Origin of the sequence: Aeromonas sp. R1-2 (genome assembly GCF_040908505.1) — a bacterium.
GTDB classification, from domain to species: Bacteria; Pseudomonadota; Gammaproteobacteria; order Enterobacterales; family Aeromonadaceae; genus Aeromonas; species Aeromonas veronii.
The window spans coordinates 1-57,671 of sequence record NZ_JBFODU010000010.1; the positions used below are offsets into that span (position 1 = coordinate 1).

Genomic DNA, 57,671 nt, shown 5'->3' on the forward strand with positions numbered 1-57,671 from the left:
TGGCGTTTGTCTGCTTTCGACTGTTTACACAATCGCAAGCTGACGAAAGAGTTGGTTGCGGGGGCCGGATTTGAACCGACGACCTTCGGGTTATGAGCCCGACGAGCTACCGAGCTGCTCCACCCCGCGTCCGAATTTTTCTCGAAGTGGCCGAGCAGTAGCCAGTTCGATTTCTCCTTTTCCACCAACCGGTTACACCGGCTTGACTGGTCAGGATCTCAGATGGTTGCGGGGGCCAGATTTGAACTGACGACCTTCGGGTTATGAGCCCGACGAGCTACCGGGCTGCTCCACCCCGCGTCTGAGGTCGCCAATAATAGGCGCCAGCGCACAGATTGCAAGTAAATATCTCAAAAAAAGTTTATTCGTAGATTAATCGGACAAATAGTGCGGTCATTAGCAGCATCATGCTGTTTTTTCAGGCAATCGAGTCCTTGCCAGGCATCCGGCACTACACTCAATAAGGTGAACACTCCTCATTTTGGGTAGGTAGAATATGCGCATCTCCGCCGGTCACTGCCGTCAGTTGGGGGCCACACCCGACACTCACGGCGTCAACTTCGCGATCTGGGCACGCCTCGCCAGCCGGGTCGAACTGCTGCTCTTCGCAAGCGCAGACGATGCGACCCCCGAGGTGATCCCCCTCTCCCCGCGCCTAAACCGCACCGCCTACTACTGGCATATCCATGTGGAGGGGATCTCGGTCGGGCAACGTTACGCCTATCGCATTCAGGGCCCGTGGCGCCCATATGGCGGCACCCGCTTCGATGCCGAGAAGGTGTTGCTCGACCCTTACGGCCGCAGCATTGAGCTTGGCGCCCATTACGATCGATGGGCGGCGGCCCGTCCAGGCAGCAATCTGGCTTGTTGCGCCAAGAACAAGGTGGTCGATACTCGCTACTACGACTGGGAAGGAGACAAACTGCCCGCTCACTCCCTCTCCCGCTCGGTGATCTACGAACTGCATCTGGGGGGCTTTACCAAGTCCCCGAGCTCCGGGGTCGATCCGGCGCTGCGTGGCACCTATCTCGGGCTGATTGAGAAGATCCCCTATCTGCAATCTCTCGGTGTCACCGCCGTCGAGCTGCTGCCGGTGTTCCAGTTCGATCCTCAGGATGCGCCCAAAGGACTCTCCAACTACTGGGGTTACAGCCCCATGTCCTTTTTCGCCCCCCATGCCCAATACGCCTGCGGCGATGATCCGCTGACCGAATTTCGCGACATGGTCAAGGCGCTGCACAAGGCCAATATCGAGGTGATCCTGGACGTGGTTTACAACCACACCGCCGAAGGGGGTGATGATGGCCCCACCTTCTCGTTTCGCGGCATCGACAACGAGGCCTACTACATCCTCGACAACAACCAGAAGGACACCAACTATTCGGGATGCGGCAACACCTTCAACGGCGCTCATCCGGTGGTGCTGCGGATGATCATGGACAGCCTCCACTTCTGGCGTCAGGAGATGCACGTCGATGGCTTTCGGTTTGATCTGGCGGCCATTCTGTCGCGGGATGAATCGGGTCAGCCGCAGGCCAATGCGCCTACCCTGCGCACCATAGATACCGACCCCAACATCGCCGACATCAAGCTGATTGCCGAAGCCTGGGATGCGGGGGGACTCTATCAGGTGGGGTCACTGGCCGGCGCCCGCTGGCGTGAGTGGAACGGCCAGTTCCGGGATGATGTGCGCCGCTTTCTGCGCGGGGATGACAACAGCGTCACCGCCTTTGTCGAGCGGCTGTGCGGCAGTCCCGACATCTACCACTATCACCACGCCGATCCCGAGAAGAGCATCAACTTCGTTACCTGCCACGACGGTTTTACCCTGTGGGACTGGGCCAGTTACAACAGCAAACACAACGAGGCCAACGGGGAGGAGAACCGTGACGGCTGCGATCATAACTTCAGCTGGAACCACGGCCATGAAGGGGTAACGGAAGATCCCCAGATCAACGCCCTGCGGATGCGCCAGGCCAAAAACATGATGGTAGCGACCCTGCTCTCGGTGGGATCCCCCATGCTGCTGATGGGAGACGAGCTGCTGCGCACCCAGCGGGGCAACAACAACGGCTACTGTCAGGACAATGCCACCTGCTGGATGAACTGGCTGCCCAATGCCCGCAGTCAGGAGATGTTCCGCTTTATGAAGGAGCTGATCCAATACCGCAAACACCTGTTCCAGCGCCCGGAGCAGGAGAGCATGCCGCTGTCACTCACCGAGATCCTGCGCCACAGCGAGATCTGCTGGCACGGGGTCAACGCCGGGCAACCGGATTTCAGCCCCCACTCCCACGCCATCGCCATGTCGGCGCTGTCGAGCGAAACCAAGCTGGCGCTCTATGTGCTGTTCAACGCCTACTGGGAGCCCCTCACCTTCAACCTGCCGAGCCCCCCCAAGGGGGTCGGCGGCTACTGGCGGCGGATCCTCGATACCGCCCTCCCCTCGCCGCAGGATATCTGCACCTTCGGCATGCCGCTGGAGGGATTGACCCGGGAGTATCTCGCCCAGCCGCGCAGCAGTTGCCTCTTTATCTGCGGGGCCGACGATTTCTATTGATCGATTGCTGTGAATTGATAGCAGCGATACCTGCAAGCCAGATATGGAAAAGCCCCGAGTGTTGGCTCGGGGCTTTCTCTTTTCAGCGCCAGTGTCAGATCAGCTGGTGCAACACGCTGGTAGCGGCAATCTGGGCGATCAGCAGGCCACACAGGGAGGTGGAGACCACCACAGGCGCGGTATCACGCTGCAAGTAGAGCGGGCTGAACCAGAGCAGCAGAGAGGCCACCAGCAACGCTGCCTGGGTCACCACCGCCGGGATCAGGGCATCGAGATTGGCCTCACTCCCTTGCCAGCCCACCAGTACCGCCAGCCAGACAAGGCTGGCCATCGCCCCCACCAGACCGGCCAGCGGCAACAGGGTGTTGAATGCCTTGAGACGATGACGGGCCCGCAGCAACATCAGGTGGGCAAAGGCCGCCCCCAGCATCGCCATCTGCAGCAGGCCGCTCACCCAGCCCTGCAGTTGCAGCAGCCCGAAGCCATAGAGAGCGAGCGGCAACGCCGGTAGCCAGAGCAGTGTCGAGGGGACTGAACGCTTGCCCTCCAGTCGTGACTGGGCCAGCGACAAGCCAACCCCGAGCACCAGTGCGGCCCCACCACTCCAGATGAGCCAACTGGCCGCCTTGGCCTCGACCGCCAGCATCAGGGAGAGCGCGGTAATAACCCAGATGGAGAAGAGCTGCTGACTGATGCGCGAGCGCTGGCCAGGGCAGATATCACCGCGCCACAGCACGATACCGAGGGCGATCAGGGCGCCAAGCGCCATCAATCCGGTGAGGGGAAAGAGCCAAAAAGGGAGTTGGACGAACACGACGCCTCCAGCAGTAAAGATTCGAGGTGCGCCACCGGGGCGCCAGAGAGGGGCGAGTATACCCAAACCGGCAGCTATCCCCAATCGCGACAAACAATCGTGGGCAAACAATCCGGGGCAATTTCCGCCAGCACGGCCCACCTTGAAGGGCGCCCTGCTGGCAGCCATGTCCATAGGGACGGGATACGGCGCTGGCGTTAGCTCTGACCACGGGCCAGCGCCACCACCCGGGCAAACATCTGGCGGATCACCGGCGGAATATGCTCGGCGCCGAGCCGCTCCGCCTCTTCCACCACCGCCAGCGCCATTCCCGGCTTGCTGCGGTGATGAATAGCCTTGTTGATGATGTGACTGGCGCTCCACATGGCGCGCCCGCCCACCCCGGCCTCGCGGCGAAACACAGCCTCAAAACCGTTGTGATAGAGGTAGTGCTCGATGTCGGCGGCAGGGAGCTGGGTCAGTCGGTCACGCTCCCGCTCTCCCTTGAGCTGGCCCCGGGCCGAGGTGGCATACTTGAGCCCCGCCTCGTCGCCATCGGTCAGCAGGTGCCACTCGATGCCAAAGTCCCGCGCTACCTTTATGAGCGGCGACTGGCCGCACTGGGCAAACTCGATGATCCGCACCCCCTCGGCCCGCAGACTGTAACCGCAGATCTGCGCCAACTCGGAGAGCAGCCAGATCTCGGTCTCCCCCTCCACCAGCAGCCAGCAACGGGCAAACAGCGACATGGGGCGGTTGATCCGCACGTGGAAGGCGATCTTGCGCAGATCGTCGCTGCTGTAGCGCTCCCCCCCCAGCTGGTGACAGAGGATATCCTGCTGACGGCGCACCAGCCGCCGCACCTGATTGAGCGGCAGGGAAGAGAGCAAGTCCCCCGAGTTGGTGGTGAGCAGCTTCTGGCCCGGCAGTTGTTCCAGCAGCCCCCACGCCAGCGCCAGCATGGTCGGGTGCAGCCGGCTCTCCGGGTCCTCCAGGATCATGATGGGACGGGCCCCCTCCTCCAGCTCGCGGTTGCCCCGCGCCTGCAGCAGGGTAGCCGCCATCCCCGCCATCGCCAGCTGCAGCGCGCGGTTATCGGCGCGGCGCAGCAGGGTATGCAGGTTGCCAGGATTGCGCAATGTCATGGGGCGATTGATGATGTCGCGCTGACTGCGCGGTTTGTTCTTGATGGGGGCCAGGGCGTTGAAGTAGTGATCCATCAGCTGGCGCACCGCCTGCAACGCCTCTTTGAGCTCCGGCTCGCCGATCCGCTGGGGTTCGTCGATCAGCTTGTCCGCCAGCTCGCTCAAGCGATGCTCGGAGAGATCTCCCCACTGCAATGTCTCCACCCCGTTGCGAGCGGTACGGGCGTCCCGCAGCCGGAACACAGGGTTCATGGTGATGAGCATGCAGACAAGCTCGTGGGTATTGGCGATGGGCAAGCTCTTGCCTACCCCGTCGAGAAAGTCGTGAATGGTGAGCACAGAGCCATCCGCCTGCAGCTCGGCGCTGGCGCGATAGTGAATGCGGTGGAATTTGTCCTTGTGCAGCACCCAGGAGGGGCAAAGACGGGCCAGCCGACGGGAGTGCTGACACATCTGGGGTCTGTGCTCACTGAAGGTGAGCACCAGTTGCAAATGACGCGCCGGGGCCAGTTCGGGATCTTCCGGTTGGTGAAAATCCTCGGCGGTGAACTGATAGGGCTCGGCATCCTGCCCCAGCAGACACCAGAGGGCGCGCAGCAGGCTCGATTTACCCCAGGTATTCTCGCCGATCAACACAGTGGTCTGATCCAGCCCGAGCGACAGGCGATTTATACCGCGAAAACCTTTTACTTCAATACGTTCCAGAAACATCCAGCCATGTCCACATCATTGTGATGGGGCAATAGTGGCAAAGTTACCGGAAAAATCCTATCGCAGGCGGGGCTTTTTCAACGTGAACTGTGAGGCACTGCAGGTTCGGGAGGGGTAACAACAGCGGTGCGATCTTGCGGGGCATTCCAGTGGCTGAACCAGAGATGACGGGTACGGATTTGACGTTTGCGATAATTCAATGGGCATTCCTTTCAATGGATAAGTGGTAGAGAGTACACCTCTTTTGCCCAAAGTCTCAGGGTTATCTGTGACGGGAAGATGACAATTGCGCCCGCCACTGCCCCGGCGTCAAACCAAACGCCTCGCGAAAACGATTACCGAAATGGGCCTGGGAAGAGAAGCCACACTGACTGGCGATACTGGCCAGCGGCTCGGGGCCAGCCAACAGCTGCTTGGCCCGTTTGAGCCGCAGCCCAAGCAGATAACGATGGGGCGGGCAGCCGAGACTCTGGCCGAACATGCGGGCAAAGTGATACTCGCTCAGCCCCGCCTGCTGCGCCAGCTCTGCCAGCGTGACCGAATCGGCCAGATGGGCCTGCAGATACTCCTGCACCCGTTTGATCACCACGGGCGCCAGCCCGCCGCGTAGAGGCGGCAAACCGGGAGCCTCCTCGGTGTGGTGGCGGTAGGCGTGGAGGATCAACATCCAGGCGCCGTGGGAAAGCGCCAACCGATCGACCCCGTGCTGCCACTGCAGTTGCATCAGTTGGCGCTGCACCAGTCCGGCCGCCTGCGGATCGTCGATAAAGGTCTTGTCCACCAGTTGCAGGTGGCGCCCCTCCTTGTCACACGCCTCCTCGGCGATACGGGTGAGGTGAGCCGGGGTGAAGTAGAGATGAAAGAAGTGAAACTCTTCGCGCACCAACCACTCGGATCTGTGGTGATCCGGCATAATGCACACCTTGCCGGTGCCGCCGTGGCCACCCGGCCCATCGAGTCGCTCGGTCTGCTCGCCTCCTTGCAGATAGACGCTCAGGGTGTGGTGGCCCGGCTTGTGATAGCGGGTCTGGTCATAGCAGTTGCGCCAACTGGCGACGCCAAGCCCGGGTTCGAGCCAGCAGGCGTCCTCCAGCCGGGCGCCGGTGCTGACCAGTGCATCAAATACCCCTGCTGTTTTCATTCGCCCCTGCCGCCTGTTCCGGTTATGTGTACGGGTTATCCCGCTGCCATCCATCTTACCGACCGCGCCCGCAGATGACAGCGCGTGACGATGAAAAACCGCAAGATGGTGCAATCCAGCCATCAGGGCTCGCCCCATAGTGGGTCATCTCTCCCTGACTCACCGGAACTGTGATGAACCTGATGCTCTATCTTGCCACCGTGCTTATCTGGGGCAGCACCTGGATTGCCATCGCCTGGCAACTTGGCCCCATCCCCATCGAGGTGTCGGTGCTCTATCGCTTCCTGCTGGCAGCGGTGGCACTGTTTGCACTGCTCACCGCCAGCGGCCGCTTTCCGCGCCTGCCGTGGCATGGCCAGCGCTATGCGGCGCTGCTCGGTGCCCTGCTCTTTTCCACCAACTTTCTCTGCTTCTACCACGCCACACGCTATATCCCGAGCGGCATGTCGGCGGTGATCTTCGCCAGTGCCAGCATCTTCAACGGCCTCAACCTCTGGCTGTTCGAGAACAAGCGCCCCACCCTGCGCTGGTTGCAAGGCTCCTTGCTGGGGCTCTTTGGCACCCTGTTACTGTTCTGGCCGGTGCTGGCAGATGCGCAACTGGGTGCAAACGGCTGGAAGGGGCTGCTGCTCGCCTGCGGCGGCACCCTCTGCTTTTCGCTGGGCAATCTGGTCTCGGCACGAGGCCAACGCCACGGCTACCACGTACTGCAACTGGTGCCCTGGGGCATGGTTTACGGCGTGGTGCTGTTGCTGGGCTGGGTCATATTGCTCGGGCAGCAACTGGTGGTGCCGACCGATGGCCACTATCTGGCGGCCATGGTCTACCTCGCCCTGTTTGGCTCGGTGATCGCCTTTACCGCCTACCTGACTCTGGTGGGGCGCATCGGTGCCAGCAAGGCCTCCTACGCCACCGTGCTCTTTCCGTTGGTGGCGCTTACCCTCTCCACCTTTTACGAAGGTTTTGTCTGGCAGCCGGTCTCGGTGGCAGGAGTGGTGATCAGCCTGATCGGCAATCTGGTGATCTTCGCACCGCCCTTGAGCGAATGGCGGATTCGACCGGCCAAGGCAGCAAACGCCCCTTGCTCCTGAGCCAGTCAGCCCCTAAGGTAGCGCTGATCAATCTGTGACGATCCTGATGGCGATAAACAAGGGGGCGAGATGTTACTGGAAGGGCTGGAGACGCTGAGCCTGCTGGCGAGCGAAGGGACCATGGCCAAGGTGGCCAGTCGCCTCTATATCAGCCAGTCGGCGGTGAGCAAGCGAATTGCCCAGCTGGAGCAGCGCCTTGGCAAGAAGCTGATTGAGCCGGAGGGGCGCCAGATCCGTCTAACCCCGCAGGCAAAGGAGCTGCTTGAGCGAGTGGCCCCGAGTCTGGCAGAGATGAAAGGAGTGCTGGCCGATAGCCAGGATCTGGCGGATCAGAGCCCCCTCCCCATCGCCTGCTCCGAAACCCTGCTGGCCGGTTATCTCGCCCACTTTATGCGCGACTATCTGGAGCGCGATCCCCACCTTGCCCTCTCCACCCACCACACGCCGGTCATTCTGGCACGGGTGCGCAGCGGCGATGCCCTGCTCGGCATCTGCGCCGGTCGGCTCCCTCCCGGCCATGGCCTCGGCGCCGATCTGCTGCTTGAGGAGCCCTTCTATCTGGTGGGCGAGGCGCAGCCGAGCCTGCCACCAGCCAACACAGAAAGCAGGCGCAAGATCCTCACCATGGATCTGGAGAACCCCTCCAATCGCTACCTGCGCGAACCGCTGGCTGATTTGGGGCTGGAGCCCGCCATGGAGCTCGACTCCTATCTGGCGCTCATCGAACTCGCCAAGGCAGGTATTGGCCCTGTGCTGCTCCCCGCTGGCCTGCTGGGGCTGGTGGGAGAACAGGGGGAGATGGCCCGCCCACTGCCCGGGCTGGGCCGCCCCCTGCATCTGGTCTACCGGCCAAACAGCCTAAAGCGCGAGCGCATTGCCAGGCTGGTGAGCGCCCTGCACCAACACTTTCGCCACCGCAGCGACACGCCGCGCTAGCCGTGTAAAACACCTGATATGGCAACGGGGCCCAAGGGCCCCGTTAACAATTGCGATGCGGCAAGCAAGGCGCACATCAGATCCAGGCAAACAGCTCCGGATACTGGCTCCAGACCAGCTTGGCAGACATCAGCAAGGAGACGGTCACCAGCAGCGGCTTGATCAGCTTCACCCCTTTTTTCAACACCATCTTGGAGCCGAAGCGGGCGCCGATAAACTGCCCCAGCGCCATGCAAAAACCGACACTCCACACCACCTTGCCACCGAGCGCAAAGAACAGCAGGGAGGCGATATTCGAGGTGAAGTTGAGCAGCTTGGTATGGGCGGTGGCGCGCGCCATGCCAAAACCCGCCAGCGCCACGAAACCGATGGCAAAAAACGAACCTGTGCCCGGCCCGAAGAAGCCGTCATAAAAGCCGACACCGCCTCCCACCAGCAGCGCAAACAGCATGGGAGTCAGACGGCGGGAGCTCTCGGCATCGCTTACCCGCGGCGAGAAGTAGAAGTAGCAGGCAAAGGCCATCAGCAGGAAAGGGAGCAGGCGCTCGAGAATGGCGGCGTCTATGGTCTGCACCGCCAGCGTGCCGATAGCCGCACCGATAAAGGTGCAGATCACCGCAGGCCAAATCATGGCCCACTCCAGCAGCCCCTTGCGGGCATAGAACCAGGTGGCGGAGAAGGAGCCAAAACTGCTCTGCAGCTTGTTGGTGCCGAGCACCAGCGCGGGGGGCATGCCGGTGGCCAGCAGGGCAGGTACCGTCAGCAGGCCGCCGCCACCGGCGATGGCATCGATAAAGCCGGCGACAAGCGCCACACCAAACAGGGCAAACAGGGTAACCAGTTCCAATTCCATCCATAGACCTCACGAGAGTGGGTTGCCCGAAGGGGCCGGGCAACCGGAGCTAAACCAAAACGACGTTGTGCGGGGGGCACAGGCTGTCCGCTATCCTAACGGGCCACTGACCATGAATCTAACGAAACAGTGGCAGCCAATTGATTCCTGATTTTCATTGATTTGAGCTGTCAGGCCCCTGCCCCCCCCTCAGAAGGCCAGTTAGCAAGCCGTTGAAGCGACGTTCGCTTCCTTGATGGCCGCCAGTGCCTCACAGAGATGCTCCTCATCGGCACCGGGGAAACGGCTGACCCGCCCGGCCATATAGCGGCTGCTGAACAGATTGAACCAGTGCTGCAGTGCCTGCCCCGCCTTGAGCTCTCCCGCCACTTCCAGCACGCAGGCCGCCACTTCGGCGGTGCAGAGGTGCTCGTCGCAGTTGGCCACCCGCATACCGTAGGTGGAGAGCGTATCGGGTTTGATGGCGAGCACCGGAAAACCGTCCAGATAGGGGCTCTTGTTAAACATCTTGCGCGCCTCCGGCCAGGTGCCATCGAGCAGGATAAAGAGCGGTTTTTTCCCCGGTGCCAGCGTCACCTCGCCGGTCAGGCGGGCAGGCTCCTTCTCGCAAGCGGGAAAGACCACATAGGGCTGCCAGGCGGGATCGGCCAGCAGGGCCAGCAGCTCGGGATGGGGCTGGGTGCGTGACCAGAGAAACGCCCAGGTGGTATCCGGCAACACATCGGCGATCAGGCGACCGGTGTTGGAGGGCTTCATCGGCTCGCTGTCATACATCAGGAGGCAGAAACCGGCCTCCGCTTTGAGCTCGGGGCGCCACTCGCAGGCACACCAATCCTCGCGCAGCTGACAGGCCGGACAGCGGGCCAGGGTGCCGCCACGGGCAAGAAACGGTCGGGTAGAGATACTCTTGCGCCAGGCCCGCAGGCGGTTGACGGCGTGATCAGGAACAGGCTTCATCTAGGTTCACAACTGGAGTCAAAACAGGAACGGCAGCGGTGCCAACATGTCACGGCGCCATAGGCGCGATAACAGGGGGCTGCCGGAAAAGCGCAAGATTGTACCGAGTTACGCGCTGGCGGAACAGCAATCCCTGCCCCTTTCGCCAGATGCAGAGCCAACTCCTCTTGCCTTACGACTCCTGACAGCTGCGCAGCAGCTCCAGCAACAGGCTGCCATCGCGCAGTGCCTTGTGCACCTGCACCGAAGTGGGCTTGGTGGGATCTTCGTAGAAGTGGGTGGATTCAATCTGCAGCCGCACCAGATATTCGGCTGGCAACTGGCTGGCCAGCGACTGGTGCAGCATGGGGAACAGCAGCCGATCGGCACGGGTGATTTCCCCCCCCAGCAGCAGCTTGCCCGGGTTGAGCAGGCAGATGAGATTGGAGAGCACCTTGGAGAGGCGACCCGCCGCCTGATGGAGAATATCCTGACAGAGGCTGTTGCCTGCCAGCGCCAGCTCGCACAGCTCGCGTATGGTGACGCTCTCGGGCAAGTCGTGCTCCTGCATCCGCTCGCGCAGATCCCGGTATTGCGCCTCCAGCGCCTGATTGGTCACCAGGGTGCAGGCGCAGCCAAAACCGCCGCAGTAGCAGCGCTGGCCATAGGGCTCGAGCTGCAAATGGCTGAGATCTCCGAGCAGCGCATTCTCGCTCTCGATAAGCTGACCATTGACCACCATGCCGACCCCGATGTCGTTGTGGACAAACACCAGCACTGCATCGGCGCAATTTTTGGCGGCCCCCCACTCCCGCTCGGCCTGGATCCAGGTGCGCACGTCACCGCTCACGAGCACAGGTACCGAGAACGCCTGTTGCAGTGTCGGGCCAAGGGGCCAGTTGCGCAGATCGTAGAAGGGGAAGTGCTTGACCATGCCGGAGTGGCGCTCTACCTGACCCGGCAGGCAGAGGGCGATGCAGGCCAGACTGAGGGACTTTCTCGGCAAAAACACCTTGATGGCATGCACCAGACTGCCCAGCAGATCGGCGCGCTCCTCCTCGGTAAAGAGGTGGCGCTGGCGGGCCAGCGAGCGACCGGAGAAGTCAAACAGCGCCATATCCACGTAGCCACGGCCAAGACGCATGGAGAGAAACTGGAAGCGGCGCTCGTTAATGCGCAGCAAGGTCTGACGACGGCCGCGCCCCACCGAACTTTCACCACAGGTGACCACCAGACCCCCATCGAGCAGTTCCCGGGTGATCTTGGTGATACTGGCAGGCGAGAGGCCGGTCAGGCGGGAGAGATCGGTGCGCGACAGCTCCTTGTGCTCTTCCAGGCTGGCATAGACCAGGCCGTAGTTGAGCTGCCGGATCAAATCGATACTACCTTTCACGATCTCATTCATAGGGTATGGGGCAAAGGCTGAAAAAAAAGAGGCTGGCAATTTTCACACATTATTGGTCAATCCCCAAATAAAGTGCGGCCTGAACCGGAGGTCAGGCCGCATCTTGTGGTTGCCGTCACGGACCATTACAAGGTCAATAACGGAATTGCGATACCAGTTTGCGCAATTTGTCGCCGGTACTGGCCAGATCGCGGGTGGTGCTGTTGGATTCCACCGCCGCGCTGGTCAGCTCGCTGACAATCTGCTGAATGGCCACCAGGTTCTTGTTGATCTCCTCCGACACCGCATGCTGCTCCTCGGCGGCGGTGGCGATCTGGATGTTCATGTCGTTGATGGTACTGACCGCCATCACCATGCTATCGAGGGAGCTGGCGATATGGCTCGCCTCCTGCACCGTCTCCTGACTGCGATCCTCGCTCGCCTGCATCACCTCCACCGCCTGCTTCACCCCACCCTGCAGACGTTGCAGCATCTCGTTGATCTCCTTGGTGCTTTGTTGGGTACGACCGGCCAGCGAACGCACTTCGTCCGCCACCACCGCAAAGCCCCGCCCCTGCTCACCGGCGCGGGCCGCCTCGATGGCAGCGTTCAGCGCCAGCAGATTGGTCTGCTCGGCAATGCCGCGAATGACCTCCACCACAGAACCGATCTTGGCGGTCTCTTGCGCCAGCTGTTCGATAACGCCGGAGGCGGTATGCACCTCCCCCACCAGCCGGTTGATACTGTTGATGGCCCCGCTCACCACCCCCCGGGCGGCGTCCGATTCACGGGCCGCATCGCTGGTTGCCGTCGCGGCATTGGAGGCACTGGCCGCCACCTCCTGCGCGGTGGAGCTCATTTCTGTCACCGCGGTGACCACCTGATCGGTCTCGCGACTGTGACCCTGCATCTGATGGTCATAGTGCTCGCTCAGATGGTGCAACTTGTCGACCGCGCTGAAGAGGTGGTTGCTGGTCTCGCCCACCTGACTCACCACCGACTGGATCCGCTCGACAAAGCGGTTGAAAGCGCTGGCCAGCTGGCCAATCTCGTCCTGACTCTGCACCTTGAGCCGCTGGGTCAGATCCCCGTCACCGTTGGCAATATCGTTCAATGCCAGCACCGCATCCGCCAACGGCTTGGTAACCCGGTTGCCCACAATGACGGTCGCCGCCAGGGTGATACCGAGGATCAGCAGGATCACCAGCACACTGCTCTGCAACGAGGCATGCATATTGCTCTCGCGCTCTGCCCGCAAGGCCGCCAGCTCGTTGTCGATATCATCGATATAAAAACCGGTGCCAATGGCCCACTGGTATTTGTCCAGCACCAGAGTAAAGGCAAGTTTGGGGGCATCGCGACCGATGGAGGGCTTGGCCGTCCAGTATTCGGTAAAACCATCCCCCTGACGGGCCGATTTAAGGATCTCCTGGATCAGCAATTTGCCCTTGGCATCCTTGTCGTTCCAGCGGTTTTTCCCCTCCAGCTCGGTACGCACCGGCAGCAGTATGGTGTTGCCCTCAAAGTCATAGACAAAAAAATAGCCGTCACTGCTGTAACGCAGCGGCCTGAGCAACTCTTTAACCTTTTGACGATTTTCCGGAGAATCCGGCAGCGCATAAACGGCATCGACGGCGGTTTTGGCCATCATGATGTAACTGCTGAGCAGCGCTTTACGCTCCTTGATGGCATTTTCCCTCGCCACCACCAGATCAGACTCCAGATCGCGCTTGGAGACCATGTAGTTACTGAGATTGACCACCAGGGCCATCAACAGTACGGGGACTGCACCCAGTAACAGGATTTTCTGCTTTAGCGTCATCTTTCACATCCTTGCAGCTGTTTTTATTGGAATTCCTTGCTTACTCATCAGTATAGGTGCTGGCAGGGCGAGCCCAGCTTTCGTTACAATTCCCTTAAACAAATCGGCCAGAACGTGAAAATCATGAATCTTTGTCCTTGCGGCTCAACCCTTTCTCTCGAATTGTGCTGTGGCTCACGTCACAGTGGCGCTGTGGCTGACACCCCGGAACAGCTGATGCGCTCTCGCTACAGCGCTTTTGTGCTTGGTCTGGGGGAGTATCTGGTCCATAGCTGGCACCCGGACCACCTTGGCGGTCTCACCGCCGAAGAGCTTTCACGCATCGACACCCGCTGGGATGGTCTCGAGATCATCGCCAGCCAGGGTGGCCCGGAGGATGAAACCGGGATGGTGGAGTTCAAAGCCTGGTTTCTGGAAGGGGATGAGCGCCACTGCCTCCATGAGCGTTCCCGCTTCGTGCGTTATCAGGGCCGCTGGGTCTACACCGAGGGAGAGCAGGATCCGGCCCCACTCAAGGCGGGACGCAACGATCCCTGCCCCTGTGGCAGCGGCAAAAAGCACAAGAAGTGCTGCGGCTGACGCATCACACACCCACCAGACTCGTCAAACAGTGACAAGGGGCATCCGATGCCCCTTTTTTGTGCCTGTTATTCGCCACCAGCCCATTAACCGCTGCGATAACAAGCGTGACAAATGTCACATAATGCTCATTAACGCGCGAGCAAATGAGCGTTTGCGAGCGCAAATTTGGCCCATATCAAACATTTCCACTCAGAAGTAGGCCACACTGGCCTCATCTGGAAGAGATGAGACGGGCAACAATGAAAAGAATAACTACACAAGTCGTCATCATAGGCGGCGGTGCCACAGGGGCCGGCATCATGCGCGATTGCGCACTGCGCGGCATCGACAGCATCCTGCTCGAGCGCGATGATATCGCCGCCGGCACCACCGGCCGCAACCACGGCCTGCTCCACTCCGGTGCCCGCTACGCGGTGACGGATCAGGAGTCCGCCCGCGAATGCATCCAGGAAAACCGCATCCTCAAGCGGATTGCCAGCCACTGTGTCGAAGACACGGGCGGCCTCTTCCTCACCCTGCCGGAAGATGACATCAATTTCCAAACCACCTTTATGGATGCCTGCGCCCTGGCCGGTATCGAAACCCGCCAGCTCGATCCCGGTGAAGCCCTGCGCATGGAGCCCAACGCCAACCCGGCGATGATCGGTGCGATCCATGTGCCGGATGGCACGGTCGATCCGTTCCGCCTCGCCGCCGCCAACGTGCTGGACGCGAAAGAACATGGCGCGCGCATCTTTACCCACAGCAAGGTGCTGGGACTGCTGCGAACTCAGGATCGGGTGCACGGGGTCAAGGCGATCAATACCCGCACCGGCGAAGCGTTCGAGGTGGAGTGTCAGGAGGTGATCAACGCCGCCGGCATCTGGGGCCAGCAAATTTGCGAATACGCCGATCTCGGCATCCGCATGTTCCCGGCCAAAGGCTCCCTGCTCATCATGGATTACCGCATCAACCAGCTGGTGCTCAACCGCGCCCGCAAACCGGCGGATGCGGACATTCTGGTGCCGGGCGATACCATCTCCCTCATCGGTACCACCTCCAGTCGCATCGATTACAACAAGATTGACCAGCTCACCGTCGAACCCGAAGAGGTCGAAGTGTTGCTGCGCGAAGGTATCAAGCTCGCCCCCATCATGGCCCGCACCCGTCTGCTGCGCGCCTACGCCGGGGTACGCCCGCTGGTGGCGGTGGACGGTGACGACACCGGCCGCAACATCAGTCGCGGCATCGTGCTGCTGGATCACGCCGAGCGCGATGGCCTCAAGGGCTTCAACACCATCACCGGCGGCAAGCTGATGACCTACCGCCTGATGGCGGAGTGGGCCACCGATCTGCTGGCCAAGAAGCTCGGCAACAGCAAGCCCTGCCAGACCGCCGAACTGAGCCTGCCCGGCTCACGGGATCCGGAAAAGGTCTCCGCCCCCGGTCTCTCGGTGCCTGCCGAAGGCTCAGCCCAATACCGCCACGGCGAGCGGGTCATCGCCTTCTTCCGTGACAATCCCAAGGCCAACGCCCTGATCTGCGAGTGCGAAATGGTCACCGCGGGTGAAATCGAATACGCCCTGCGCGAGCTGGATGTGGACAACCTCATCGATCTGCGCCGCCGCACCCGTCTGGGGATGGGGCCCTGTCAGGGGGAGCTGTGCGCCTACCGCGCCGCCGGCCTGATGCAGGAGTATGGCAAGGCTGACGGTCGTCAGGCCTGCGTCATGTTGCGCCAGTTCCTCGAGGAGCGTTACAAGGGGACCCGCCCCGTCCTGTGGGGTGATGCCCTGCGCGAGGCCGAGTTCACCTACTGGATCTACGAAGGGCTGTTTGGCCTGGGGGAATGGACGGCGCCACAGCTGGTTGCCGATACCCCACGCGGCTCAACCAGCGAGACCACTCACAAGGAGAGCCGTCATGAAGTTTGACAATATCGTTATCGGCGGTGGCATGGCGGGACTCTCGGCTGCCCTGCGGCTGGTGGAGGCAGGCCAGAAGACCCTGCTGATGGCCTCCGGCCAGAGTGCCCTGCACTTCTCCTCCGGCTCGGTCGATCTGCTCGAAAGCGAGGGAGATCCCCGCACTGCCCTGCCCGCCTTTATGGCAGCCCATCCGGATCACCCCTACAGCAAAGTCGGAATGCAGAATATCGAAGCGAGTCTGGCCGATCTGCAGCGCCACTGCGCCGAGCAGGGGTTGCCGCTGGTTCGCCACGACACCAATCACCAGCGCCTGACCCCCATCGGTACCCTCAAGCGCACCTGGCTCTCCCCCGATACCTGCGCCTGTGTCACCGATGCGCCGATCCCGGACGTGCTGTTGCTGGCCACCCTTGAGGGCTTTCGCGACTTTCATCCGGCACTGGCGGCCGCCAATCTGGCGACCCATCCGCGCTTTGCCCACTGCCGCATTCTGACCGGCGAAATCCGCCTGCCCCAGCTGGCGGAATTCAGCCGCAATCCCCACGAGTTTCGCTCAGCCGACATCGCGCGCCTGTGTGACAAACACCATCTGGTAGCGGACTTGGCCCGCGAGATCAGCCGCATGGTGCAGGAGAGCGGCGTACCCGGCTGCCGCCATATCGTGCTGCCCGCCTGCCTGTCTCTGGGGCTGGTTGGCCCGCGTCTGGCGGAGCTGGAGCAGCGCACCGGCTGCACCATCAAGGAGGTGGCCACCATGCCGCCGTCTCTGATCGGAATGAGAATGCAGGAGGCGCTCAAGCGCCGCTTTATGGCCCTTGGTGGCACCTTCCTCACCAGCGAGCGGGTGCTGGGCGCCCGTTACGAAGGTGACCGGGTGGTCGGCGTACATACCCAGAATGGCGATGATCAGCTGTTTGAAGCGGACAACTTTGTGCTCGCCTCCGGCAGCTTCTTCAGCCGTGGGCTGGAGTCCCGTCTGCGCGGCATTCGCGAGCCCATCTTCGATGCCGATGTGCTGAGTCTGGAGGAGCGTGACGCCTGGGCCGGTCGCCGCCTGTTCGACCACCACCCCTTCATGGGCTTCGGGGTCAAGACTGACGACAAGCTGCGGGTGCTGCGCGGCGGCAAGCCGCTCACCAACCTCTATGGTGCGGGCAGTGTCTTGGCCCATTACGACCCAATTCGTGAAGGTTCCGGCTCCGGCGTTGCCGTTGCCACCGGCTGGCAGGCTGCCGGCCATATTCTGGGCGCGGCCCAATGATTACTACGTCCCATATCCCGTGTCTTCATCATCGCCGGGAGGAGAACTGACATGCTACTGGATCACGCCAACCAAACTTTCGATCAGTGCATCAAATGCACCGTCTGTACCGCCTACTGCCCGGTGGCCAAGGCCAACCCCGCCTATCCCGGCCCGAAACAGGCGGGCCCGGATGGCGAGCGGCTGCGCATCAAGAGCCCCGAGCTCTTTGACAGCGCCCTCAAGCACTGTACCAACTGCAAACGCTGCGAAGTAGCCTGCCCGAGCGGGGTGCGCATCGGTGACATCATCGCCAAGGCCAAACACCAGTACAGCGGCTTCAAACCGGGGATCCGCGAGTTCGTCCTCTCCCACACCGATCTGATGGGCAGCATGTCTACCCTGATGGCCCCGGTGGTCAACTTCACCACCGGCCTCAAGCCGATGAAGCTGGTGCTGGACAAGGCGCTGGGGGTCTCCTCCCACCGCGACCTGCCCAAATACTCCCAGGGCACTTTCCGCGGCTGGTACAAAAAGCAGAAGGCGACCCAGGCCAGTTATAAGCGCCAGATCGCCTACTTCCACGGCTGCTATGTCAACTACAACCACCCGCAGCTTGGCAAGGAGCTGGTGCAGGTGCTCAACGCCATGAACATCGGTGTGCAGTTGCTTGAGCGGGAGAAATGCTGCGGCGTACCGCTGATTGCCAACGGCTTCATGGACAAGGCCAAGCAACAGGCGGCCTTCAATATCAAGCAGATGGAGAACTCCCTGCTGGGCAACGAGATGCCACTGCTGGCCACCTCCTCCACCTGTGGCTTCACCCTGCGGGACGAATATCCCCACCTGCTGGAGCAGGACAACCACAAGGTGCGGGATCGCATCTCGCTGGTGACCCGCTTCCTGTGGAACGAGTTCTACAAGGGCAACAAACCGGCGATGAAGCCGCTCAATCTGCACATCGCCTACCACACCCCCTGCCACATGGAAAAAATGGGGGGCGTCATCTACACCCTCGAATTGCTGCGCGCCATTCCCGGGGTCAAGGTGACGGTGCTGGAGTCCCAGTGTTGTGGTATCGCCGGCACCTACGGCTTCAAGTCGGAGAACTACCAGACCAGCCAGACCATCGGCGAGGGGCTGTTTGATCAAATCAACCGCCTCTCACCCGATCTGGTGATCACCGACTGCGAGACCTGCAAATGGCAGATCGAGATGAGCACCAGCTTCCGCTGTGAACATCCGATCCACCTGCTGGCCCAGGCGCTGGCCTGAATCCCCTCGGCCCTTGCGGCCGCATAAAAACAATCCACGCAGAGATAAACAAAGAGCCGGCAATTGCCGGCTCTTCTTTTTACGCTTCACGCTCGCTATCAGGGGTGCTGGATGATCAGGCTATGTTGATCTTCCAGCATGCTCTGCAGGATATCGTGGGACGAGGTGCTGGTGAGATTCCAGCTGGTCAGGTCCACATCCTTCAGGGTGATCTGTTGGGTTATCTGGCCATCACCCTCGGGGGAAACCGAGAGATTTACATCGCTCAGGCCATTGCTCCCCGTGGTCACCGAGGCTGAGAGATGCTTGAGCAGATCATCGATACCATTGCCTGTGACCCCTTGCAGCATGTCAGCCAGATCGATTTTGTCCCCCTGTTCCGGATGGAAGTCGGTGATGGTATCGATGGCGGGCTGTCCCTGACTCCCCTCGTCCCCGTGCTGCCAAACGAAGAGATCGCTGCCAGCCCCGCCGGTGAGGATGTCGTTGCCATGCCCCCCCAGCAGACGGTCATCGCCGGAGGAACCAAACAGCCAATCCCCCTGATCGGAACCGACCAGCTCATGACCACTCTGGCCGTGCACCGTGATGGTCTCAAGGGGCGTGCTGACGGTTGAGCCGCCGACACTCGACTCGGCACTGATCCCCAGCACATGGTCACCGTCGCCAAAACCGCTGAAGTAGAGCGGAACCGAGTGATCGGCCGGGATCAGCCAGTCGCCATTGCCATCGGCATGACCGACACTCTGACCATGCTCATCCTGCACCTGCGCCCCATTCAGGCCGCTGATGCGGATGGAGAGTTCACCGGTGGCCGGATTGACCACGCTGGCATTGATGCCAAGGGGGATAACGGCCCCTTGCAAGGCATGGAACGCATGCTGATCCACCGTCAGACCCGGCATATCCGGCTCGGAAGTGACATTGATGGTCACCTGATCGGTGTCGCTCAGCGGGCCACCCACACCAGTGTTGCCCTGATCGGAGGTAGTGACGGTAAGGGTATCCTCTCCCCAGAAATCTTTGGCCGGTTCATAGTGCAGGTTGCTTGCCAGCAACTGGTTGAGATCAGCCAGCGACCCCACCAGGGTGATCTCGCTGGTACCCGCCCCCTGCACCATCACGGCACCGGTTGCACCCAGCAAGGTCAGCACACCATGCTCGACCCGCAGCACCATGGAGACAGGCGCACTGCCTGCATCCACATCCTTCACGCTGACACCGGAGAGCGACAGGGAGCCATCCTCCTTCACCGTCATGCTGCCAGGCAGCTGATTGACCGGGGCATCGTTGACCGGCTGCACCTCGATAGGCAGCACATCGGTATCGCTGAGTGCCCCGCCACTACCCGTGTTCCCCTGATCGTTGGTAACCATAGTCAGGGCGTCATTGCCGTAGAAATCACTGTTGCCCTGATAGGTGACCCCACCAGAGAGCAAGGCATTGAGATCGGCCAGCGTGCCGGTCAGCACCAGCGAACCCGTGCCGTTGCCGACTACCGTCACGCCGCTGCCAGCAGGCAGCGTCAGGGTGCCATGTTCCACCGACAGGGTGATCTTGATGGGGCTGTTGCCCGCATCCACATCTTTCACCTGCAAACCGTGGATGACGAAGGGCTGATCTTCCTGCGCGACCTGAGGGGTCGTTGGCAATACGTTGATTGGCGCATCGTTGACCGGGCTTACATCCACATGGATGGTGCCATTGACCTCGGGGCCAAGGGCGCCGTTGTCGAGGCTCTGGACGGTGATCTTGAGATCCAGTGCACCGTTGACATCATTGGTCACCAGCTCGACAACACCCAGCTTGCCGCCCTCGGTAGTGACCTGCCAGCGACCGCCACCCAGATCAACAACCGTCCCAGCCACGCCGTTTGGCAAGCGGATCTCGGCACCATCAGGTACCCCTTCGATGGTGACCCGCACCTGCTCGGGCTTGTTCTCATGCACATTACCCGCACTGCCGCCGGTTGGCTGGGTATCCCGGGTCTCCAGCCCCAGATCCAGCGTGATCACATCCCCTTCGGTACCGCTCGCCTGACCCTGAATGTCGGCGATAAGGGCATCCCCCACCGGATTGACGGTGACGGTAAAGCTGCCACTGGTTTCGAGCGGGATGGTGAGCCCCTTGTCCAAGGTAAAGGCGCTCAGCGACAGATCCACGGTGCCGCTGAAATCAGCTGGCGGGATCAGGGTCAGCTTGGAGAAATCGGTCCCCACCGGGATCTGCCAGACGCCGCCACCATTGTTGACCGCCGGAGCCGACAGGGTGAAGCCATCCGGTACCCCCTTGATCTGCAGCGCGACGATCTGCTCCGAGCCATCGTTATCGATTAGGGTTGCGCCAAATCCGGCAAGGTTGACCGTGCCATCCTCGCTCCCCGTAACGCTGTGCACCGAGAGCTGGGCCCGATCGTTGACCGGTCTCACCTCAAAGCCGACCTGCCCGCTCCAGCTGCCGCTGTCGGTCACCTGTTGGCCACCGACCAGCGCGGTATCGACAATATCGACCTTGATGTCGAGCGGCACCTGACCGCTGAAGTGCTCTTTGGGCACAAACACCAGATCTTTAAGCGCTGCCACATCGTTGACCACCAATGTGGTCAGTGGCTGGTCGCCGACTAGGAAATAGCCAAACTTGGGATCGACTCTAATGGTCACCGCCTTCACCGTCTCGACACCTCCGTCAGCCTCGCTCGGGCTGATATCAGCCAGTTTCACCGAGAGATCGAGGTGGATCTTGCTATCTTCCAGATTGTCCGGCTGTCCATCCTGGTTGGTGTCCTGCACGGTCAGTGTCAGTTCCGGATGCTCGCCACGACCACCATTCACATCGACCACGGGGGCCACATCGACCCTAACCGTGCTGCTGTCGACCTTGATATCGCCACTGGCGGTATCGGTATTCACTACCTTCACCTCGATATTGAGCGAACCGGCAAAGTCCTGTGGCAAGCCGAGGGTCAACCCCTCCAGTCCCGCCAGTGACGGCGGCACCTTGATGACGTACTCACCGGTCGAGATGTTGTACTCGGCCCCGCTGATGGTGACGCCCGCCGGCAATCCCTTGAGGACAATGGTCACCTCGTCGCTGGCCTGGTCGGCGGCGCCGATATGGATCACGCCTTTGAGCTGCTGACCAAAATCAACCCGGATATCCTCCTTGCCCACCAGCACGGCGTTGTCGTCGATATCGACAGTCGCCGCCGGTGTCTTGGGCGTCACTGGCTGGTTCTCAAATTCGGCACTGGTTTCCAGGCTCACTTTGACATGGGCACTGGCATCGCCATCATCGCCCCGGTCGATCACCATGGCATCGATGCGGATCGGTTCGACCTTGCCGACAAACCCGTCCGGCGCATGCAGCTTGAAGCTACCGAGATTGCCCGCCGGCACGATCCAGCTGCCGTTACCGTTGTTGATACCGCCAACCACCACGAACTGATCGCCTGCACCACCGTTCAACACCGGCAGGTTGATCACCAGATAGTCGATCTCCTCCACGCTCGAGGGATCGAGGTCGGTAAAGACGAAGCGTCCAGTCAGGTCTATATCAGCACCGCTCTGCCCCACGAGAGCTCCACCGCTCTGGGTAAGCACGCCATCAGGCTCCACCACGGCCTGGATATCGACATGCAGATTGCCATCGATCACCTTCTCGGCCACCGCGCCCGAATCAACATCATGCTGGGTCACGGTGACATGGCTCTGGATATTGGTATCCCGATCGCTATCCTCCGGCGCCTTCACCAGCAGTTGTCCCCCGTTGAGCAGGCTGTCGAGCTGGGCGGCAGTCAGGGTGACCTTGCCACTGACCACGGTCAGCTGGCTCTCGACACTGCCGACTCGCAGCCAGATCTGGTAGCCATCCTCCACCCCGGAGAGACTCAGCGCCGTGACTTTCTCGGCGCCGTCAGTAAGGGTCGGATGCCAGTCCAGCACGGTAAACTGATCTTCCAGGCCATGACTGGTCTTGCTGTAGTCGGTGGCGTCAATCTCCGGTTCCACCTTGATATGCAGCGGCACATCGAAGCTCTTGTGGTCGCCATCGTTCTCGGTCACCACCACCTTGGCGATCAGGTTCAAATCCGCCGTGCTGTTATGGGGCGGCTGAATAAGCAGGTTGCCAAAATCGGAGACATCGACTTGATAGGTCGGCTTGCCATGGGCGTCGAGTCCGGCAAAGGTGAGGGTCAGCTCCTTGCCATTGGCATCAAAGACCCGGGCACCTTCCGGCAGCCCTTGCAGCACCACGTTGAGGCTCTCGGAGGTGTCGTGCGGGGTATCGACCCACTCGCCCGAGGTGAGGGTAAAGTTAAGCGGCGCCCGCCCATCCTCGCCCACTGTGGTGGCATAGCCTGTCCCTTCGGCCTCCCAGCCGGTATTGCCAAGCTCGAAATGGGGCTGATCCACCACCCCCACCAGATCCACATGAAGGGTCTGGGAGCCGGTCTCCTTCTCGTTCACCACGGTATGGGGCTGGCCGTTGGCATCGGTCAAGGTCGCCGTGTCTTTCACCACCCCCTTGATGGTCAGGTCGAAATCGACGTTGCTGTTTTTCGGCGGTTGCAGCTTGAGTTCGCCAATCCGATCAAAAGGAACCTCATAGTAACCGGCTATGTTCTGTGCAACGGCGGAACCACCCAGCAACAAGGTTGCACCGTCAGGCAGGCCACTGATGCGGACAAACATCTGCTCGGAGCCATCGAGTTTGTCACCCAGATGAGCGAGGGCAATCTTGCTGCCCAGATCGAGCAGGGTGTCTTCCTTGCCCTGAATGTCCCGCACGGTGAGCTTGGCGTCATCTGCCACCGGATTGACGTTGATCACCAGATCAATTTTGTCTCCCTGAGCCGTACCCTGACCCTGAGCGATCGGGTTCTTCTCGGTGCTGATCGGCGTCACCGACAGCTTGATGTCACCACTGAAATCCTTGCCCGGAACAACAGTCACCTTGTTGATGTTGCCGGCCGAAACGGTGTAGATGCCATTGCTATGTGGCTTGAGCTCGACTCCGTTGAGCATCAAGGTTCCCTTGCCCGCTTCCAGCTTGATCTGATAGGTCAACGTCTCGGAGCTGTCGGTATCAGTCAGGCTCGCCTTGACGTCCAGCTTGATACCCGTGCTGTCTTCATTGGTGTCATAGTGGCGAGTGGTGTTGGCTGTGTCCCACATCGGCTTGTCGGCAACACCGCGTACCGTCACAGCCAGATCCCCCGTTACAGCCGCAGGTGCCGCCCCTTCGGCGACACCGACCTGCAGTTGCACTTGGAAGTGCAGCGGCTGACCACCATTGCTCCAGCTCGACCAGTTGCTTGAAGGCACAAAGGTCACCCCCTGAGTGGTGTAGTGAACATTATCACTGGTCACCATGGCCGCTGGCGGCACGATAAACCACTTGCCATCAGCCGTAGTGGTAAGCGCTACGCCGTTGTAATAGAAGGTGCCATGGGCGGCACTAGCAGGCGTCTGGATAAGCAACTGATCCACATGCTCACCGCGATCGAAATCGCCAATATCGAGCTGCATGTTGATAGGGATACCCAGCCTCGGGTCTTGCGCCCCCTGATCTTCGTTACCAATGGCTGCGCTAACGGTAAAGCGCACCGCTTCATCCTGCAGATTGAGGGTCAGTGTGCTGTTTGCACGATCGCCATCGCCATCGACCAGATGGGCTGTCACCACCTGACTGAGCTGACTTGCGTCGTGATTGAAACCGGCCGCAGGCTTGAAGGAGTAGGAGCCGTCGGCAGAGATGGTCAGGGTTCCCATCACCTGCTTGCCATCGGGGCTCATCACATCTTGTATCAAAGAGCCATTGATGGCATACGTCTGGCCATTGATGCTGATCGACTCGACGCGGGCACCATCCGCACCTTCATTGGCGGTAGGCAGCAGATCGCCGGTCACGGTACTGCTCCCCTCGCTCAGGGTATGTGCCAGCACAGTGCCGATAGGCATGTCATCTTGTACCGTCACGGTCACACTGACGTTCGGACTGCGATCGCCATCATGATCGGTGACAAACAGCGGCACTTCGATGGTCAACTCATCCTTGCCTTGTGCACCGTGATCAAGCTGGCCTACCAGATGGACGCTGTAACTGCCGTTAACATCGAGGTGGACCCAGAAAACGGGCTTGCCCCCCTCGGCCGTAGCCAGATACCAGCCGGTGCTGTGTGGAGCCAGCGTAACCACTTTGCCACCCGATGTGAGGTGATTGGCCTGATTGAATGCAGCCACATCCAGCTCAAGGGAGGCAACCCGATCCGAACCGGCTGTGATGGTCACCTTGCCACTATCGGTTTCTCCACTCCCTGCAGGTGTGGTCCCCGGATGCTGACCGTTCACTGCATCGAGATCCGACTCCTCGACCCGAACCGGTTCAATGGCGGATATGATCGGGTTGATGCCATCAGTCACCGTGACAGTGGCGGTTCCCTGATTTTTGCTGCCGTCGCTGTCGGTGACTTCTACCGGCAAGGTCAGGTTGAGTTTGTTATCCGCCCCGTGATCCAGGTTGGTATGCACCGTTACCTGATAACCGATCTCTGCGCTGGTGTGAGCAGCGATGGTGGCAGGGACAGTGGGGATGGAGACCGTCATCACTACCAGACCTCCACTGGTCACCGCCTGGAAGGTGTGACCATCGGTGCCAACCGCTTTCCAGGTCAGGGTTTCGCCGTTATGGGTGATGGGCTTGCCGCTGGCATCCATGACCTGACCGGAGAAGGTCAGTCGCACATCAGTCACCGGATCCGAGTCGGCCTTGATGGTGATCTTGCCGCTCGCCTGCTGGTCATCCACGGCCGAGTTGGTGCCATCGAAGCGCCCTTCGCTTAAGGTGACGCCAGTCAGGGTTAGGGTTGGTTTCTCCCCTTCCCCAATCTGGATATTGAGGGTGCCGCTGGTACTGTCGTTGTTACCACCCGCCTTGTCGTAATCGTTGACGATCACCTTGATGGGGAGCTCGGTCACGGCGTTGCCGCCCTGATGAAGCCCCTGATAGAGGGTGACCTGATAGTCAAACCCGTTCTTGCCAGCCTGATCGAGGCTGCCAACCAGCTTGACCTCGAACACCTCGACCCGCTGGCCATCCACCATCACATAGCCCTTGATCAGCTGGCTACCCGGGATGGCGGGGTCCCCATCAACCAGCTCGTATTTGACGGGCTGGCCAAGTGCAGTGAGCGCCGGTTGCTGGCTGCCATCGGCAAAGGCCACCTCGACCACCCGATCCGACCCGGCTTGCACATCGAAGTGACCGGTTTGGCTCAGGCTGTTGCTGCCGGTGAGGTTCCCCTCATCCAGGGTTACACCAGTGCCCGGAATAAAGCTCGGTGCCTTACCATCCACGATGGTGAGCGGCAACGTGGTACCGATGCGATCGCCATCCTTGTCAGCCAGGGTGACGGCCAGCGGCAGGTTGAGGGATTCACTCCCCTTGTGATCCAGCTCGCCGCTCAGGGTGACCTTGGCGGTGACGCTCCAGTTACCGTTGTTATCGACCAGGCTCAGCTCGGCGCGCAGCACCACCTGGCCACCGGCGGTTCCGACCAGCTGGCCGGTTGCGGGATCGACGGTGAAAGTGACCGGGTTGCCGTGGCTTGTGAGTCCGGTCAGGGTGCTCTGGATAGCGGCGATATCAAAACCAAGAGAGTTGGGGTCAAGGGCATCGCTGCCGTGCGCGACCGAGAAACTCATGGTGCTGACGGCAGCCGTCTCCCCTTGCGCCATCTCGGTGATGGTGGTGCCGGTCACGGCGGAGATAGTCGGATTGGCACCATCCCCCACCGCCACGGTAATAGTGGAGGAGACCTTGTCACCATCGCTGTCGAGCAGGGTAAAGCCCGCCTTGAGCAGGTTGTCGGCACTGCCCTGATCCAGCGGTTGATGGAGGGTAAAGCTGTATTTGCCATCGTTACCGAGGGTCAGCTCAAACACCAGCTTGCCATCTGGGGTACGCCCCTCGATACGATGATCGGCCACCGTGATGGTCACGGCCTGCTTGCCCGAAGTGAATCCTTGCAGCCCCGGTTGGTTGGCATCGAAGGTGATGCTGGCCAGCGGATCGCTGCCTGCGGTGATGGTCAGATCACCGTCAAGAGTCTGGCCCTGCTGCCAGTTGCTATCTTCGGTGAGAGTGAGGGAGACAGGATCGACCTGCGGCAAGGCACCATCGGTAATGGTGATATTGAGGGTGCCGAGGTTGCTCTTGTCGTCGTCAAAATCGGTGCCCTGTACTTTCAGGCCTAGATTGAGGCTGTTGGTCGCTTCCGGTTCGTCAAACACACCGTTCAGCGAGACGTTGTATTTGCCATCCAGCCCGATGGTCACGGTGAGGATCGTCTTGCCCAGCCAATCCTTGACGATCAGCTGGTTGTCTTGAACCTCGTAACTCGTCGCCTTGCCCTGGCTGGTGAGCCCCGCCAACGCAGGTTGGCTGGCCTCAAAGTGGAGGGAGACCAGACGATCGCTGCCCACCGTCACCGGCAGCTGACCATCGATGCTCTGGTTGCCCCCCTCTTGCAGGGCGACCCCCTTGTCGACGCCCAATACGGGATCACTGCCATCATTGACGCTCAGGGTCAGGTTGGCGCTGGTGCTGTCGCCATCGATCTCGTTGGCGCTCACCTGCAAGCCGAGGGAGAGGCTGTCACTGCCCTTGTGATCCAGCGGGCCGGTGAGGGTGACCTCCACCCGACCAACCAGATCGCTGCCCTGCTGCTGCGCATTCAATTCGGCACGCAGCACCTCCACCCGTTGGCCACTGCCATCCAGGTAGTAACCCACCAAGGTGCGATCATCGGCAAATTCAAAGGTCAGCGGATAACCATCGCTGGCAAGACCCGATCCGTTGAGGGTAGTCAGGGTGTTGCTCTGATTGCTGAACACCAACGAATCCACCAGCAGAGGATCGGCGGTGTGTTTGACCACAAAGCTGCTCTCGCCCACCACGGCGGCGCCGTTGGTAAAGGCATCTTCGGTCAGGGGAATGGCCGGGATCTCGAAACTGGGCGGATTGCTGTCCACCAGATTGATCACCAGCGGCGCCTTCACCAGATCGCCGTCGCTGTCTCGATATTCGAGGTTGAATGGCAGGCGCAACGCGTCCTGACCGTGATCCAGGCTTTGACTCCAGACGATGCGGTAACTGCCGTCATTGTTGAGGGTCAGGGTGAAGACAGTCGCCCCACCAGCACTGGCGGTCAGGGTCTGACCGTTGATGGTGTAGCCAAGAGGCGCACCATGGCTGACGAGCCCCAGCCCTTCCAAGGCACTCTGATCAGCGGCAAACTGGACTTGCAGATTGCCATCTTGGCCGGCACCGGTATTTAGACTACCGGTCGCGGTGATCGGGCCATCGGCCAATCCGGCTTCGGAGAGCGTCGGGGTTTCGCTCTGACCGATCAGCGGCGCCCCATCGCTGGCGCTGTTGCCCGCCAGATCGGTGACACTGGCACGCACTTCAAAGGATTGATTGATACCGGAGAGATCAAGACCTGATACCTGCCAGCGACCATCGGCCCCCACCTGTGCCGAGGTGGTCAACAGCGGCTGGCCATTGCTGTCGACCAGAGTGATGGTGACACTCTGACCCGCCTCCACATTGCTGGTGGAGCCGCTCAGGGTGGCGCTGCTGTTGCCAAACAGGGCAGTGGTATCGAGATCATCGATGTCGATAGATGCCTGAGTATCGACATTGATAACGAGGGTATCGCTGGCACGGTTGCCGGCAATATCCACGGAATTGACCTGAAACTGGTACTGGCCATCGGCCAGGGTCTGCGGCAGCTGATATTGCCAGTTACCGGCGGCATCCACCGTCAGGACGATGAGCACGCTACCGCCAAGGCTCAGGGTTACGGTGGCACCGGGCTCCCCCTTCCCTTGCAGCAGCGGGGTATTGTCGCGGGTCAGATCATCGGTCTGGCTGGCGCCGGTGTCGCTCTCATCGGCGAGATCGAGGGTAATGGTGGTGATGGTATCGAGCAGGGTCTGTCCGGTATCGCTGGCGTTGTTGCCCGCCTGATCCTGGGTATTAGCCAAAATCTGCAACGGGCCATCCACCAGCTTGCCGGTCACATCGCCAAAATTGGCTTCCCACACCAGGCCGGGCAGCACCACTGTCGTCACCGTCAATGAATTGCCCGCCTGATCGATAAGGGTCACAGTGACTGGCTGGCCTACCTCCACATCATCCACTACACCACGAATGATGACGCCAGCCGCTTCATCGGCGTTGATAATGTTGTCGCTGGTTTGGGGCTCGGTGATGGTTATGGCGGCAAAGAAATCGCGCTCTTCGGAAAACAGCAGCTCATCGCCGACAGGTTGAACCGTATGGTCGGTATCAAAACCGGCCTCGGCCAGGGTGGCATCGTTGGTACGATCGACCACTACAAATCCACCCGAGCTGGAACCGGCTACACCACCGATATTACCCGCAGCGGCTGCGTTACCGGCGGCGGTCTCCTGGAACAATTCGGTCGGGTCAATCCCCTGACGGATCGCCTCTTGCAATGAGGCCAGTTCCGGATCAGTCGGTTGTCCATCAGCAGCAGGCTCAGGTTTGGCGGCCATATCTTGCTCACCAGCAGGATCACTGCCCGGCTCGGCTAGTTGAAAGTGGCCCCCTTGGGCAGTTTGCAGGCGGTCCCCCGGCTGCAATGCTATCCCCACTTTTGCTCGTATGACAGATCCATCTGCACTGATGACAAACACGGAACCCTCGAGTTGGGAGATCACCGTGGACTTTTCAATTTGCAACTCAGCCATACAACCTCCAGCAAAACCTTAACCACCAACATCAGTACCTACAGGGTACTTGTCTGTTCAATAATCATACCGCACCAGACTAAGTGGGTCTTTTCGCTATTTTCGACAATGATTGCCATAAAATGGCCATAACTTACAAGATTGTGCATCTAACAGGCCTTTTTAAATGAAATGAGATTTGGGTGACCCCAATCGCATCACCTTTATTAACAGGTCTATCAGGCTCCATGTGACTATTTCTGTCGTTTGACGATAAATCCACTGCAGCTTCAATAAATGGATCATAATCCCAAGGTCAAAAGCTCACACCACAACACCGAGAATTTGCATATTGAGTCAATTATTAGCATAAGTCATTGCCAGAATCTGTGAACAATACGGCAGCAATCAGGATCAGCAGCAAAAAGTGCCAGTACGTAGCTGTACCGTTCAAACGCCTGCCATCGAATGCTCGGCAGTTAACAACAATTTGAGTTTCCATAAAATTTAATCCAGATCTCATTTCAGCGATCAATCCTGTGCACCAATTGATCTGGCACAACTCTCCCTCCGATAAATCATCATTAAATTTACCTATTTGTTAGGGTAACCCTCGAGCAATCATATATTGCGCGGTTTTATTCACCCGCAAGCGAATGTCTGCCCACCCCGCCCGACGGGGAGAAGATCCACACCAAGATGGAACGGGTCAGACGAGACCAAAACATTTATCTGGGAGTGATAAACGTGGGTTCACAACACAGGCATATCAAACTGGGCCTCGCCGCCCTGCTGCTGACCAGCTGGCTTGGTGCAAGCGGCTGGGCACTGGCTGATGAAGCAACCACCAAGGGCAAGATAGAGGCGCGCAGCGAGCTGTTCGCCAAGGAGCACGCCGATCAGTTCACCAGCTGGCAAGCCACCAGCGAGAGCAAGGAGCGCACCGATGCGCTGGCGGAAGATCCCAATATGGTGGTGCTGTGGGGCGGTTACCCCTTCGCCAAGGATTACAACAAGCCGCGCGGTCACTTCTATGCGCTGACCGATGTACGGGAAACCCTGCGTACCGGCGCCCCGAAAACAGCCGAAGATGGCCCCCTGCCCATGGCCTGCTGGAGCTGCAAAGGCCCGGATGTGGCCCGCGTCATCGACGAGAAGGGTGAGGATGGCTACTTCAAGGGGATGTGGGCAAAAGGTGGGCCGGAAGTAGTCAACACCATCGGCTGCGCCGACTGCCACGACACCGCCTCGAAGGAGTTCAAGGAGGGCAAACCGGCCCTGCACCTCTCCCGTCCCTATGCCGATCGGGCCATGACAGCCATCGGCAAGCCGTTCAAGGAGCAGGGGCGCTTTGATCAGCAGTCCCAGGTGTGCGGCCAGTGCCACGTGGAGTACTACTTCAGCGGCCCCACCAAGGCGGTCAAATTCCCCTGGGACAAGGGCACCACGGTTGAGCAGATGGAGGCCTATTACGATGAAATCGGCTTTGCCGACTGGACTCATGCCCTCTCCAAAACCCCTATGCTCAAAGCCCAGCACCCCGAGTACGAAACCTGGCGCGCCGGCATTCACGGTCAGAACAACGTCGCCTGCGTCGACTGTCACATGCCCAAGGTGCAGAACGATCAGGGCAAGGTCTACACCGATCACAAGGTGGGGAACCCCTTCGATCGTTTCGAGCAGACCTGCCGCAACTGCCACACCCAGAGCAAAGAAATGCTGCAGGGGATCGTCAAGCAGCGCAAAGAGGCGGTGATCGAAACCAAGCTGAAGGTCGAGAAGCAGCTGGTACACGCCCACTTTGAAGCCAAGGCGGCCTGGGATGCCGGCGCCACCGAGGCAGAGATGAAGGATATTCTGCAGGACATCCGTCACGCCCAGTGGCGCTGGGACTACGCCATCGCCTCCCACGGGGTGCAAATGCACGCCCCCGAAGTGGCCCTCAAGGTACTTGGCAGCGCGCTGGATAAAGCCGCTGACGCCCGCACCAAGCTGGCACGCCTGTTGGCCAGCAAGGGGATCAGCCACGAAATCGCCATCCCCGACATCTCCACCAAGGAGAAAGCGCAAGCGGCCCTTGGCATGGATATGAAGCAGTTCAACAGCGACAAGGCCCAGTTCCTCAAGACCACGGTCCCCGCCTGGGATGCCGAGGCCAAAGCGGCCGGACGGCTGGCACAGTAACGGCGCCTGCGGGCCCGGCCAGACCAGGCCCGCAGCGGATGGAGGCTTCCTATGGGTGATTTAACGATGGATTTTTTACGACTGATGCTGATGGCAGCCATGCTGCTCACCAGCCTGCAGGGTCTGGCGGCCGAGCCGGCAGCAGCCCCTGTTCCAGCTACACATGAGGTGGAATTTTTACGCAATCCCGACAAGGCCTGTACCGACTGTCACAAAGAGCAGAGCGAGGGAATGCACGGCAAGCATGGTCAGGCGACCAATCCCAACAACCTGGCGCCGGTCACCTGCACCAACTGCCACGGCCAGCCCTCCCCCCAGCACCGGGAAGGGGTCAAGGATGTGATGCGCTTCAGCCACAGCCTGAAGGATAAAGAGAGCATCAAGCTTTATCCCATCAGCGAGCAGAATGGAGTCTGCATGAGCTGCCACGAGCCCAAACCACTGCGCGAGGCGCTCTGGGCCCACGACGTGCACGCCACCAAGCTCACCTGCACCAGCTGCCACCAGTTGCATCCGGCCAAGGAGCCCATGGTGGGGATCCCGGAAAAATCCCGCATCAAGCTCTGCGTCGACTGCCACAGCAAGCAGCATGAGGCCAGCAAGGCCCGGCAGGAGCAGTCCAAACCGGCTACCGGCAAGGAGGCATCATGAGCTGCTCTCGCCGTGACTTTATGGCGGGCATGGGCGCGGGGGCCCTTATCATGATGACGGGGCCGACTCGTTCCCTTGCTACCCCCCTCGCCCACAGCCAGACCATCGACGGGATCCGCTATGGCATGATCTACGATGAGACGGCCTGCATCGGCTGCACCGCCTGCATGGACGCCTGCCGGGAGGTGAATCAGGTGCCACAAGGGGTCTCGCGTCTCGAGATCATCCGCTCAGGCCCGGTCGGTGAATATCCCGATGCCGAGTACCGCTTCTTTCGCAAGTCCTGCCAGCACTGCGACAACGCCCCCTGCGTCCACGTCTGCCCCACCGGCGCCTCCCATATCCGCAAGGAGGATGGCATCGTCGATGTCGACGCGGATCTCTGCGTCGGCTGCATGTATTGCTTGGCCGCCTGCCCCTATCAGGTGCGCTTTATCAACCCGGTCACCCGAGTGGCGGACAAATGCGACTTTTGCCGCAAGACCAACCTGGCGGCGGGCAAGGAGCCAGCCTGCGTGGAGTCCTGCCCCACCAAGGCGCTGGTGTTCGGTAATCTGGATGATCCGGACAGCCCCATCGCCAAACGGCTGGTGAAAGAGACCACCTATCGCTACAAGCAGGCACTCGGCACCTCGCCCAAGATGTACCGCGTGCCCAAAGGGGAGATAACGTCATGACCATACAAGCGGCATTTCACTTCCCCTCGCTGGTGTGGGGATTTGCCCCATCGCCATCTACTGCTGTGACAGAGGGAGGAATGGATCATGTTGCATGACGCATTTCACTTCCCTTCACTTGTCTGGGACTGGCCCATCGCTATCTATCTGTTCCTGCTCGGCATCTCCGCCGGGGCCACCACCCTCTCGGTGCTGCTGCGCCGCAAGGGCGCCGGCAGCGAGAACGGCATCATCAAAGCGACCGCCATTCTGGCGCCAGCGAGCGTGATATTGGGGTTACTCATCCTCATCTTCCATCTGGCCCGCCCCTGGACCTTCTGGAAGCTGATGTTCCACTACCAGTTCGACTCAGTGATGTCGATGGGGGTCATGCTGTTTCAGCTCTATATGGCGGTGCTGTTCGCCTGGCTGGCGGTGGTGTTTCGCACCGAGATCGAGACAATGCGCAGCCGGTTGCTGAAAGAGAAGTTCGCTTTTGTGGATGGGTTGATTGGCTTGCTCGCCCGCATCGAACGGCTGCTGGCGCCGCTCTTGCTGCTGCTTGCCGTGCTGCTGGGGGCCTACACCGGCTTTCTGCTCTCGGCACTCAAGACCTATCCGCTCTTGAACAACCCGGTGCTGCCGGTGCTGTTTCTGGTCTCGGGCATCAGCTCCGGCATCGCCTCCACCATCTTGCTGGCGGTGACGCTCTTCAAGGAGAACCACCACAGCCAGGGGGTGAGCTTCGTGCATCGCTTCGAGCGGCCGGTGCTGGCGGTGGAGGTGCTGCTGCTGGTCTGCTTCTTTACCGGCCTCTACTTCGGTGGCGGCCAGAAAGAGGTGGCGATGTGGGCCGCCATCGGCAGCGGTTTCTGGGCTCAGGTGTTCTGGTTCGGGGTGGTGGGCATCGGCATGCTGCTGCCCCAGCTGCTGGCTCTGCTGACCCCGGCGCCCCTGCGGGTGCGAAACGGCCATCTGGTGCTGGTCTGCAGCCTGACACTGGTGGGGATCCTGCTGCTGCGCTACTTCGTGCTTTATGCCGGTCAAATGACGGTAGTTTAAAGGTATGATCTCCAGCGCCAGCCGCCCTCGGGTGACTGGCGCTGGCTTGTTGCTGGCCCAATGAATTTCTGGTGATGCCACACCCGTTGCTTGGCAATGTTCTCCGCCAAAGGGAGACGACGCGGCGTGTGTGTCATGACATGAATGAGATCAAAGATTGAACCGGAGGTTGTGTGCTGGCGGAGCTCGGCTATCTCTCACTGTTGCTGGCGGCGGCACTCTCCTTGCTGCAGGGCACCCTGCCCTGGCTGGGATTACTGCTCGCCTCCCCGACCCTGCTGCGCTGCGCCACGCCGCTGGCACTGATCAATGCCGTCCTGCTATTGGCCTCCCTGCTGCTGCTCGCCAGCTGCTTTGGCCAAGATGATTTCACCGTCAGCTATGTGGCCCAGCACGCCAACAGCGCCCTGCCCCTGGGCTTCAAACTGGCGGCCGTGTGGGGGGGCCACGAGGGCTCCATGCTGTTCTTCGTGTTTGCGCTGGGGCTCTGGGGCGCCCTGGTGGCCCTTTGTTCCAAGCGGGTCGATCCGCTGATCACAGCCCGGGTATTGGTCATCATGGGGCTGATCGTCGGGCTGTTCGGCCTCTATACCCTGATCTTCTCCAGCCCGTTTGACCGCCAATTCCCGGGGCCGCTGGAGGGGCGCGATCTCAACCCCATGCTGCAGGATATCGGCCTTATCATCCACCCCCCCCTGCTCTATCTCGGTTACGTCGGCTTTGCAGTCAACTTCGCCTTCGCCATGGCGGCGCTGCACTCGGGCAGGCTGGATGGTGCCGTGGCCCACTGGAGTCGCCCCTGGGCGCTCGGCTCCTGGGTCTTTCTCACCGCCGGTATCGTGCTGGGCTCCTGGTGGGCCTATTACGAGCTCGGCTGGGGCGGCTGGTGGTTCTGGGATCCGGTAGAAAATGCCTCCCTCTTACCCTGGCTGCTAGGCACTGCCCTGCTGCACGCCCTGATTGTCTGCGAGAAGCGCGGCGCTTACGGCCACGCCGTGCTGCTGCTCTCCATCTTCACCTTCGCCTTGAGCCTGCTCGGCACCTTTGTGGTGCGCTCCGGGGTGCTCACCTCGGTGCACGCCTTTGCGGTGGACCCCAGCCGCGGCCTCACCCTCTTGTTGCTGCTCGGTTTGCTATTGACCTGCGCCCTCACCCTGTTTGCCCTGCGCGCAGACATTCGCGCCCCCTATGCCCGCTTTGGCTTGCTGTCAAAAGAGGGGCAGCTCGGTGCCGCCATCCTGCTGCTCTGCGTGGCCTGCGCCAGCGTGCTACTCGGCACCTTCTACCCCATGGTGTTCCAGTCGCTTCATCTGGGCTCGCTCTCGGTGGGTGCCCCCTATTTCAATACCATCTTCGTGCCGCTGGCCCTCTGCCTGATGGCGCTGATGACCCAGCTGCCTCGCCTGCGCTGGCAGCAGCTTGCGACACATTCCCGACTCAACGCTCTGTTGCCGCCGCTGTTTGGCCTGCTTGGCGGCGGGCTCATTAGCCTTGCCTATCTGGAACAGGGAGCGGTTTCCGGTAGCTGGATTGGCATCCTCGCTAATATGGTGAGCCTCTGGCTGATGGCCAGCCTGTTGCTCCCGCTCTTGCAGCCGACGTCGCGGCGCGAGATCCCCCTCAATCGGTTCGGCAGCTTGCTGGCCCACCTCGGGGTGGCGGTGTGTGCCCTTGGCATCGCGCAGGTGAGTCACCACAGTCAGGAGGGGGGCACAGTGCTAAGTGCCAACCAGCTCTACCAGCTCGGTGCCTTCGAGTTTCGCTATGAAGGGCGCGAGCCGGTGATCGGCCCCAACTATACCGCCGAGCGCATCACGCTTAGCGTGCACAAGAATGGTAAAGAGGTGGCGCGGCTGACGCCGGAGCGGCGCCACTACAGCGTGCGCACCATGAACATGAATGAACCCGGCATCGCGTGGGGAATGCTCGGCGATCTCTACGTGGTGCTGGGTGAGAAGATGGGACCAGATGCCTATGCCATGCGGCTGCACTACAAGCCGCTGGTGCGCTGGATCTGGTTCGGTGGCCTGTTGATGATGACAGGCGGCACCCTGCGCCTGCTCGCCCGCCGGCCGCTGCTGGCTAGCCATTCTGCGCCAGCTACCGCCCCTTACCCTCGGCTTGAACAGGAGTCCTTATGAATGCCCGTCTGCGCCTGTTCGTGCCGCTCGTGCTCACTCTGGGCCTCGGCGCCCTGCTTTGGCTCGGCCTTGGCAACAATCCCTACAGCCAGGATGAGGCAACGCTCGGACGTACCCTGCCTGCGTGGCAGAGCGACAATCTGCTGGACGGACGTCCGATCCAGACCGCCAGCCTCAAGGGGGAGCCCTTTGTCCTTAACGTCTGGGCCAGCTGGTGCGCCAACTGCCGCGCTGAACATCCGTTGCTCAGCGAGCTCGCGGGCACAGTGCCCCTCTACGGCCTCAACTACCGGGACAAGGGGGATGCGGCCCGCGCCTGGCTTATCCAGGCGGGCAACCCCTATCGCGCTGTGCTGGCCGACCCTGACGGCAAACTGGCCCTTGAGCTCGGCGTCTACGGCACGCCGGAAACCTATCTGTTTGATGCCGATGGTGCCCTGCTCGCCCGCCATACCGGCGAGCTTACCAACGAGATCTGGCAACGTCAGTTTGCCCCCCTGCTCGACCAGGCGCGAGCGGATGCGCAGCTCAAGGCCGCCACAACGACACCCGCAATTGCGCCGTCTATTGCAACATCAGCTCGGGAGACACAGCCATGATGTGCCGTTCTCTTGCCTGCACCCTGCTGGCCCTCGGCATGCTGCTGAGTGCCACTGCATATTCCAGCGGGGTCGATACCTATCAATTTCGCCATCCCGAGCTGCAAAATCGGGCGCAAGAGCTGGCCCGCGCCCTGCGCTGCCCCCAGTGCCAGAACCAGAATCTGGTGGAGTCCAACTCCCCCATCGCCCGGGATCTGCGGCTAGAGGTCTACCGCTGGGTGGACGAGGGGCAGAGCGATGAGCAGGTGATCGCCCGCATGACGGAGCGCTTCGGCGATTTCGTGCGCTACGATCCCCCCTTCAAGAGCAGCACGGCGCTGCTGTGGGGCGGTCCCCTGCTGCTGTTGGGGCTGGCGCTGTTGACCCTGTTTCGCCGCCTGACGCGCACAAAGGCGCAACCCATCCCTGTCGTTAAGGCCATCGATGAGGCCCCCCCTCAACCCGCAGCCGACCCGCGCAGCGAATTGAATTTGCTGATCATGCACGGGGAGCAGGCAGGCCTCTCCCCCGACCAACCACTCTACAGGGAGCTGAGCGCCGCCCGCCTGGCCAACGCCATCCCGGCGGCTGAGCTGGCCCTGCGCGCGCAACTGGCCAACCTGCATGACAATCGCGGTCGCAATAACCGGCACGGGTGGGCCTTGTTGCTGCTTAGCCTCCTGGCCATCGCGGCCGTTGCCGCTGTGTATCTCAGCACCGGCCGCTATCAGGCATGGCAGGATTATGCATCCCGTCCCGATCCGCTGGCGGGGTTGAGCCCGCGGGATCTGCAGGACAAGGAGCTGGGGAGTCTGCATCAGAAGCTTCAGCGCAGCCCTGCCGATCTCGACGCTTGGGCGGCGCTCGGCCAGCTCTATCTCTATCGGGGTGAATATGACAACGCCCTGCTCGCCTACCAACGTCTCGCTCTGCTGGAGGGGGGCGCCAGCGCGGCGACTCAATCCGCCCAAGCCACTGTGCTCTACTATCAGGCGGGCCAGCAGCTGACCCCGGAGGCACTGCACCTGCTCGATAGCGCCCTCAAGCAGGACGCGGGGGAAGTGAGCGCCCTGATGCTGCTCGCCTCCGATCACTTCCTGCATGGCCGCTACAGCCAGGCCATTGCCCTGTGGCAACAACTGCTCGATGGCGAGCGCCCTCGCATCAACCGGGCCGCGCTGATTGAGGCGATCCAGACGGCAAGCATAATGGGCGGGTAACCCCTTGATTGAAAGAGGGTAATCGTGGTGATATGGCGCCGCGACCACGCAAGTGGTTCAGCACTCTCTTTCAATAGACAAGGATGTCTGGATGCAACTCACCCTGTTAAACGACTCGGGCAAATTCGATGGACTCGATGACACCATTAGGCACGTCTTTGCCGAGACGGCGAACAAATTGAATGCCTTGTTCGATCTCTCCCAACTGGATGTCACCTTCAGCCCTTTTGCCGAGGGGGATGCTCCCGGCTCGGGTATCGGTGGCTGGGCCATCAACATGTATCGAATAGAACTCCAGCTTGATCTGGAACGGCCTGATATCAAAGAGGTGATCATCACCGAATTGCCTGCTGTGCTGGCCCACGAAGTCCACCATATCGTGCAAAAGAAGAACAAGGTGGAAGCAGAAACACTGGCCGAAAACCTGATTTTTGAAGGGCTGGCCTGCTACTTTGAGCAGAGGTTCAATGGTGGCACACTCCCCTCGCTGTTCAAGGAGTCTCATCACCATGACTGGCAATCGCTCCTGGCAGAGATGACGCCCCATCTATCCAGCAAGCAGTTCAACTATTTAGACTTTTTCTACTGCCGTGATAACCGGCCATTTCCCAAATATGCCGGTTACTGGGTGGGGTTCAATCTGGTGGCCAACTATCTGGCCAAAAATGGCCTGAATGAAATAGAGGTCATGGGCCTGCCCGCCGAGGCGTATTTCAATTAACACGCCTTCACACTGTTCGTGGCGATTACAGAGCCCAAATCCGGAGAGAAGATCATGATCCCCATTCGCTGCAAGGCCGTCTCTGGCGTTGCCCTTACCACTGTCGATGGCGAAACCAAATTGCTGGTGATGAAACGGGTCAAGGGGGGCTTCTGGTGTCATGTGGCAGGCACGGTGGAGGCGGGTGAAACCGGCTGGCAGACCATTATTCGGGAGTTTGGCGAAGAGACGGGGATCCGGGTCACCGAACTCTACAACGGCCAGTATCTGGAGCAGTTTTACGAGGCGATCCTGAATACGGTGGAGGTGGTGCCGGTCTTTGTAGTCTATTGCCCGCCCAATCAGGCGGTGATCCTCAACGACGAGCACATAGACTATCGCTGGTGTTCCCTGGCCGAAGCCAAGGCGCTGGTGAGTTTCCCCGGCCAGAAGGCGCTCTACGACCATATCTGGCACCATTTTGTCGACAACGCCCCCTCTCCCCTGATGCGGGTCGATATCCGCTGACCGCGCACGGCTTCCCCCTGTAAATGCAACACGTCCCCGGATGGGGGCGTGTTGTATCTCAAGCCAGCCAAGCGCTTTTGTTAGCCCAAGCAGATGGCCTACGGCCGCTCGCCAGCGGCCAGACGGCGGTTGATATCGGCGATAACCGGTGCGATGTCGGCAAGGGTATCAATCACATAGTGCGCCCCCGCCGCCCGCAGTTTGGCCTCGGCCGGTGCGCGCCGGGCGGCGATCTCCGCCTCGCTCATGGCGGCGAACTCTTCCCAAGTGGCACCAAATTCGTTGCCGGAAACCGACAATCCCACCGTCCACATGCTCGCGTTAAGCCCTTCGCTGATACCCGGCACGGCGTCATCCACCTTGATGCAGCGATGCACCGCGCTTATTCCCAGCTCAATTACGTTGGCCAGCGCCATCCAGGGGCCGGGGCGACCACCAGCCTTGAGGTCATCGGTGGCGACCCAGTGATCCGGGCGATAGCCGTGATCGGCCGCAGCAGGTACCAGCGCCTCCATCACCGGACGGGGATAACCGGAGCAGGAGCCGATTTTCATCCCCTGCACCCGCAGAGCGTCCAGCACCGGCAGCACGCCGGGGATCGGGTCGGCGAAGCGGGTCACGGCGGCAATCTGCAGCGGCATAAAGGTGTGATAGAGGTGGTCCACCTCGGCGTGGTTCATGGGGTGGCCAAAGCGAGCCTGCCAGCGCGCATCCACCGAAGGCAGACGGCCCAGCGCGGCGATATGATCCCACTTGCCAAGGCCCATAGGCTGGCGCGCTTCGTCCAGGGTCACTGGAAAGTCATAGGCGCGGGCGAAGGCCTCGACGAAGATGGAGGTGGGGGCGAAGGAGCCAAAATCGACGACGGTACCGGCCCAGTCGAGGATCAGCGCCTCTACGTCGGTGATCGGGTCTACAACAATCTGCAAGTCAGTCATGGTGGTGTTCCTGTTTCGGTGAAAGTGCGATCTCGCCGAGGGCGCGATCGAGAATGGTGATGGCGCGCACCAGATCGGCGCGGGCGATATTGAGTGGGGGCGAGAGCTGGATGACGTTCCCTTGGGAGACCTTGAAGCTGAGCCCCAGCTCCAGACAGCGGTAGAGCAGGCGCTCGGCGGCCTGGCTGTTGCGGGTGCGACTCTGGTGATCGACCACCAGATCGAGCGCCCAAAGCATACCGATACCCCGCACCTGCCCGATCAGCGGGTGACGTTCGGCCAACTTGCCGAGCTCGGCCGCCATAAAGCGGCCATCCTCCTGCGCTTTTGCCAGCAATCCCTCTTCACGGATGGTAGCGATGGTAGCGAGGGCCGCCGCGCAGCCGATAGGGCTCTTCTCGTGGGTGTAGTGACCGAGCGAAATAGCTGCGGCCTGATTGAAACGGTCGCGGGTGACGAGCGCGGCAAACGGCACCACCCCGCCCCCCAGCCCCTTGCCCAGACAGATGATGTCGGGCTCGATGCCGAACTCTTCAAAGCTGAACCAGTGGCCGGTGCGCCCCAGGGCGTTGGGGATCTCGTCGACAATCAGCAGCACCTTGTGGCGATCGCAGATCTCCCGCACCCGCTGCCAGTAGGCCTTCGAGGGCACCTGCACATCGGTGTTGCGGATAGGTTCGGCGATAAAGGCGCCTATTCCTCCCTCCTTCTCGATGACGTACTCGAGATAATCGGCGTAGTGCAGATCATCCCCCTCCCCGCGATACCAGACGCCGCGATAACGGGTGGGCGGCGGGATGCGCTCCACTCCGGCCATCAGCGGGCCCATACCGGCGCGAAAACAGGCCTCGCCGCCGACCGAGATGGCATCGAGAGAGGCGCCGTGAAAGGCATCCCACAGGGACACCACCTTGCTGTTGCCGGTGATGAAACGGGCAAGCTTCAGGGCAATCCCCACCACCTCGCTGCCGCCGGGGGCGAACAGCACCCGGTTGAGATCGCCGGGAGCCAGCTCGGCCAGGGTGCGGGCACAGTCGATGGCAACCTGATGGGTGTAGCGGCGGGGCGCAAATGGCAGATCGGCGAGTTGCTGCTGCACCGCGGCCACCACCCAGGGGTGACCGTGGCCCAGCTGATGGACGCTGTTGCCGTGAAAATCGAGGTAACGCTTGCCCGATACGCTGGTCAACCAGCTCCCCTGCGCCCCCTCAATCAGATCCAGACAGGGGGTGGAGAGCGCCTGATGGAGAAAGTAGCGGCTATCCTCCGCCAATCCCGCCTGCACCGCCTCGCTCTGGTCAGCCCACCAACGCGCCCGCCCCTCGCCGAGGTTGATATCCCCTTCGCTGTCGGCACGGCCGCTGCCGTGTAGCTTATGGTCATGCAAATCGCGGCCACGCAGATCACGACCCTGAGCCAGCATGCTGGTCATCGCGCGTCCCCTTGCCAGTAGCAGGCGCTGGCCATGGCGGCGAGCAGATCCCGCACCCGCTCAGGGGTCACATCGCCGATATTGCCGATACGGAAGCAATCGGCCTGGGAGACCTTGCCCGGATAGATGACAAAGCCCTGCGCCTTGAGCCGCTGGTAGAAATCGGCGAAGCGGTAGTCAGGGTGGGCCGGAGAGTAGAAGGCGGTGATGATGGGAGATTGCCACTGTTCTGGCAGCAGTGGCGCAAAGCCGAGGGCAGCCATCCCCGCCACCAGCGTGCGCTGATTCTCGCCGTAGCGCTGATGGCGGGCTTCAATGCCCCCCTCCTCGTCCAGCTCGCGCAGCGCCTGGGCAAAGGCAAGCACGGTATGGGTGGGCGAGGTAAAGCGCCACTTGCCCCCTTGCTGCTCCATGGTCTGCCACTGGGCATGCAGGTCGAGGGAGACCGAGCGAGCACGACCGGCGCAGGCCGCCAGCGCGGCGCGGCGAGCGATGACAAAGCCAAAACCCGGCACCCCCTGAATGCACTTGTTGGCCGAGCTGATGAGAAACTCGATGCCAAGTCGCCCCATGTCGATGGGGATGCCGCCAAAGCTGCTCATGGCATCGACGATCAGGCGAATGCCGCGGCGCTGGCAGAGCGCAGCCACCTCCTCAAGGGGGTTGAGCATGCCGGTGGTGGTCTCGCAATGCACCATGGCCAGATGGGTGATCTCGGGGTGGCGCGCCAGCATCGCCTCGATGGCGTCGGGTTCCGGGCGGGTGGTCTCGCCGCAGTCCAGCTCATGGTGGCGCAGGCCAAGGCAGCGGGCCATCTCCCCCATGCGAGCACCGTAGGCGCCGTTGTTGATGATCAGCAGACACTCATCGACGCCGATCGCCGAGCCCAGCACACTCTCCACCACATAGCTGCCACTCCCCTGCAGCAGCACGGCGCTGTAGTCACTTTGATATTCAGGGCCGGTGGCGAGGCGCACCAGCTCGCGGCGGATGGGCTCCACCACCCCCTGGTTGTAGTCCGCATCCCAGGTGCAGCTGTCTTGCAGCATGGCGGCGCGCACCGTGGTAGTGGTCGAGAGGGGGCCCGGGGTCAGCAGCAGGTAATCGACGGCGGCGGGGGCCGCAGGAATATGGGTCATGACTTTGCTCCTTTTGGTATATACCAGAATGAGCGCATTGTGGGTAACTGCCCCGCCAAGGTCAAAGGGGTGGGGCTACGTGCAACAAAAAATTCATTTTCAGCGCCGGGATCGCGATAATCTAGGAAGCCTGAACAGCAGGGGCGCTGCTGGTATCTACCAACGCATGTTGATGTTGCCGTGTAACGACCGGGCAGATGACCTGCCCTGTGCCCAGCCCATTGCACAACTCATTGCACAACTTATTGCAAAACCAGGGATTTTCATGAGCAAACCGCAATATCTGCAGATCAAGGATGCCCTCGCCAACCAGATCCTGGCGGGGGGTCTGGCCCCCAACGACAAGCTCCCCTCCGAGCGACTGCTGGGGGAACTATATGGCACCACAAGGGTCACCATCCGCGAGGCACTGGTGCAGCTTGAGGCGAACGGCCTTATCTATCGGGAGGATCGCCGCGGCTGGTTCGTCACCCCGCCGCGCTTTCGCTTGAACCCCAGACGCACCTCCAACTTTCACCAGATAGTGCGGGAGCAAGGGGGTGAGCCGCGCACCGAGCTGCTGGAGAAAAGCCGCCAGGCGGTGCCGCCCGCGTTGATGGCGCAACTGCAGCTCAAGCCGTTTGACAGCCTCTTTTTGCTCAAGCGACTGCGCTACGCCAACGGGCGCGCCATCTGCTACTGCGAGAACCACTGCCTGCCAGAACGGGTGCCCGGCCTGCTGGATCTGGATCTCAACGGCAGCCTGACCGAGATCTATCAGGCCCATTACGATCTTCACTACGCCCGCATGCAGGTGCGTTTCTTCCCCACCGCCCTGCCGGACGAGGTAGCCAAGGCGCTGGGGGCCACCGCTGGCCTACCCGCCCTGCGCCTCGAGCGGCTCAACTTCGATCAGCACGGCCGGGTGCTCGACTTCGATCTGGAGTACTGGCGCCACGACAGTCTGGAGATCGAGGTGGATACCCAGGATTAGTCACGGATAAATCAGGAACGGCAAAACGTCACGGGGCTGTCACGGTCACGTCATAAAGATCCCCTAGCCTCTCTCTCGACCAATCTGGTTTATACCAAACCAATTTAACTGGAGAAGAGGATGAAACAGGGAACCCATCTGCTGGCCGCCGCCGTGCTGGCTGCCATGACCGCCCCGGCACTGGCCGCGACCGATCTCACCGTCTACACCGCCTTCGAACCGGAGCAGCTCAACGAGCTGAAAACCGCGTTCGAACGCCAGCATCCGGACATCAACATCAAGTGGGTGCGTGACTCCACAGGCGTGGTCACCGCCCGCTTGCTGGCAGAAAAAGCCCAGCCCAAAGCGGATGTGGTATGGGGACTGGCAGCCACCAGCCTGATGCAGCTCGATCAGCAGCAGATGCTCAATGCCTATGCACCGAAAGGACTGGATAAGCTCGACAGCCGCTTTCGCGACAGCAAGGCCGAGCCGCACTGGATCGGTCTGGACGCCTTCTTCAGCGCCATCTGCTTCAACAAGGTAGAGGCGGAAAAACAGGGGATCCCGGCGCCCACCAGCTGGGCCGACCTCACCAAGCCCATCTACAAGGGCAAGGTGATCATGCCCAACCCCAGCTCCTCCGGCACCGGTTACCTGAGCGTTGCTGGCTGGCTGCAGACCATGGGCGAGCAGCAGGGCTGGCAATTCATGAACGGCCTGCACCAGAACATCGATCGTTACACCCACTCGGGCTCAGCCCCCTGCAAGCTGGCCGCCAGCGGCGAGACGGTGATCGGTATCTCCTTCGACTTCCCGGCGACCAGCCTCAAAGCCAAGGGGGCCCCCATCGAGGTGGTGTTCCCGAAAGAGGGGTCGGGCTGGGATATGGAAGCCGCCGCCATCATCAAGGGCACTCCCAAGCTGGAAGCCGCCAAACAGCTGCTCGACTTTGCCGCCACCGAACAGGCCAACGCCCTCTACAACAAGTCGTTCGCAGTGGTCGCCATCCCCGATGTAGCCCAACCGAGAGCGGGCTATCCGGCAGATATCAAAGGCCAGATGATCGACAACGACTTTAGCTGGGCTGCCCGCGAGCGTAACGCCATCCTAGCCCAGTGGAGCGCCAGCTTCGACGGCAAAACCGAAGCCAAGCAGTAAGCGTGAAGGGCGGCGGTTTGTTCACGCCAGACACACCGCTGCCAATAAACTGCCAGTCGAAGGCCAACAGGTGTTGGCCTTCACTTTTTGGTTTTAACTTCCCGAGTTTGCATTGCCTTCAATTAGCGATGCTTAGTCCATTCGCACAGTGCCCAGCCCCTTGCTGGTGACCCGATCTCATTTGACTGTCATCAAGCTGTCATCCCCCGATCACCTGACCGTCACACTTCACCCGCAAACTGGTATATACCAAATCAGTAGCGAGTCGAACCATGACCCAGCCCTATCTGGACATTCAACATCTCAACAAGCAGTTCGGTGCTTTTCAGGCCCTCAAGGGGATCTCTCTGACCATTGAGCCGGGGGAGTTTATCTGCTTTCTCGGCCCCTCCGGCTGCGGCAAAACCACCCTGCTCAGAGCCATCGCCGGGCTGGATCTGCCGGACAGTGGCGAGATCTGGCAAGGAGGGCGCAATATCTCCCGCCTGCCGCCCCAGGAGCGCGATTTTGGCATCGTGTTTCAGTCCTATGCTCTCTTCCCCAACCTGACGGTGGCCCAGAACATCGCCTTCGGCCTTGAGAATCAGGGGCTGGCGCGGGATCTCATCAAGGAGCGAGTCGATCACTGGCTGGGGCTGGTGGATCTCACTGCCCAGTCCCACAAATACCCGAGCCAGATCTCTGGCGGCCAGCAGCAGCGGGTGGCGCTGGCCCGGGCGCTCGCCCTCTCCCCCGGTCTGTTGTTGCTGGACGAACCGCTCAGCGCGCTGGATGCGCTGGTACGCACCCACCTTCGCAGCGAGATCCGCGCCCTGCAGCAGCGCCTTGGCATCACCACCATCATGGTGACCCACGATCAGGAAGAGGCGCTGACCATGGCCGATCGCATCGTGGTGATGGAGGGCGGCCGCATCGTACAGGTGGGCACTCCGCAGGAGATCTACCACCAGCCTGCCAGCCGTTTCGTGGCAAGCTTTGTCGGTACCATGAACTTCCTCGAGACCCTGGTGCTGAGCCCCAATCAGGTGCGCCTCAACGAACAACCGCTGACACTTGCCAACCAGGCCGCTGCCGGCAGCAAATTGCAGGTGGCGATCCGCCCCGAGGCGATCACCCTGAGTGCGCCGAGCGAGCCGTATCTTGGCCAACATGGCGTTGAAGCAACCATCGATCAGGTGGAGTTTCTCGGCGCCGCCCAGCGCCTTATCTGCACCGCCGACACCTATCTGGGCCCGCAGCAGATCCTGGTGGAGCGCCCAACCCACGAGCTGCCCCGCCACGAACAGGGTGGCTGGCGCAGCGGCATGCGCTGCTCGCTGCACTGGCCCGCCGGAGCGATGCAGCTGTTTGAAGGAGATCGCCCATGACAGCCCCCCTTGCGACCTCCTCCCTGCTGCCACCAGTGACAGTCCGCCAAGACTCTCGCTGGCAGCGGCTCTGTCGCGGCGGGAGCCGGGATCAGCTGCTGCAACTGATCCTGCTGGTGCTCGGCATCGCCCTGCTCACCGGCGGCTTGCTGCTGCCGCTGCTCACCATGTTGCAAAAGAGCCTGCAGGATGAGAACGGCCTCTGGGTGGGCCTTGCCAACTTCAGCGCCTACTTCGACTCCCCTCATCTGGGGCGCACCATCGGCAACACCCTCTGGCTCGGGGTGCTGATCACCGCGCTGGTGGTGACCATCGCCTTTGGCTACGCCTACGCCCTCACCCGCACCTGTATGCCGGGCAAGCCCCTGTTTCGCCTCATCGGTTTGATCCCGCTGTTGATGCCCTCCCTGTTGCCCGCCATCAGTCTGGTCTACTGGTTTGGCAATCAGGGGATCGCCAAGGGGCTGCTCGGCGGCGAGAGCATCTACGGCCCCATCGGCATCGTCATTGGTCTGGGCTTCTGGTGCTTCCCCCACGCCCTGATGATCCTTATCACGGCACTGGGTCAGAGCGATGCCCGCCTCTATGAAGCCTCCCGGGTGCTGGGCAGCAGCGGCTGGCGCACCTTTGTCACCGTCACCCTGCCTACCGCCCGTTATGGTCTGCTCAGCGCCGCCATCGCTGTCTTCACCCTCACCATCTGCGACTTCGGGGTGGCCAAGGTGATTGGCGGCCAATACAGCGTGCTGGCTACCGATATCTACCGGCAGGTGATCGGGATGCAGAACTTCTCCCTCGGCGCCGTTGCCAGCGTCACCCTGCTGCTGCCGGCGCTCTTGAGCTTTGCGCTGGAGCACAGAGTGCGCAGCAAGATGCAGGAGCAGAGCAGCACCAAGGCGGTGCCCTATCAACCCAAACCCCATCGGCTGCGGGATCTGCTGGCACTCGGCTGGTGTACCCTCTGGGCCCTGCTGTTTCTGGCGCTGGTGGGGATGGCGGTTTACGGCTCGCTGGTACAGTTCTGGCCCTACAACCTCGCTCTGACGCTGGATCACTATGCCTTTGACAGCAACAGCGTCTATGGCTGGCAGCCCTTTACCAACACCTTGCAGCTGGGCCTCTATACCGCGCTGATCGGCACCGTGCTGGTGATGGTGCTGGCCTGGGCGCAGGAGAAGGGGCGCCACTTTGCGCCGCTGCGCCAGCTGCTGCATCTGCTCGCCATGCTGTCGCTGGCGGTACCCGGCATGGTGCTGGGGCTCGGTTACATCTTCTTTTTCAACGGCAATCCGCTCTTTGGCAGCCTCTACGGCACCCTGCCACTGATGGTGCTCTCCTGCGTCATTCACTACTACACGGTGGGTCATATGACAGCGCTGACCAGCCTCAAGCAATTGCCCAAGGAGTTGGAGCTGGTGGCCATCTCATTGCGCATTCCGCTCTGGAAGGCGTTCTGGCGAGTCACCCTGCCCGCCTCCCTGCCCGCACTGCTGGAGATCTTTATCTATCTGTTCGTCAACGCCATGACCACCACCTCGGCGGTGATCTTCCTCTATTCGAGCGACAGCGTGCTCGCCTCCATCGCCGTACTCAATATGGAGGATTCCGGCGATACAGCCGCGGCCGCCGCCATGGCCACCCTGATCCTGCTGGCCGCCGCCACCGTCAAGCTGCTCCAGCTCTTTTTAAGTCGCGCCCTGCTGGATCGCACCCAGCGCTGGCGCCACCAATAACCTTATCGAGGAGTCATCATGTCCACTCTCCCCTTCTGGCTGGCCGAAGCGCTCGCCGCCGAACAACCCGCACCGCCCACGCCCCTAGTCGGCAACCACGAAGTCGATGTCTGCATCGTCGGTGGCGGCTTTACCGGGCTGTGGAGCGCCATCGCCCTTAAACAGGCCGAGCCCCACCTGCACGTCATAGTGCTGGAAAAAGATCGCTGCGGCAGCGGCGCCTCGGGGCGCAACGGCGGCTGTTTGCTCACCTGGTCAGCCAAGTATTTGACCTTAAAGCGCCTCTTTGGCGAGCAGCAGGCTGCCTGGCTGGTACAAAGATCCGAGCAGGCGGTGCACGAGATCGCCCGCTTCTGCGAACAGCACAATATTGAGGCACAGCTGAGAGTCGAGGGCACTTGCTACACCGCCACCAGCGAGGCCCAGCGCGGCCTGATGGAGCCGGTATTGCAGGAACTCAAACGCGCAGACCTTAACCAGTGGCAAGTGATTGAAGAGGATAAACTGGCGAGCCAGAGCGGTTCCCACGTTCATCTGGAGGGGCTCTACAGCCCACACGCGGGTTCGGTGCAACCGGCACTGTTGGTGCGCGGCCTGCTGCGGGTGGCGCGGGAACTGGGTGTCGAGGTCTATGAGCACTCCCCCATGCAGCGCCTTGAGGCGGGCCAGCCTGCACGGGTGCAAACGTCACAGGGCGAGGTGCGTGCCCGCAAGGTGGTGCTGGCCCTCAACAGCGCCATGGTGCAGCACTTTCGCGAGTTTCGCCGCAGTATCGTACTGGTCTCCTCCGATATGGTGATAACCGACCCCGCGCCGGATGCACTGGCCGCCCAGCAGCTTGAGCACGGCCGCTCCGTGGTGGATGGCCGCACCTTTGTGCATTACTACCGCTCCACCCCGCAAGGGCGGCTGATGCTGGGCAAGGGGGGCAACACCTTCGCCTTTGCCAACCGCCATCTGGCCGAGTTCGATGCCCCTAGCCGTTATCTTGCCCCTCTCACCCGCACCCTGCGCCGCTTCTTTCCGGCGCTCAAAGAGGTGCCCATCGCCGCCAGCTGGTGCGGCGCCTCCGACCGCTCGGTAGATGGCCTCCCCTTCTTCGGCCACTGGCGAGGGCAGCCCAATATTGTCTATGGCCTCGGTTACTCCGGCAACGGGGTGGCGCAGAGCTGGATGGGCGGTCAAGTACTGGCGGCTTTGGTGAGAGATGAAGTGCGGGAGGAGGATAAACCCTGGCGTGAATGCGCCCTGGTCAGCGGCCCGCGTGGCTACTTCCCACCAGAACCCTTTCGCTGGCTGGGCGCCATGGTGGTGCGCAATGCCATCCGGCGCAAGGAGCGGGCGGAAGATGAGAACCGCCCGGTGGCCTGGTATGACAAACAGCTGGCCAAACTTGCCGATGCGGCGGGCAAGGCGGATAAATAAGTTATTTCTCTTAACCTTGATATTGCGCCAGGCTCTAACGCCTGGCCTCTCAGGCGACCTCATCGTGGATGAGCTATCCACATCTTCATCGGCAATCATCCATAACAATGTGCTGACCCGAAGGTCAGCACATATATTGTTACAACTCGAATTAAAAATTCACTGCGGCGTTAAATCTAATATCCCAGAGGTCAAGGTCCTGACGCCCGATACTGTAATAACCGGTGATAACTTCAAAACGCTGATGACGCTGAGGGGCTACCGCCAGTGCAATCCGTGCAGATCCACTCCACGGAGTCGTACTTTCCATTGTCAGATTTTCATTCAGGATCTGACCATCATTGGGACGCTCAATATCATAACGAACCCCAAGACGCAGGGCCGGTATAATTTGAACACCATCGGTTGTGGTGAAAATACGACTGATATCCCCTGATGCTTCACTGGTGGCATATTCAAAAGAGTTTTCATTAACCCGCAATGTCACGTTATAAATCTGGTTTGCATAAGGCAATGAGCCTGTGTAATCAAACGCATCGGATTTATTGTGACTGTAAAAGAGGGCAAGCTTGGGCCGCAGCAGATATTCACCAACATCGTAGCCACCGGTCAGGTTCGCTGAGATCAACCCGGTCGTTGTCTTGAAACTCCCTTTAAGTACATCGAGTTCGGTATCGTTATCAGTTCGTCCCCATGCAGCCCAGCCATCCAGCAGCCATTGCGTATCTAGCCTATAGCCGCCATATGGCCCAACAAAGAAACTGTCCCCCTCATTTCGTACCGAACTGCCAAACGTGCCAAGAGAGGTTTTGCTATTGGCAAATGCAATACCGCCCAGCCCGTCTTTACCAAGGGATCTGTGTATACCGATCAAAAAGCTGTTGGCATGCCCGGATGTGTCTATCTCGTTACGATCATCGGAGACTCCGGTATGGCGTACATCAGTCCATACCTGCCACAACCCCTTTTGACCGGCAATATCTTCAAATTGGTCAAGCCCGACAACGACACGATCTGAAATACTGAGGGAGCCGCTCAAATAGCCCATCAAGGCATCTGCACTGATACTGGTCACAATATTGCGGATCGGGTCACTCCCACCACCGGTGCCACCACCACTACCACCATTGCTGCCATCCCCCCCGCCGGTTCCGCCACCAGTTCCACCATTGCCGCCATCCCCACCGCCAGTTCCGCCACCAGTGCCACCGTTACTATCTCCCCCATCGATCGGGGGAATATTTGGAAATACCGGATTGTTCTGGTTTCTCGAATCGAGGAAGCAGTTGAAAGAACCATCCGCATTGAGGAGATCCAGTTTGTGAGTCCCGTTAAGGTCATCAAGTACTACAGGTGAGACACTCAGGTGCAACGACGCGCGGTTTGCATTCCAACTATCGATTTCAGATACCCCGGGAGCAGAGAGGCGAAAATTACCCCCTGAACCTGGACTTGAAAGCCATAGTGATACCGAATTGTCAGCCGAACGCCCAAGAAACTCTAGATGCTGCCCCGGTTGCCTGTTCGGGCAATCCGCCGCCCATGCTGTTGGTAAGCAGATACTGGTAAGGCAGCCAATTCCCAAAATACGTGAAATCATTATGTCCTCCTGACACTAGGTTATCTCACTGACATCCTTGCATGACTTTTAGCATTACCCACTAACAGATCACTCGATGCAATGGGTAAAGGAACCAATCAATCTGACAAGTTCAAATCGCAGACTATTTTAGTATCCACACTGTTTCTGGTCTCCTGTAATAAAATTCGTTTAGCGCCTGAATCGCGATGATTGATTAAATCAAACCACTTTAAAACCCATAAAAAATGCCGCCCATCGGGCGGCATTTGTATTAGAGATAACGGGCTAACAGGAATTACCAGCCGGTTACTTCGCGCAAGGCCTTGCCGATATCGGCCAGGGAGCGGACGGTTTTCACGCCAGCATCTTCCAGCGCGGCAAACTTCTCGGCGGCAGTACCCTTGCCACCGGAGATGATGGCGCCAGCGTGGCCCATCCGCTTGCCGGGAGGTGCGGTAACACCCGCGATATAGGAGACCACCGGCTTGGTGACGTGGGCCTTGATATAGGCAGCCGCGTCTTCCTCGGCGTTGCCGCCGATCTCGCCGATCATCACGATCGCTTCGGTCTGCGGGTCGTTCTGGAACATCTCCAGAATGTCGATAAAGTTGGAGCCCGGAATGGGGTCGCCACCGATACCGACGCAGGTGGACTGGCCAAAGCCCTCGTCAGTGGTCTGCTTGACCGCTTCGTAGGTCAGGGTGCCGGAGCGGGAGACGATGCCCACCTTGCCCGGCTTGTGAATGTGGCCCGGCATGATGCCGATCTTGCACTCACCCGGAGTGATCACGCCCGGGCAGTTGGGGCCGATCATCCGCACGCCGGTCTCTTGCAGCTTCACTTTGACGTCCAGCATATCCAGCGTCGGGATGCCTTCGGTGATGGTGACAATCAGCTTGATGCCCGCATCGATCGCTTCCAGGATGGCATCCTTGCAGAATGGCGCCGGCACATAGATGACGGAGGCGGTGGCACCGGTCGCTTCGACCGCGTCACGGACGGTGTTGAACACCGGCAGGCCCAGATGGGTGGTGCCGCCCTTGCCCGGGGAGACGCCGCCCACCAGCTGGGTGCCGTAGGAGAGCGCCTGCTCGGAGTGGAAAGTACCCTGACCGCCGGTAAAGCCCTGGCAGATGACTCGGGTGTCCTTGTTGATCAGTACGCTCATCAGTTGGCCTCCGCTGCTTTGACGACTTGCTGCGCGGCATCGGTCAGACTCTTGGCCGCAATGATGTTGAGGCCGCTCTCGGCCAGCTTGATACCACCCAGCTCGGCGTTGTTGCCTTCCAGACGGACCACTACGGGCACCTTGACCCCCACTTCCTTGACCGCACCGATGATGCCTTCCGCGATCATGTCGCAGCGCACTATGCCGCCAAAGATGTTGACCAGCACCGCTTTGACGTTGCTGTCGGAGAGGATGATCTTGAACGCCTCGGTCACCCGCTCCTTGGTGGCGCCGCCGCCGACGTCAAGGAAGTTGGCCGGCTTGCCGCCGTGCAGGTTGACGATGTCCATGGTGCCCATGGCCAGACCCGCGCCGTTGACCATGCAGCCGATGTTGCCATCGAGGGCCACATAGTTGAGCTCCCACTGGGCTGCGTGCGCTTCGCGGGGGTCATCTTGTGACGGGTCGTGCATCTCGCGCAGCTTGGGCTGACGATACAGTGCGTTGGCGTCGATGTTGATCTTGCCATCCAGGCAGTGCAGGTTGCCCTGCGCGGTGATCACCAGCGGGTTGATCTCCAGCAGCGCGAAATCGCAATCCAGGAACATTTGGCCCAGACCCATGAAGATCTTGGTGAACTGTTTGATCTGATCGCCGACCAGACCCAGTTTGAAGGCCAGTTCACGGGCCTGATAGGCCTGCGGACCCACCAGCGGATCGATAGCCGCCTTGTGGATCAGATGAGGGGTTTCGTGGGCGATCTTCTCGATATCCACGCCACCTTCGGTCGAGGCCATGAAGACCACGCGGCGAGAGCCACGGTCAACTACGGCGCCCAGGTAGAGCTCTTTGGCGATGTCGGTGCAAGATTCCACCAGGATCTTGGTGACCGGCTGGCCGTTGGCGTCGGTCTGGTAGGTCACCAGATTTTTGCCAAGCCAGTTTTGGGCAAAAGCACGGATCTCATCCTTGCTCTTGGCCACTTTCACGCCGCCCGCTTTACCGCGGCCACCGGCATGTACCTGGCATTTGACGACCCAGGTATTGCCGCCAATCTTGTCGGCCGCTTCGGCCGCTTCTTGTGGGGTAGCACAGGCATAACCTTCGGAGACCGGCAGGCCATACTCGGCAAACAGCTGTTTTGCCTGATATTCATGCAGATTCATAGATGCTCTATCCGTGTTGTAGGTATTTCCGTCCGGGGCTGGTGTTTCTCAATCCCCTGTGAATGGGGGCCTGGGCGGCCCCTCGTTATCTTTCAATCGCTCGGGTATTACTCAAACGTCCAGCAGCACATTCGGCTCGGGGCGCAAACCCCTTGCCCGGGTGCCACAGGCTTAGACGTCCAGCAACAGACGGGTCGGGTCTTCCAGCAGCTCCTTGACGGAGACCAGGAAGCCTACCGATTCGCGTCCGTCGATGAGACGGTGATCGTAGGAGAGCGCCAGATACATCATCGGCAGGATCTCGACCTTGCCGTCAACGGCCATCGGGCGATCCTGGATCTTGTGCATCCCCAGAATGGCGCTCTGGGGCGGGTTGATGATCGGGGTGGACATCAGGGAGCCGAACACGCCACCGTTGGTGATGGTGAAGTTGCCGCCAGTCAGTTCATCCACGGTCAGCTTGCCGTCACGGCCCTTGCCCGCCAGATCCTTGATGGCCTTCTCGATGTCCGCCAGGCTCATGTTGTCGCAGTCGCGCAGCACCGGCGTCACCAGACCACGGGGGGTAGAGACGGCGATGCTGACGTCGAAGTAGTTGTGGTAAACCACGTCATCACCATCGAGCGCCGCGTTCACTTCCGGATAGCGCTTGAGGGACTCCACCACCGCCTTCACGTAGAAGGACATAAAGCCGAGCTTGATGCCGTGCTTCTTCTCGAAGATCTCGCCGTACTGCTTGCGCAGATCCATGATGGGCTTCATGTTGACCTCGTTGAAGGTGGTCAACATGGCGGTGGTGTTTTTCGCTTCCAGCAGACGCTCGGCAATGCGCTTGCGCAGACGGGTCATCGGTACCCGCTTGTCGGTACGACCACCCAGCGGTGCAACCTTGGCTGCAGGGGCGGCAGCGGCGACCGGTGCGGCTGCCGCAGGCTGGCTCTTGGCCTTGATATAGGCTTCCACATCATCCTTGGTGATGCGACCACCCTTGCCGGTACCGGTCAGCTTGGTCACGTCGATGTCGTGCTCGCCAATCAGGCGGCGCACCGAGGGGCTCAAGCCATCGGCACCATCATCGGCAACCGCTTCAGCGGGTTTCTCTTTGGTCTCTTCACCGGCCACCGGGGCGGCGGTGAGGATGGCAATCAGTTGACGGGACAACACAGTTGCCCCTTCCCCTTGCAGAATATCCCCCAGCACACCGGCTTGCGGTGCCGGCACTTCCAGCACTACCTTGTCGGTCTCGATGTCGACCAGCACTTCGTCACGGGCGACCAAATCGCCCGGTTTTTTGTGCCAAGTGGCGATAGTGGCATCGGCCACTGATTCCGGCAGGTCCGGTACCTTGATTTCGATAGTCATCCAATCAGTTCCTTTTTACTTCTATGCCAGAGGCTTTACAGGGTAAGGGCATCTTCCACCAAGGCTTTTTGCTGCTTGGCGTGGACAGACATGTAACCGACGGCCGGTGAGGCTGACGCGGGGCGACCGGCATAACGCAGGGTAGCTCCGGCTGGCAGCACGCCATCGTAGTGGTGACGGGTGCAGTACCAGGCGCCCTGGTTCTGCGGCTCTTCCTGACACCAGACAAAGTCGGTGACATGGCTGTAATCGGCCAGAATGGCGCGCACTTCCTCTTCCGGGAAGGGGTAGAGTTGCTCAATTCGCACCAGTGCCACATCTTGCTGCTCGGCCTTGCGACGGGCATCGAGCAGGTCGTAGTAGACCTTGCCGGAGCAGAAGACCACGCGCTTGACCGCTTTCGGATCCAGCGCATCGATCTCGCCGATGGCGTTCTGGAAGGTACCTTCCGCCAGCTCTTCGAGCTTGCTCACCGCCAGCGGATGGCGCAGCAGGGATTTGGGCGTCATGACGATGAGCGGACGGCGCATCGGGCGCACAACCTGACGACGCAGCATATGGAACACCTGCGCCGGGGTAGAGGGCACGCACACCTGCATGTTGTGCTGGGCGCACATCTGCAGATAACGCTCCAGACGGGCGGAGGAGTGCTCCGGGCCCTGCCCCTCGTAACCGTGAGGCAGCAACATGGTCAGGCCGCACATCCGACCCCACTTCTGCTCACCGGAGGAGAGGAACTGATCCACCACTACCTGGGCACAGTTGGCGAAATCGCCGAACTGGGCTTCCCAGATGGTGAGGCCAGCCGGCTCGGCGCTGGCGTAACCATATTCAAAGGCCAGTACCGCGTTCTCGGTCAGCACAGAGTCATACACCTCGAACGGGCCTTGCTCGTCGTGCAGGTTGCACAGCGGGGTGTAGGTGCTGGCATCGGTCTGGCTGTGCAGCACGGCGTGGCGGTGGAAGAAGGTGCCACGGCCGGAGTCTTCACCGGTAAAGCGGATGCGGGACCCCTTGTCCACCAGGGTGGCGTAGGCCAGGGTCTCGGCAAAGCCCCAATCCACCAGCTTCTCGCCAGCGGCCATCAGACGGCGGTCTTCGTAAATTTTTTCGACCTGACGCTGCAGCACGTGGGTCGCCGGATACTGGCTCACCCGCTCGCCGAGGCTCTTGAGGTGATCCATCGGCACGGCACTCTCATAGGCCATGTTCCAGTCGTGGCCCAGATAAGGGGTCCAGTCGACGGAGTGCAGCTCCATCGGCCGCCATTCTTTGCTTACGCGCTCGCCGCGATCCAGCGCTTCACGATACTCGTTGACCAGTTCGGTCGCCCGCTCCTGAGCGAGGCTCCCCTCGGCCACCAGCTGATCGGCGTAGATCTTGCGCGGGGTCGGGTGCTGCTTGATCTTCTGGTACATCAGCGGCTGGGTCGCGCTCGGCTCGTCCGCTTCGTTGTGACCGTGACGACGGTAGCAGACCAGTTCGATCACCACGTCGCGTTTGAAGGTATTGCGGTAATCCAGTGCAATCTGGGTCACCAGCACCACGGCTTCCGGATCATCCCCGTTGACGTGCAGCACCGGCGCCTGCACCGCCTTGGCGATGTCGGTGCAATATTCGGTGGAACGCAGGTCACGGATATAGGAGGTGGTGAAACCGACCTGGTTGTTGATGACGATGCGCACCGTCCCGCCGACACCATAGGCGCGGGTCTGGGACATGTTGAAGGTCTCGGCCACCACGCCCTGACCGGCCATGGCCGAGTCACCGTGAATGGTGATGGGCAGCACACTGGAACCATCCTTGTCACCACGACGATCCATACGGGCACGGACCGAGCCGATGACCACAGGGTTGACGATCTCGAGGTGAGAGGGGTTGAACGCCAGCGCAAGGTGGACGTTGCCACCCGGGGTGGCGAAGTCGGAGGAGAAGCCCATGTGGTACTTCACATCACCGGTACCCCAGGATTCGCCATGCTTGCCGGCAAACTCGTCGAACAGGTCCTGAGCGCGCTTGCCCAGCACGTTGATCAGCACGTTGAGACGACCGCGGTGGGCCATGCCGATAACGGCCTCTTTGCAGCCCTGCTCACCGGCGCGACGGATCAGCTCCTTGAGCATGGGGATCATGGCATCGCCACCTTCCAGCGAGAAGCGCTTGGCTCCCGGGAACTTGGCGCCCAGATATTTCTCCAACCCTTCGGCGGCGGTCAGGCTCTCGAGGAAACGGGTCTTCTCTTCGAGGGTGTAGCTCCCCTTCCCTTCAATGGATTCGAGACGCTGTTGCAGCCAGCGTTTCTCTTCCGTGGAGGTGATGTGCATGTAGTCGGCGCCGATGGAGCCGCAATAGGTATTCTTCAGCGAGGCGTAGAGGTCGGAGAGCACCATGGTCTCGCGACCGATGGCGTAGGAGCCCACATTGAAGGTGGCCTCCATATCTGCGCCCTGCAGGTTGTGGAACGCAGGATCCAGTTCAGCGACGGTTTCACGCTGCCACAAGCCCAGCGGGTCCAGATTGGCATTCTGGTGACCACGGAAACGGAAGGCGTTGATCAGCTGCAATACCCGCACCTGCTTGGCATCCACTTGCGGATCGGAGACGGGGGCACTGTAGCGAGAGGGATCCTTGGCCAGACGACGGAAATAATCGCGGACCTGGGAGTGGGGTTGTTCAACCGCATGGCCATTGACCTGGGGCAGCTCGCTAAACAGGCTGCGCCACTCGTCGGACACGGAGTCAGGATTTTCCAGGAAGGATTCGTACAAATCCTCGATATAGCTTGCATTCGCACCAGCCAGGTGAGATGACTCCAACCAGGCCTTCATCACGCCGTTATGCATTTCTATCCCTTGTACTTCTTGTTACTGCTGCGCAGCTTGTAGGGGTCAAATAGCCATCCTGCCACGGGTGGGATGGCTATCCAGAGGTCGGGCCAGCACGTGGCCGGCCCTGATACTAAACAGCCCGATTGAGCAACATCGACTTGATCTGGCCAATCGCCTTGGTCGGGTTCAAGCCTTTCGGACAGACGTTCACGCAGTTCATGATGCCATGGCAGCGGAACACGCTGAATGCGTCGTCCAGATTCCCCAGTCGTTCGGTGGTCGCGGTGTCGCGGCTGTCAGCCAGCCAGCGGTAGGCGGCGAGCAGCCCGGCCGGACCGATGAACTTGTCGGGATTCCACCAGAAGGAGGGGCACGAAGTGGAGCAGCAGGCACAGAGAATGCACTCGTACAGGCCGTCAAGCTTGGCGCGCTCTTCGGGGGATTGCAGGTGCTCACGCACCGGCGGCAACTTGTCATCATTGATGAGGAAGGGTTTGACCTTCTCCCACTGGGTGTAGAACTGGGTCATGTCGATCACCAGATCACGGATCACCGGCAGGCC

The 57,671-nt window shown here is 60.7% G+C and carries 38 protein-coding genes and 2 tRNA genes (1 of these 40 running past the window's edge); 21 read left to right on the forward strand and 19 right to left on the reverse strand.

Going from position 1 to position 57,671, the window contains the following annotated elements; all coding sequences use genetic code 11:
* Window positions 1-52: 52 nt before the first annotated feature.
* Together AB5Y76_RS02305 and AB5Y76_RS02310 are read right to left on the reverse strand one after the other, a co-directional pair.
* A tRNA-Met gene (locus tag AB5Y76_RS02305) sits at window positions 53-129 on the reverse strand.
* 94 nt (window positions 130-223) lie between these two features.
* A tRNA-Met gene (locus AB5Y76_RS02310) sits at window positions 224-300 on the reverse strand.
* Window positions 301-496: 196 nt separating this feature from the next.
* On the opposite strand from AB5Y76_RS02310, the gene glgX reads away from it, so the two are divergent.
* The gene (glgX, locus tag AB5Y76_RS02315; protein WP_064341283.1) at window positions 497-2,560 is read left to right on the forward strand and encodes a glycogen debranching protein GlgX; all 2,064 of its coding nucleotides are present in this window, start codon (window positions 497-499) and stop codon (window positions 2,558-2,560) included.
* A 94-nt stretch (window positions 2,561-2,654) separates the two neighbouring features.
* Here the strand turns inward: glgX and AB5Y76_RS02320 are convergent, their stop codons facing one another.
* From AB5Y76_RS02320 to AB5Y76_RS02330, 3 genes are all read right to left on the reverse strand, one after another.
* Window positions 2,655-3,374, reverse strand: a complete 720-nt coding sequence (locus tag AB5Y76_RS02320) for a hypothetical protein (protein ID WP_263717296.1) — start codon at window positions 3,372-3,374, stop codon at window positions 2,655-2,657.
* Between the two features lie 197 nt (window positions 3,375-3,571).
* Window positions 3,572-5,209, reverse strand: coding sequence for an ATP-dependent endonuclease (locus tag AB5Y76_RS02325; RefSeq protein WP_263717297.1), 1,638 nt, complete (start codon window positions 5,207-5,209; stop codon window positions 3,572-3,574).
* 262 nt (window positions 5,210-5,471) lie between these two features.
* Window positions 5,472-6,350, reverse strand: coding sequence for a helix-turn-helix domain-containing protein (locus AB5Y76_RS02330; RefSeq protein ID WP_100653632.1), 879 nt, complete (start codon window positions 6,348-6,350; stop codon window positions 5,472-5,474).
* 173 nt (window positions 6,351-6,523) lie between these two features.
* Here AB5Y76_RS02330 and AB5Y76_RS02335 point away from each other — a divergent pair, with 173 nt between their 5' ends.
* Both AB5Y76_RS02335 and AB5Y76_RS02340 read left to right on the forward strand, forming a co-directional pair.
* On the forward strand, window positions 6,524-7,441 hold the full coding sequence (locus AB5Y76_RS02335; RefSeq protein ID WP_263717298.1) for a DMT family transporter: 918 nt from the start codon (window positions 6,524-6,526) through the stop codon (window positions 7,439-7,441).
* Window positions 7,442-7,510: 69 nt separating this feature from the next.
* The gene (locus AB5Y76_RS02340) at window positions 7,511-8,377 is read left to right on the forward strand and encodes a LysR family transcriptional regulator (RefSeq protein ID WP_263717299.1); all 867 of its coding nucleotides are present in this window, start codon (window positions 7,511-7,513) and stop codon (window positions 8,375-8,377) included.
* Between the two features lie 76 nt (window positions 8,378-8,453).
* On the opposite strand, the gene AB5Y76_RS02345 is transcribed toward AB5Y76_RS02340, so the two are convergent.
* The 4 genes from AB5Y76_RS02345 to AB5Y76_RS02360 form a co-directional block, all read right to left on the reverse strand.
* Window positions 8,454-9,230 carry a TSUP family transporter gene (locus AB5Y76_RS02345; RefSeq protein ID WP_005333472.1) on the reverse strand — a complete coding sequence of 259 codons (777 nt, stop codon included), beginning with the start codon at window positions 9,228-9,230 and terminating at the stop codon, window positions 8,454-8,456.
* 201 nt (window positions 9,231-9,431) lie between these two features.
* The gene (locus tag AB5Y76_RS02350; protein ID WP_263717300.1) at window positions 9,432-10,187 is read right to left on the reverse strand and encodes a tRNA-uridine aminocarboxypropyltransferase; all 756 of its coding nucleotides are present in this window, start codon (window positions 10,185-10,187) and stop codon (window positions 9,432-9,434) included.
* A 172-nt stretch (window positions 10,188-10,359) separates the two neighbouring features.
* Window positions 10,360-11,571 (reverse strand): ROK family transcriptional regulator, encoded by a 1,212-nt coding sequence (locus tag AB5Y76_RS02355; protein ID WP_005333476.1) that lies wholly within the window; start codon window positions 11,569-11,571, stop codon window positions 10,360-10,362.
* 133 nt (window positions 11,572-11,704) lie between these two features.
* Complete coding sequence (locus tag AB5Y76_RS02360) at window positions 11,705-13,372, reverse strand: methyl-accepting chemotaxis protein (protein WP_075115081.1); 1,668 nt, start codon at window positions 13,370-13,372, stop codon at window positions 11,705-11,707.
* A gap of 123 nt (window positions 13,373-13,495) precedes the next feature.
* Between AB5Y76_RS02360 and AB5Y76_RS02365 the strand changes: the two genes are divergently transcribed.
* The 4 genes from AB5Y76_RS02365 to glpC all read left to right on the forward strand — a co-directional run bounded on the left by AB5Y76_RS02365 (window position 13,496) and on the right by glpC (window position 18,376).
* Window positions 13,496-13,951 (forward strand): YchJ family protein, encoded by a 456-nt coding sequence (locus AB5Y76_RS02365; protein WP_263717301.1) that lies wholly within the window; start codon window positions 13,496-13,498, stop codon window positions 13,949-13,951.
* 242 nt (window positions 13,952-14,193) lie between these two features.
* Window positions 14,194-15,867: an anaerobic glycerol-3-phosphate dehydrogenase subunit A gene (gene glpA, locus AB5Y76_RS02370; RefSeq protein ID WP_263717302.1), complete on the forward strand. Its 1,674-nt coding sequence runs from the start codon at window positions 14,194-14,196 to the stop codon at window positions 15,865-15,867.
* The gene (gene glpB / locus AB5Y76_RS02375; protein WP_159163723.1) at window positions 15,857-17,122 is read left to right on the forward strand and encodes a glycerol-3-phosphate dehydrogenase subunit GlpB; all 1,266 of its coding nucleotides are present in this window, start codon (window positions 15,857-15,859) and stop codon (window positions 17,120-17,122) included. The genes glpA and glpB overlap by 11 nt, the downstream gene beginning before the upstream one ends.
* A gap of 51 nt (window positions 17,123-17,173) precedes the next feature.
* A complete protein-coding gene (glpC, locus tag AB5Y76_RS02380) occupies window positions 17,174-18,376 on the forward strand; it encodes an anaerobic glycerol-3-phosphate dehydrogenase subunit GlpC (protein ID WP_069529317.1) in 1,203 nt (400 codons plus the stop codon).
* Between the two features lie 98 nt (window positions 18,377-18,474).
* On the opposite strand, the gene AB5Y76_RS02385 is transcribed toward glpC, so the two are convergent.
* Complete coding sequence (locus AB5Y76_RS02385) at window positions 18,475-29,154, reverse strand: retention module-containing protein (RefSeq protein ID WP_263717303.1); 10,680 nt, start codon at window positions 29,152-29,154, stop codon at window positions 18,475-18,477.
* A gap of 720 nt (window positions 29,155-29,874) precedes the next feature.
* On the opposite strand from AB5Y76_RS02385, the gene nrfA reads away from it, so the two are divergent.
* From nrfA to AB5Y76_RS02430, 9 genes are all read left to right on the forward strand, one after another.
* A complete protein-coding gene (nrfA, locus tag AB5Y76_RS02390; protein ID WP_368177672.1) occupies window positions 29,875-31,317 on the forward strand; it encodes an ammonia-forming nitrite reductase cytochrome c552 subunit in 1,443 nt (480 codons plus the stop codon).
* Between the two features lie 51 nt (window positions 31,318-31,368).
* Entirely contained in the window at window positions 31,369-31,968 is a 600-nt protein-coding gene (gene nrfB, locus AB5Y76_RS02395; RefSeq protein ID WP_263717304.1) for a cytochrome c nitrite reductase pentaheme subunit, read from the forward strand.
* Window positions 31,965-32,645, forward strand: a complete 681-nt coding sequence (gene nrfC / locus AB5Y76_RS02400) for a cytochrome c nitrite reductase Fe-S protein (RefSeq protein ID WP_159143807.1) — start codon at window positions 31,965-31,967, stop codon at window positions 32,643-32,645. Before nrfB ends, nrfC begins: the two co-directional genes overlap by 4 nt.
* 87 nt (window positions 32,646-32,732) lie before the next feature.
* Complete coding sequence (gene nrfD / locus AB5Y76_RS02405; protein WP_263717305.1) at window positions 32,733-33,686, forward strand: cytochrome c nitrite reductase subunit NrfD; 954 nt, start codon at window positions 32,733-32,735, stop codon at window positions 33,684-33,686.
* A 173-nt stretch (window positions 33,687-33,859) separates the two neighbouring features.
* Window positions 33,860-35,827, forward strand: coding sequence for a heme lyase NrfEFG subunit NrfE (nrfE, locus tag AB5Y76_RS02410; protein WP_263717306.1), 1,968 nt, complete (start codon window positions 33,860-33,862; stop codon window positions 35,825-35,827).
* Window positions 35,824-36,426: a DsbE family thiol:disulfide interchange protein gene (locus tag AB5Y76_RS02415; RefSeq protein ID WP_263717307.1), complete on the forward strand. Its 603-nt coding sequence runs from the start codon at window positions 35,824-35,826 to the stop codon at window positions 36,424-36,426. The genes nrfE and AB5Y76_RS02415 overlap by 4 nt, the downstream gene beginning before the upstream one ends.
* Window positions 36,423-37,628 carry a heme lyase NrfEFG subunit NrfF gene (gene nrfF, locus AB5Y76_RS02420; RefSeq protein WP_263717308.1) on the forward strand — a complete coding sequence of 402 codons (1,206 nt, stop codon included), beginning with the start codon at window positions 36,423-36,425 and terminating at the stop codon, window positions 37,626-37,628. Before AB5Y76_RS02415 ends, nrfF begins: the two co-directional genes overlap by 4 nt.
* 91 nt (window positions 37,629-37,719) lie before the next feature.
* Window positions 37,720-38,349 (forward strand): DUF2268 domain-containing protein, encoded by a 630-nt coding sequence (locus AB5Y76_RS02425; protein ID WP_263717310.1) that lies wholly within the window; start codon window positions 37,720-37,722, stop codon window positions 38,347-38,349.
* 54 nt (window positions 38,350-38,403) lie between these two features.
* Complete coding sequence (locus AB5Y76_RS02430; RefSeq protein ID WP_263717311.1) at window positions 38,404-38,856, forward strand: NUDIX pyrophosphatase; 453 nt, start codon at window positions 38,404-38,406, stop codon at window positions 38,854-38,856.
* Window positions 38,857-38,954: 98 nt separating this feature from the next.
* Here the strand turns inward: AB5Y76_RS02430 and phnX are convergent, their stop codons facing one another.
* Genes phnX through phnW form a run of 3 tightly spaced genes read right to left on the reverse strand, consistent with a single transcriptional unit; the run spans window position 38,955 to window position 42,365 of the window.
* The gene (gene phnX / locus AB5Y76_RS02435) at window positions 38,955-39,794 is read right to left on the reverse strand and encodes a phosphonoacetaldehyde hydrolase (RefSeq protein WP_263717312.1); all 840 of its coding nucleotides are present in this window, start codon (window positions 39,792-39,794) and stop codon (window positions 38,955-38,957) included.
* A complete protein-coding gene (locus tag AB5Y76_RS02440) occupies window positions 39,787-41,226 on the reverse strand; it encodes an aspartate aminotransferase family protein (protein WP_263717313.1) in 1,440 nt (479 codons plus the stop codon). The genes phnX and AB5Y76_RS02440 overlap by 8 nt, the downstream gene beginning before the upstream one ends.
* Window positions 41,223-42,365, reverse strand: coding sequence for a 2-aminoethylphosphonate--pyruvate transaminase (gene phnW, locus AB5Y76_RS02445; protein ID WP_263717314.1), 1,143 nt, complete (start codon window positions 42,363-42,365; stop codon window positions 41,223-41,225). The genes AB5Y76_RS02440 and phnW overlap by 4 nt, the downstream gene beginning before the upstream one ends.
* 265 nt (window positions 42,366-42,630) lie before the next feature.
* On the opposite strand from phnW, the gene phnR reads away from it, so the two are divergent.
* From phnR to AB5Y76_RS02470, 5 genes are all read left to right on the forward strand, one after another.
* Window positions 42,631-43,338, forward strand: coding sequence for a phosphonate utilization transcriptional regulator PhnR (gene phnR / locus AB5Y76_RS02450; RefSeq protein WP_201913974.1), 708 nt, complete (start codon window positions 42,631-42,633; stop codon window positions 43,336-43,338).
* A gap of 120 nt (window positions 43,339-43,458) precedes the next feature.
* The gene (locus AB5Y76_RS02455) at window positions 43,459-44,478 is read left to right on the forward strand and encodes a putative 2-aminoethylphosphonate ABC transporter substrate-binding protein (protein ID WP_005352506.1); all 1,020 of its coding nucleotides are present in this window, start codon (window positions 43,459-43,461) and stop codon (window positions 44,476-44,478) included.
* A 272-nt stretch (window positions 44,479-44,750) separates the two neighbouring features.
* Entirely contained in the window at window positions 44,751-45,845 is a 1,095-nt protein-coding gene (locus AB5Y76_RS02460; RefSeq protein WP_236357802.1) for a putative 2-aminoethylphosphonate ABC transporter ATP-binding protein, read from the forward strand.
* Window positions 45,842-47,578, forward strand: a complete 1,737-nt coding sequence (locus AB5Y76_RS02465) for a putative 2-aminoethylphosphonate ABC transporter permease subunit (protein ID WP_236357804.1) — start codon at window positions 45,842-45,844, stop codon at window positions 47,576-47,578. The genes AB5Y76_RS02460 and AB5Y76_RS02465 overlap by 4 nt, the downstream gene beginning before the upstream one ends.
* Window positions 47,579-47,596: 18 nt before the next feature.
* A complete protein-coding gene (locus tag AB5Y76_RS02470; RefSeq protein ID WP_263717315.1) occupies window positions 47,597-49,003 on the forward strand; it encodes an FAD-dependent oxidoreductase in 1,407 nt (468 codons plus the stop codon).
* 151 nt (window positions 49,004-49,154) lie between these two features.
* Here AB5Y76_RS02470 and AB5Y76_RS02475 read toward each other — a convergent pair whose 3' ends face one another.
* The 6 genes from AB5Y76_RS02475 to AB5Y76_RS02500 all read right to left on the reverse strand — a co-directional run.
* Entirely contained in the window at window positions 49,155-50,603 is a 1,449-nt protein-coding gene (locus tag AB5Y76_RS02475; RefSeq protein ID WP_263717316.1) for an autotransporter outer membrane beta-barrel domain-containing protein, read from the reverse strand.
* Window positions 50,604-50,880: 277 nt separating this feature from the next.
* Window positions 50,881-51,753, reverse strand: coding sequence for a succinate--CoA ligase subunit alpha (gene sucD / locus AB5Y76_RS02480; protein ID WP_005333542.1), 873 nt, complete (start codon window positions 51,751-51,753; stop codon window positions 50,881-50,883).
* Window positions 51,753-52,919 carry an ADP-forming succinate--CoA ligase subunit beta gene (gene sucC / locus AB5Y76_RS02485; RefSeq protein ID WP_005361097.1) on the reverse strand — a complete coding sequence of 389 codons (1,167 nt, stop codon included), beginning with the start codon at window positions 52,917-52,919 and terminating at the stop codon, window positions 51,753-51,755. The genes sucD and sucC overlap by 1 nt, the downstream gene beginning before the upstream one ends.
* Window positions 52,920-53,090: 171 nt before the next feature.
* Window positions 53,091-54,281: a 2-oxoglutarate dehydrogenase complex dihydrolipoyllysine-residue succinyltransferase gene (gene odhB, locus AB5Y76_RS02490; protein ID WP_107684897.1), complete on the reverse strand. Its 1,191-nt coding sequence runs from the start codon at window positions 54,279-54,281 to the stop codon at window positions 53,091-53,093.
* Between the two features lie 35 nt (window positions 54,282-54,316).
* Window positions 54,317-57,124 (reverse strand): 2-oxoglutarate dehydrogenase E1 component, encoded by a 2,808-nt coding sequence (gene sucA / locus AB5Y76_RS02495; RefSeq protein WP_263717317.1) that lies wholly within the window; start codon window positions 57,122-57,124, stop codon window positions 54,317-54,319.
* Between the two features lie 115 nt (window positions 57,125-57,239).
* A protein-coding gene (locus AB5Y76_RS02500) for a succinate dehydrogenase iron-sulfur subunit (RefSeq protein WP_005333549.1) crosses the window boundary here: on the reverse strand, window positions 57,240-57,671 show its 3' portion. Its footprint extends 285 nt past the window's final position; 432 of the gene's 717 nt are visible here — the last part of the coding sequence; the start codon falls outside the window, past its right edge; the stop codon is at window positions 57,240-57,242.

What these genes read in the sequence shown, in the direction of transcription:
- AB5Y76_RS02475 (WP_263717316.1), bottom strand. Translation starts at nt 50,603, where the DNA reads ATGATTTCACGTATTTTGGGAATTGGCTGCCTTACCAGTATCTGCTTA.
- sucD (WP_005333542.1), bottom strand. Translation starts at nt 51,753, where the DNA reads ATGAGCGTACTGATCAACAAGGACACCCGAGTCATCTGCCAGGGCTTT.
- sucC (WP_005361097.1), bottom strand. Translation starts at nt 52,919, where the DNA reads ATGAATCTGCATGAATATCAGGCAAAACAGCTGTTTGCCGAGTATGGC.
- glpB (WP_159163723.1), top strand. Translation starts at nt 15,857, where the DNA reads ATGAAGTTTGACAATATCGTTATCGGCGGTGGCATGGCGGGACTCTCG.
- AB5Y76_RS02365 (WP_263717301.1), top strand. Translation starts at nt 13,496, where the DNA reads ATGAATCTTTGTCCTTGCGGCTCAACCCTTTCTCTCGAATTGTGCTGT.
- glpC (WP_069529317.1), top strand. Translation starts at nt 17,174, where the DNA reads ATGCTACTGGATCACGCCAACCAAACTTTCGATCAGTGCATCAAATGC.
- sucA (WP_263717317.1), bottom strand. Translation starts at nt 57,124, where the DNA reads ATGCATAACGGCGTGATGAAGGCCTGGTTGGAGTCATCTCACCTGGCT.
- AB5Y76_RS02385 (WP_263717303.1), bottom strand. Translation starts at nt 29,154, where the DNA reads ATGGCTGAGTTGCAAATTGAAAAGTCCACGGTGATCTCCCAACTCGAG.
- AB5Y76_RS02350 (WP_263717300.1), bottom strand. Translation starts at nt 10,187, where the DNA reads ATGAAGCCTGTTCCTGATCACGCCGTCAACCGCCTGCGGGCCTGGCGC.
- phnR (WP_201913974.1), top strand. Translation starts at nt 42,631, where the DNA reads ATGAGCAAACCGCAATATCTGCAGATCAAGGATGCCCTCGCCAACCAG.
- glpA (WP_263717302.1), top strand. Translation starts at nt 14,194, where the DNA reads ATGAAAAGAATAACTACACAAGTCGTCATCATAGGCGGCGGTGCCACA.
- glgX (WP_064341283.1), top strand. Translation starts at nt 497, where the DNA reads ATGCGCATCTCCGCCGGTCACTGCCGTCAGTTGGGGGCCACACCCGAC.
- AB5Y76_RS02415 (WP_263717307.1), top strand. Translation starts at nt 35,824, where the DNA reads ATGAATGCCCGTCTGCGCCTGTTCGTGCCGCTCGTGCTCACTCTGGGC.
- AB5Y76_RS02340 (WP_263717299.1), top strand. Translation starts at nt 7,511, where the DNA reads ATGTTACTGGAAGGGCTGGAGACGCTGAGCCTGCTGGCGAGCGAAGGG.
- AB5Y76_RS02360 (WP_075115081.1), bottom strand. Translation starts at nt 13,372, where the DNA reads ATGACGCTAAAGCAGAAAATCCTGTTACTGGGTGCAGTCCCCGTACTG.
- nrfB (WP_263717304.1), top strand. Translation starts at nt 31,369, where the DNA reads ATGGGTGATTTAACGATGGATTTTTTACGACTGATGCTGATGGCAGCC.
- AB5Y76_RS02465 (WP_236357804.1), top strand. Translation starts at nt 45,842, where the DNA reads ATGACAGCCCCCCTTGCGACCTCCTCCCTGCTGCCACCAGTGACAGTC.
- AB5Y76_RS02335 (WP_263717298.1), top strand. Translation starts at nt 6,524, where the DNA reads ATGAACCTGATGCTCTATCTTGCCACCGTGCTTATCTGGGGCAGCACC.
- AB5Y76_RS02430 (WP_263717311.1), top strand. Translation starts at nt 38,404, where the DNA reads ATGATCCCCATTCGCTGCAAGGCCGTCTCTGGCGTTGCCCTTACCACT.
- odhB (WP_107684897.1), bottom strand. Translation starts at nt 54,281, where the DNA reads ATGACTATCGAAATCAAGGTACCGGACCTGCCGGAATCAGTGGCCGAT.
- nrfF (WP_263717308.1), top strand. Translation starts at nt 36,423, where the DNA reads ATGATGTGCCGTTCTCTTGCCTGCACCCTGCTGGCCCTCGGCATGCTG.
- phnW (WP_263717314.1), bottom strand. Translation starts at nt 42,365, where the DNA reads ATGACCCATATTCCTGCGGCCCCCGCCGCCGTCGATTACCTGCTGCTG.
- AB5Y76_RS02470 (WP_263717315.1), top strand. Translation starts at nt 47,597, where the DNA reads ATGTCCACTCTCCCCTTCTGGCTGGCCGAAGCGCTCGCCGCCGAACAA.
- nrfC (WP_159143807.1), top strand. Translation starts at nt 31,965, where the DNA reads ATGAGCTGCTCTCGCCGTGACTTTATGGCGGGCATGGGCGCGGGGGCC.
- nrfD (WP_263717305.1), top strand. Translation starts at nt 32,733, where the DNA reads ATGTTGCATGACGCATTTCACTTCCCTTCACTTGTCTGGGACTGGCCC.
- AB5Y76_RS02355 (WP_005333476.1), bottom strand. Translation starts at nt 11,571, where the DNA reads ATGAATGAGATCGTGAAAGGTAGTATCGATTTGATCCGGCAGCTCAAC.
- AB5Y76_RS02455 (WP_005352506.1), top strand. Translation starts at nt 43,459, where the DNA reads ATGAAACAGGGAACCCATCTGCTGGCCGCCGCCGTGCTGGCTGCCATG.
- AB5Y76_RS02425 (WP_263717310.1), top strand. Translation starts at nt 37,720, where the DNA reads ATGCAACTCACCCTGTTAAACGACTCGGGCAAATTCGATGGACTCGAT.
- AB5Y76_RS02460 (WP_236357802.1), top strand. Translation starts at nt 44,751, where the DNA reads ATGACCCAGCCCTATCTGGACATTCAACATCTCAACAAGCAGTTCGGT.
- AB5Y76_RS02325 (WP_263717297.1), bottom strand. Translation starts at nt 5,209, where the DNA reads ATGTTTCTGGAACGTATTGAAGTAAAAGGTTTTCGCGGTATAAATCGC.
- AB5Y76_RS02440 (WP_263717313.1), bottom strand. Translation starts at nt 41,226, where the DNA reads ATGACCAGCATGCTGGCTCAGGGTCGTGATCTGCGTGGCCGCGATTTG.
- AB5Y76_RS02330 (WP_100653632.1), bottom strand. Translation starts at nt 6,350, where the DNA reads ATGAAAACAGCAGGGGTATTTGATGCACTGGTCAGCACCGGCGCCCGG.
- phnX (WP_263717312.1), bottom strand. Translation starts at nt 39,794, where the DNA reads ATGACTGACTTGCAGATTGTTGTAGACCCGATCACCGACGTAGAGGCG.
- AB5Y76_RS02345 (WP_005333472.1), bottom strand. Translation starts at nt 9,230, where the DNA reads ATGGAATTGGAACTGGTTACCCTGTTTGCCCTGTTTGGTGTGGCGCTT.